This window comes from Reyranella sp., from assembly GCF_050185545.1.
In the GTDB taxonomy this organism is placed as follows: domain Bacteria; phylum Pseudomonadota; class Alphaproteobacteria; order Reyranellales; family Reyranellaceae; genus Reyranella.
Genome location: NZ_JBFWZI010000040.1, coordinates 1 through 47821, shown reverse-complemented (window position 1 = coordinate 47821; position 47821 = coordinate 1). Strand labels below are relative to the sequence as shown.

Here is a 47821-nt window from a genome sequence, read left to right as displayed (position 1 = left end):
GTTTTTGCATGCCTCGCGGCTGGAGCCAGACACTCGCGAGCATGCGGCTCGCTCTCTCCCGGCCCGGGGGCGTCTCGCCCGCACATGAAACTTGCGCGGGCGCGACGCCCGCGGTCCGGAAAAAGATGAACGAAGGCTAGGTGCTTTCAGCATGCAGGACGTCGCCGAACAGCTCCCAGGTCTCGCCCTTGACGCGCTGAAGCTGGACCGCCTGCATGGGGTAGAAGTCGGTCGCGCTGGCGTTGACCAGGATGCCCGGCAGCAGCAGCGGCACCCGGAGCTTCTGGTGGTTGGCTGTCTGTTTCATCACGTTCGCCCGTGTGAGGGCATTGCCGCAGTTCTTCAGCGTCTCGTGCATCAGGAGTCGCGACCGTAATCGTCGTTCTGCATCAGCACGGCGATCTTGGGATCCTTGACATTGGCGAGGATGTGCTTGGCGTAGATCACCGCCTCGGTGTGGTAGTCGGGCTGGAAGCCCATGGTCCACGGGAGCTCCTTGGGCTTGCCCACTTCGACGCGCCCGCCACGACGTAGAGCATCGGCACTTTCCGCTGGTTCATGTACTTGTGGATTGCCGAATTGGTCGGCGTGCCGAGCGTCTGGAACAGCGCCAGCACCTTCTCCTGCTCGACGAGGGCACCACCTCGACCGTCTCGGCGGGCGAGTAGCCGTCGTGCAGGGAGATGAACTTCACCTTGCGGCCGTTGATGCCGCCCGCGCCCCCGATTACGGGGGAGGAATAGAATATCCGTCGTTACAGCACCTTGCCGGTGCCGTCATCGATCAGGTGCATGTTGCTGAGGTCGGCGCGAAGCTTCATCGGCTTGCCGTCGGCGGCGCCGGCGTTGGGATTGACGCGACCGCAGACCTCGGCGCCGGCCACAGTGAAGTAGACCAGGGTCTCCATGCCCATCGGCTCGACGACGTCGATCGCCATGTCGAAATCGTGCTGGTTGGGCTCTACATGCGGGCGCGTCTCGGTGATGTGCTCCGGACGCAGGCCGAGCACGAGGTTCGACTTGCCGGCATGGCTCGAATAGCGCGTCGTCCGCTCCGACGGCACCGGGAAGGAGAGCGTGTCGCTCAGCCGTACCCGCAACGCGCCAGCGGCCTGTTCGAGATGGCACGGCAGGAAGTTCATCGCCGGCGAACCGATGAAGCCCGCCACGAACTTGGTGGCCGGCGAATGGTAGAGATCGTTGGGGGCGCCGACCTGCTCGATCAGCCCGGCATTCATCACCACCACGCGGTCGGCGAGTGTCATCGCCTCGACCTGGTCGTGGGTCACGTAGACCGTCGTGGTGCGGACCTTCTGGTGCACCTTCTTGATCTCGGTGCGCATCTGCACGCGCAGCTTGGCGTCGAGGTTGGAGAGCGGCTCGTCGAACAGGAACACCTTGGGGTCGCGAACGATGGCGCGGCCCATGGCGACGCGCTGGCGCTGGCCGCCCGACAGCTGCTTGGGTTTGCGGTCGAGCAGCTCGGTGATGTCGAGGATCTGCGCCGCCTGCTTGACCCGCCGGTCGATCTCGTCCTTGGGCGTGCGCTTGAGCTTCAACCCGAACGACATGTTCTCGTACACGTTCATGTGCGGGTAGAGCGCGTAGTTCTGGAACACCATGGCGATGTCGCGGTCCTTGGGCGGGACGTCGTTCACGACGTCGCCGCCGATCGCGATGTCGCCGTCCGAGATCTCCTCTAGGCCGGCAATCATGCGCAGGGTGGTGCTCTTGCCGCACCCCGAGGGCCCGACCAGGACGATGAACTCCTTGTCGGTGATGTCGAGGTCGATGCCGCGAACCGCCAGCACCTCGTCATATCTCTTGACGACCTTGCGCAACGTTACCTGAGCCATTGTCCGATCACCCCTTGGTCGCGCCGGCAGTCAGGCCCGCGATGTAGTAGTCCATCAGGAAGGCGTAGATAATGAGCGGCGGCGCCGCGCCGAGCAACGCCCCGGTCATGATCTGACCCCAGTTGAACACGTCGCCCTTGATCAGGGTGGTGACGATGCCGACCGGCAGCACCAGCTCGGTGGTCGAGGTGGTGAAGGCCAAGGGATAGAGAAACTGGGCCCACGACACGGTGAAGGTGAAGATCGTGGCGGCGATGATGCCGGGCAGCGCCACCGGGATGAAAATCTTGGTGAGCGTCTGCATCCAGGTGGCACCGTCGATCAGGGCCGCCTCGTCGAGCTCCTTGGGAATCGAGGCGAAGTATCCGATCATGATCCAGGTCGCAAACGGCACGGTCAGGGTCGGATAGAGGATGATCATCGTCCACCAATGATTCATCAGCTGGATGCCGAAGGTCTCGTTGACCCAGGCGAACATCTTGAAGAGCGGGATGAACAGCAGGGTTTCCGGGATCAGGTAGGTCAGGAACACGCCGGTCGCCAGCGTTGCCGAACCCCAGAACCGCATGCGCGCCAAGGCGAAGGCGGCGACGACGCTGATCGCCATGGTCAGCGCCACGACGAGGACCGAGACGATCGCCGAGTTGCGGAAGAAGGTCAGATACTGGTTCTGCGTCAGCAGCTCGATGTAGTTCGACAGGGTGGGACTGTAGACCCACCAGGGATTGCTCTCCGCCGAGATCTCCGCGCTCGTCTTGAGCGAGGTGATGAACATGTAGACCGGCGGCGTCAGGAAGAAGATGGCGAACAGGATCAGGAAGAAATAGGACCAGCGCAAAGCCCAACGGCGATCCCGGCTCATGCTGCCGTAGCGAGGCCGCGAGGCCGCGCGGGAAGCGGTAGCGACTGCAGCGTCGGCCATCAGACTTCACTCCCCCGCTTGGAGATATCGCGCAGGATGAACGTCGCGGCGACCGCGAGGATCGGCACCATGAACAGCGACACGGCGGAGCCCAATGGTATGTCGCCGCTTTCTATGCCGACCCGGAACGCCCAGGTGGCGAAGACGTGGGTGGTGTTCAGCGGATCGCCCTTGGTCAGCACCCGCACGATGTCGAAGTTGGCGAAGGTGACGATCAGCGAGAACAGCGCCGTGATGGCGATGATGTTGCGCATCATCGGCAGGGTCACGTACCAGATGCGCTGCCACCAGGTGGCACCGTCGATCGAAGCGGCTTCGTAGAGCTGCTCCGGAACCGACTTCAGGGCCGCCAGATACATGATCATGAAGAACGGTGCGCCGATCCAGACGTTGACCAGGATGACGGAGAAGCGCGCCCACCCGGTCTCGCCGAGCCACGGAACGCGGTCGATGCCGAAATGGGCGAGGATCCAGTTGAAGGCGCTGTAGGAGGGATCGAACAGCCATAGCCAAGCGAGCGTGCTCATCGCCGGCGGGATGACCCACGGCACCAGCAGCATGCCGCGCCACTTGCGCTGGCCCTTGCTCGGGATGTTGTGCACGAAATGGGCGACCACGAAGCCGATGATCGCCTTGAAGATCACCGCGGTGATGGCGAACAGGCACGACTGGTAGACCACCATCCAGAAGGTCTCGCGCCCGAACAGGAAATCGAAATTCCCGAGCCCGACGAAGCGCGTCATGCCCTTGTTCAGCATCGCCAAGTAGATCGCGTATCCTGCCGGATAGGCGACCAGGCTCAAGATCAGGACAATCAACGGCAACGCCATCAGGAAGGCGATGGTCGATTTGCGCTGCATCAGCTTGTGCAGTCCGCTGCGACTGTCGCCCGTGACTGCAGCCGGGCCGCGCGCCGCTATGTCTGCCATGGCCAACTCCGACGTTTGCTGTTCGCTACACTGCGCATACGCGGAGGGCGCCGCCCGCAGGCGACGCCCCCTATTGACGATGGGCCTAGTTACGCATGAACCCTTCGATCTCCCTCGACGCCCAGTCGAGCGTCTTCTCCATCGCCTCGCCCTTGTAATGGCGGACGATCATCTGAGGCATGATGCCCTGGGTGTAGATCTGCTCGGCGATCTTGTGCGGCGCGGGCGCCGCGGCGATCGACAGCTTCTGATGGTTGTACGGATTGGGATAGTGGAACAGGGTGCCCTTCGGCGGCACCTCCTCGGCCCAGGTATTGAAGTCGGTAAATTTCTCCCACGCCGGCAGGTCGTACCCGCCGCTCGCCGCCACCAGCTTCTCGGCCGAGGAGCGCTGGCTCAAGAACACCAGCAGGCTCTTGGCAGCCGAGGCGTTCTTGCTGAAGGTCCAGACGTTCCAGAAGAACGGGATGAAGGGCGCGAACCGACCGGCCGGACCGGAGGGGAAGCCATGGGTCCAGCATTGCTCCGCGACCTTCGGCGCGTCGCGCTTGGCGACCGCCCATGCGCTCGGCGGGTTCATGATCATGGCGCCCCGGCCCGACACCAGCCACTTGTTGTTCGAGGCGTCGTCCCACGACGGAGCGTCCTCGGGCAGGAATGCCGTGAGCCGCTTGCAGTAGTCGAGAGCCTTGCGGACGTTGTCCGACTTCACCGTGATGTCGCCCTTGGCGTTGACCAGCTCGGCACCGAAGCTGTGGAAGAACGCGCCGGCCGAATCGACGGAATCGGACGTCGTTCCCAGCCCGATTCCGAAAGCGTGATTCGCCTTCTGGCAGGCCTCGGCGGCCTTGAGGAAAGCGTCGAGAGTCCAGGCATCCGCCTTGGGCGGCGCCCCTACCGGATACATGGCCTGCACGTCGATGCCGGCGTACTGCTTCATCAGGTCGATGCGCGAGCACGGTCCCTTGATCTGGCTGCCGATCGTGCACGGCACGCCGAGCCACTTGCCGTTGACCTTACCGAGATACTCGACGGTGCCATTGACGGCGCCGTTCTGCTTGATCAGGGGCTCGACGATGTCGTTCATCGCGACAAGCTGGTCGGGGTACCGCGCGGGCAGCCAGTGCGCCATGGACAGCATGTCATGGCCGGACTTCGCTTGTGCCTCCGCTGCGATCGTCAACAGGAGCTTGTTGCCCTGCGAGGTGATGTAGTCGATCGTGACCTCGACCTTCTCCTTGTCCGCCCATTCACGAATCAGCGCCTCACTGGTCTTGTTCGCTCCGGGCACCCAGTGGTCCCACAGTCCGAGCGACAGCTTGCCAGCTGCGTAGGCACCCCGCACGAAGGGGGCAGCGACGAACGCCGTCGAAGCGGCGGTCGTGCCGGCGACAAACCTACGCCGACTGACTTTACGCGATACCATTCGTTTCCTCCTGATTACACCTTAGTGACTCTCGATGGAGTCTTGGTTGCGATGCTAGGCATAACACCCGGGGCAGGCAATTGAATTTCAGCCCGCCGGCCTGGTTGCTCACAAATTGACAGGATGAAGGGGGGACCGGATGCTCCGCTCCGCGCAACAGGAGGCTCGATCGTGCAGGGAATTTGTGTGAAATCGGCTCGCCCCATCACCATCGGTCTCGCTTTCTGACATGAACCTTTCCCCGACCGCCAATCCCTGGCTCGCCGCCGTCGACCCATCGCCGATAGGCGAAACCAAGCGCTGGGTGCTCGGCAGAACCTTTCCACCCGACCGGCCGCTGGTCGATCTCAGCCAGGCCGTGCCGGGCTACCCGCCGGCGATCGAGCTGCGCCGCCACCTGGGCGAACGCCTGCTCGATCCGACGGCACATGGCTACACGCCGATCCTCGGCCTGCCCGTGTTGCGCGAGGCGTATGCCGGGCATCTCTCCAGCTTCTACGGAGCGCCCGTCACGCCGGGCGAGGTCGGCATCACCTCGGGCTGCAACCAGGCGTTCTGCCTGGCACTGATGAGCCTCGCCAAGGCGGGCGACCAGGTGATCCTGCCGCGCCCGCACTATTTCAATCATGACATGTGGATGCGCATGCAGGGCGTCGAGCCGGTGTCGCTCGACTTCCGGCCCGGCTCGGGCGCCGTGCCGAGCGCCGAGGATGCCGAGCGGCTGATCGGCCCCAAAACCCGCGCCATCGTGTTGATCTCGCCCAACAACCCGACCGGCGCGGTCTACCCCGCCGAGACCATCCACGCCTTCTTCGCCCTGGCGCAGCGCCGCGGCATCGCCCTTATCCTCGACGAAACCTACAAGGATTTCCTGCCGGAAGGCGCGCGGCCGCATTCCCTGTTCGCCGATCCGGCGTGGCGCGGCACGCTGGTCCATCTCTACAGCTTCTCGAAAGTGTTCGCGCTCACCGGCTATCGGGTCGGCGGCGTCACCGCCGGCGCTCCGCTGATCGCTGAGATCGAAAAGGCGATGGATTGCGTCTCGATCTGCCCGCCCAGGCTCGGCCAGGAAGCGGCACTCTATGGTCTAGAGCATCTGCTGCCGTGGGCGCGCCGCAACACCGAGGGCCTCAAGGCGCGCGCCGATCTCCTGGGCAATGGTCTGCAGCGCTCCAACCGCTGGCGGCTGGTCAGCATCGGTGCGTACTTCGCCTATGTCGAGCATCCGTTCGCTGGCCAGCGCTCGACCAACGTCTCCAAGCGGCTGGCCGACGAGGAGAACCTCCTGACCATCCCCGGCGACATGTTCGGCGCCGGCCAGGAGCGCTTCATCCGCCTCGCCTTCGCCAACGTCGCCGACGACAAGATCCCGATCGTGCTGGAACGGCTGGAACGGTTCGGGGCGTAGCCAATCTTCTCCTCCCCAACTTCGTTGGTGAGGTGTCCGCGTCTTCGCGGACGGAGGGGTCATGGTCTTCCATGGACCGCGGGCGTCCCGCCCGCTCATGACTCAAGAGCATGAGCGGGCGGGACGCCCGCGGTCCATGGAAGACCATGACCCCTCCGTCGCCGCAGACGGCGACACCATCCCACTTCGTGGGGAGGAATACCTAAGAGGAGTCCCACAATGCCCCACGCAACTACACCCGACGGCGTGAAGCTCTTTTACGAGGAAGTCGGCGACGGAACGCCGATCCTGTTCGTCCACGAATATTGCGGCGACTGGCGGAGCTGGGAGCCGCAGATGCGGTTCTTCGCGCGGCGGCATCGCTGCATCACCTATTCGTTCCGCGGCTATCCAGGGTCCGACGTGCCGGAGGCCGGTGCGATGTACGGCCAGCGCCACGCCGTCGACGATGCCAGGCACGTGCTCGACCATCTCGGGATCGCCAAGGCACACATCGTCGGCCTCTCGCAGGGTGCGTTCGCCACAGTGCATTTCGGCCGCCTGTACGCCGACCGTGCGCTGTCGCTGACGCTGGCCGGCGTCGGCTCGGGCGCGGGCCGCGAAGGCCACGAGCAGTTCAAGAAGGATGCTCGGACCACGGCGCAGCGCATTCGCGACAAAGGCATGGCGAGCTACGCCGAAGGCCTCAAGACCAACCCGACCCGCTCGCGCTTCAAGCAGAAGGACCCGCGCGGGTTCGACGAGTTCGTCAGGCACCTCAGCGAGCATCCCGACATCGGCGCCGCCAACACCATGGAGAACTACCAGGGCAAGCGGCCGTCGCTCTACGATTTCGAGGAGGAGTGGAAGAAGCTCGACGTACCGACGCTGATCATCTGCGGCGACGAGGACGAGCCCTGCCTGCAGCCCAGCCTCTACCTCAAGCACGTGCTGCCCAACGCCGGGCTCGCGATGTTCGCCAAGACCGGCCACACGGTGAACATCGAGGAACCCGACGCCTTCAATCGCGAGCTCTGGAACTTCATCGCGCTCGTGGAAGCCGGCAAATGGACACCCGCACAACCACTCGACAAGGACGCGCCGCTGATTTGATCGTTGTCCTCCCCAAACTTCGCTTGGGGAGGTGTCGCCGTCTTCGGCGACGGAGGGGTCATGGCCTCATGTGGACCGCGGGCGTCCCGCCCGCTCGCAATCATGAGCGGGCGGGACGCCCGCGGTCCGGAAGAATCATGACCCCTCCGCCCCGTACGACGGGGCACCTCCCCCGATGACGGTCGATGACTGGGGAGGAAGAACTTCCGCCTCAGCCCCTGACCGTCACCGCGTGGTTGAGCGGGCCATGGCCGCGACCGTAGCCGGGCGCCGTTTCGATCGCCCTGCGCACATAGGCACGCGCCCGGGCCACCGCCTCGACCAGGGACATGTTCTGGGCGAGGCCGGCGGCGATCGCCGAGGCGAGCGTGCAGCCTGTGCCGTGCGTGCTGCGGCTCTGGATGCGGGCATCCTCGAAGCGCTCCATCCGTCCTTCGTAGAACAGCAGGTCGACCACGCGGTCGCCCTCGAGATGGCCGCCCTTCATCAGCACCGCGCTGGCGCCGAGCCGCGCCAGCCGCTCGGCGGCGCGGCGCATGTCGGCCTCGGCGCGCACCGGCAGGCCCGTCAGCACCTCGGCTTCCGGCAGGTTGGGCGTCACCAGGGTGGCCATCGGCAGCAGCGTGTCGCGCAGCGCCGCCTCGGCCTCGCCGAGCAGCAGGCGATGGCCGCCCTTCGCGACCATCACCGGATCGACCACCAGGGGCGCGCCACGCGCCCGCACGCGCAGCGAAGCCGCCACCGCCGCGATGACCTCGGCGCTGTGCAGCATGCCGGTCTTGATCGCGTCGGCGCCGAGGTCGGTCAGCACCACCTCGATCTGCTGGGTGATGAAGGCGGGCTCGACCGGCACGACGCCGTGCACGCCGAGCGTGTTCTGTGCAGTAAGCGCAGTGATCGCCGTCATCGCGAAGGCGCTCATCGCGGTGACCGACTTGATGTCCGCCTGGATGCCCGCGCCGCCACCCGAATCGGAGCCGGCAATGATCAGCACACGACCCTTCACGATCGGCCTCTCACGATCGGCCTGTCACAGCCAGCTCGTCACGCGGCGGGCTGCGGGATCGCCTCGACGATCTGGTCGACCACGGTGCGCACCAGATCGGAGTCGTCGCCCTCCGCCATCACCCGGATCAGCGGCTCGGTGCCCGACTTGCGCACCAGGATGCGGCCGGCCTTGCCGAGCCGCGCTTCCCCCGCCGCGATCGCCTTGGCGACCGATGCCGCTGCCAGCGCCGAGGTAGCGTCGCCGACCCGCACGTTCTTCAGGAGCTGCGGCACCGGCTCGAAGGCGTGGAACGCCTCGCTCGCGCGCTGCCCCTTGCGGCGCATCGCCGCCAGCGCATGCAGCGCCGCCATCAGCCCATCGCCGGTGGTGGCATGGTCGGTCATGATGATGTGACCGGACTGCTCGCCGCCGAGATTGAAGCCGTCGGCGCGCATGCGCTCGAGCACGTAGCGGTCGCCCACCTGGGTGCGCACCAGCCTCAGCTGCCGTGCCCCGAGATAGCGCTCCAGCCCGAGATTGGACATCACCGTTGCGACGACTCCCTCTCCCGTAAGCCGGCCGGATGTGCGCCAGCCATCGGCGATGGTCGCCATCAGTTGGTCGCCGTCGATCAGGCGCCCCTGCTCGCACACCAGCACGACGCGGTCCGCGTCGCCGTCGAGGGCGATGCCGATATCGGCATTGTGCGTGATCACGTGCTCCTGCAACAGCGCCGGATGGGTCGAACCGCATCCGGCGTTGATATTGAAGCCGTCGGGCGCCACGGCGAGCGAAACGACCTCGGCGCCGAGCTCCCACAGCACGGTCGGCGCGACTTTGTAGGCGGCACCATTGGCGCAATCCACGACGATCTTGAGGCCGGTGAGATCGAGGGCGCGGCCGACAGACGCCTTCACCGCCTCGATATAGCGGCCTTCGGCGTCATCAAGCCGCTTGGCGCGACCGACCGCGGCCGGCGCGGCGAGGATGATGGCCGACGACGTCACCAGCTTCTCGATGCCGGCCTCGACGGCATCGGAAAGCTTGAAGCCGTCCGGACCGAACAGCTTGATGCCGTTGTCCTCGTAGGGATTGTGGGATGCCGAAACCATGACGCCGATGTCGGCGCGCATGGCCCGGGTCAGGAAGCCGACGGCCGGCGTCGGCAGCGGACCGAGCAGCAGCACGTCGATGCCGACCGAGAGGAAGCCCGCGGTCAAGGCCTGCTCGATCATGTAGCCCGAGAGCCGCGTGTCCTTGCCGATCACCGCGCGATGGCGATGGCCGCCGCGGTTGAACACCTGCCCGGCGGCCATGCCGATGCGCATCGCCGTCTCGGCGGTCATTGGTTCGCTGTTGGCCCGGCCGCGCACGCCGTCGGTGCCGAAGAGGGAGCGGGACATATCCCGCTATCTACCTTATCGCTGCCGAAACCGCGAGAGCCTGGCGGGTGCCGGCGACGTCGTGGACGCGGACGATCGCGGCGCCGCGGCGCGCCGCCTCTACGGCCAGCCACACCGACGCCGGGTCGCGCAGGCGCGGCTCGGTGATTCCGGTGAGGCGACCGATGAAGCTCTTGCGCGAGGCGCCGATCAGCACGGGATAGCCGGCATCCGCCAGCCGCCCGGCTCCGGCAATGAGGGCCATGTTCTCCTGCACGCTCTTGCCGAAGCCGAGCCCCGGATCGAGCGCGATGCGCTCACGCGCAATCCCCGCCGCCTCGCAGGACGCGGCGCGCTCGAGGAGAAAGCGGCGAACGTCCTCGACGACGTCGTCGTAGGGCGGAACGGCGTACTTCTCCTCGGCACGGCCGGCGCGGTGCATCAGCACGACCGGCACGCCGCGTTGGGCCACCAGCTTCATCAGGTCGGGATCGTCGCGCAGGCCCGACACGTCGTTGACGATGCGGGCGCCTGCATCGAGGCAGGCCCGCGCCACCTCGGCGCGGCGCGTGTCGATCGACACCAGGACGTCGCGCCTTGCCAGCCCCTCGACCACCGCAAGTACCCGCCCCAGCTCCTGGTCCGCATCGACGGCCGTCGAGCCGGGACGCGTCGACTCGCCGCCGACATCGACGATGTCGGCGCCGTCGGAAACGAAACGCAGGCCATCTTCGAGGGCCTGCGTCGGATCGAGGCGTTCGCCGCCGTCGGAGAAGGAATCTGGCGTCACATTGACGATCGCCATGATCCTCGGGCGATCGAGGGCGACGCCGGCGAAGCTTGCCGTCAAACGCCCGGCTGCGGCTCGGGATTGGCGCCGCCCGGCGCCGGGCCGATGTTGGTCGGCGGCACCGAGGCGCGGCGGCGGCGGTCGTGGTGGCCGGCGCCGCCGGTGTCGTCGCGGACGATCTTCTCGCCGCGCAGGATCTGGTTGATCTCGTCGTTGCTGAGCGATTCGTACTCGAGCAGCGCCTTGGCGATCAGGTGCAGGTCCTCGAGGTGGTCGGTCAGGATCTGGCGGGCCCTGCTCTCCGCCTCCTCGATCAGGCGGCGGACTTCCTGGTCGATGATCTGCGCGGTCGCCTCCGAAACGTTCTGCGTCTGGGTCACGGCGTGACCCAGGAACACTTCCTGCTCGTTGGCCTGATAGCGCACGCGGCCGAGCTTCTCGGACATGCCGTAGGCGGTGATCATGCCGCGCGCCGTCTGGGTCGCAACCTGGATGTCGTTGGCCGCGCCGGTCGTGACGTTCTCCGGTCCGAAGATGATCTCCTCGGCCACACGGCCGCCGAACATGATGGCGAGGCGCGATTCGAGGTACTGCTTGCTGTGGCTGAGATGATCGCGCTCCGGCAGCTGCATGGTGACGCCGAGCGCCCGGCCGCGCGGAATGATCGTGACCTTGTGCAGCGGATCGCTCTTGGGCACGTGCATGGAGACCAGGGCGTGACCTGCCTCGTGATAGGCGGTCAGCCGCTTCTCCTCGTCGGTCATCGCCATCGAGCGCCGCTCGGTACCCATCAGCACCTTGTCCTTGGCGTACTCGAAGTCGGCCATGGTGACCAGGCGCTTGCCGACGCGGGCCGCGCGCAGCGCCGCCTCGTTCACCAGGTTGGCGAGATCGGCGCCGGAGAAGCCCGGCGTGCCGCGTGCCAGCACGCGCGGCTCGACATCCGGCGCCAGCGGCACCTTGCGCATGTGCACCTTCAGGATCTTCTCGCGCCCGCCGACGTCAGGATTGGGCACGATGACCTGGCGGTCGAAACGGCCGGGACGCAGCAGCGCCGGGTCGAGCACGTCGGGCCGGTTGGTGGCGGCAATCAGGATCACGCCTTCGTTCGATTCGAAGCCGTCCATCTCGACCAGCAGCTGGTTCAGTGTCTGCTCGCGCTCGTCGTTGCCGCCGCCCAGGCCGGCGCCGCGATGGCGGCCGACCGCGTCGATCTCGTCGATGAACACGATGCAGGGCGCATTCTTCTTTGCCTGCTCGAACATGTCGCGCACGCGGCTCGCACCGACGCCGACGAACATCTCGACAAAGTCGGAGCCCGAGATGGTGAAGAACGGCACGTTCGCTTCACCTGCGATGGCACGCGCCAGCAAGGTCTTGCCAGTGCCTGGCGGGCCGACCAGCAGACAGCCCTTGGGAATCTTGCCGCCCAGGCGCTGGAACTTCTGCGGATCCTTCAGGAAGTCGACGATTTCCTCGAGCTCGGCCTTGGCCTCGTCGATGCCTGCGACATCCTCGAAGGTGACCCGGCCATGCTTCTCGGTGAGCAGTCGCGCGCGCGACTTGCCGAAGCCCATGGCGCGGCCGGTGCCGCTCTGCATCTGGCGCAGGAAGAAGATGTAGACGCCGACCAGCACGAGGACGGGCAGCCAGCTGACGAAGATGCTGCCGAGATTGACGCCCTCCTCGGCCGGACCGGCATCGACGCGATCGACGTTCTTGATCAGCATCGGCATCAGCTGCTCGTCGACCGGCGTGCTCGGCACGTAGGTGGCAAACTTCTGCACGCCGTTGCGCGGCTCGCGGAACGTGCCGGTGATGGTGTTGCCCTGGATGCGGACGTCCTGGACCTGGCGCTGCTCGACGGCGCGCACGAAGTCGGAATAGGAAACCGTGTTGCCGGCGGACCGCGTCGTGCCGCCCTGGAACACGCTGTAGAGCAGCGCGAGCAGCAGTACGATGACGATCCACAAAGCGGCGTTACGATTGAACGGGTTCACGGGCACATCCGTCGTCGGGTGATGTCATTCTAAATGGTCGTTTGCGGTCGCGCCGCAAGCAAAAAATGCTGCCGGAACTAGGGGCTGCGCCGCGGTCCCGCCACTTTCCGGCTGCACCAGCCAGCGCAGGCGGCGGCTTGCCGGCGCCTGGCGCAGCATGAGGCGGCACTGCGACAGGGTGAAATCCTGCCGCCTGCCGGACTTTCCGCGGGCCGCCGGATGGGCCAGCCGTTCGACCGCCCGCTCCAGCGGATCGCGCCGCGGCGGATGATCGCGCCCGCCGACCCGCTGGACCAGCCGACTCAGCAACCGGGCCTGCAGCACCCCGTCCAGCCGCGCGAAACCGGCCTGGTCGATCGCCGGCCGCCCGGCCTCGTCGAACTCGACAGCCTCGACGGCGGCCTGAGCGAGGCGACGCTCGCGGAATGACCTTTCCGCCCCAGCCTCGCGGCTCCGGAGCATCTCACTTTCCTCCCCCGCAATCGGGGGAGGTGCCCCGTCATACGCGGCGGAGGGGGAAGGCCTCAGTCGAGGCGCTTCAGATTTCCACGTGGGAATTGGAGCAATCTCGACGGCAGCCTTCCCCCTCCGGCCCTCCGGGCCACTTCCCCCGATGACTGGGGAGGCACACATGATCCGCAGCCTCGCCCGCTCGAAGCGCGGATCGGTGTTGGACGGATCGTCGATCCATTGCATACCGCGTGCGACGAGAGTCGCCGTGAGCCGGGCGCGCGATACTGGAAGCAGCGGCCGCAGCAGGCGCAGCTCGGGGAATTCGACCAGGGCCGCCATGCCCGCCAGACCGTCGGCGCCACTCTCGCGGGCGGCGCGCATGGCCACCGTCTCGGTCTGGTCATCAGCATGATGGGCGACGAGCAGGTGCAGGATGCCGCGCCGCCGGCACTCCGTGCGCAGCAGGCGATAGCGCGCCGAGCGCGCAGCCTGCTGAAGGCCGGTGCTTGGCTTGGCGCCGGACCATTCGAGGACGATGCCTTCGATGCCCTGCCCTGCCAGGCGCTGCAGGGTCGTGGCAGCCTCGGCCGCCGACTCGGGCCGCAAGCCGTGATCGACGATCAGGGCAACGACCCTTCCACCGCGGGCATGCGCCCAATCCTGGGCCAGCAGCACCAGAGTCAGGGAATCGCGCCCGCCGGAGACGGCGACGGCCAGCTCGGGAAAGGATTCGAACGGCGCGAACGGCGCCATCAGGCAGGCAAAGCCGCCGGCATCGAGGGGCGAGGCACAGGTGTCGCTCACCCGCAGGCGTTCTTCTGGCGCTCCTGCTGGACCCGGCGCTTCTGCAGGTCGGTGGCGCGCGGATAATCCTGGGTGAACTTGGCAAACACGGCGCAGGCATCCGGCTTGCGGCCCAGCGTCGCCAGGGTGATGCCGAGCTTCAGCAGATTGTCAGGACCCTTGGGGCTGTTCTTGTAGACCTTGTAACCTTCGGCGAAGGCCGTCATTGCGCTCTGGTAGTCGCGCCGTGCGTAATAGCTCTCGCCCAGCCAGTACTGCGCATTGCCGGCCAGCGCGTGCTTGGGATTGCCCTGCAGGAACGCCTTGAAGCCCCTCTCCGCCCCGGCATAGTCGCCGTCCTGCAGTTTCTTGAAGGCATCGTGGTAGAGCTGCTCGCCGCCGCCTCCGGCGCTGGGAGTGGCGGCGGCCGTCGGACTGGGCGCCGGCGTGGAAGGCGTGCCAGACCGCGGCGGCGTGCCGCCCGGACGTCCCTTCTCCAGCTGCTCGATGCGGAACTCGTAGTCGGTCCGCAACTTCTCCATCTGCTGTTGCAGCTGCTGATTGCGGTACTGGAGCTGCTCGATCTGGCCGGTCAGCATGGTGATGGACTGCTGAAGCTGGTTCAGCCGATCCTCGATGTAGACGGGATCGGCGCGCTGGGCCGCCACCGCCGTCGGCACGGCGAGCGCGAGGACAATCACGAGACGGGCGAGCAGCGGCTTCATGGCAAACAAGGCTTTCATGGCAAGGCGGCCATTTTCAGGCACGGGCCTCCAGCGGATCAAGGATGGAGCACGAGTATTCCTCCCCCGTAATCGGGGGGAGGTGCCCCGTTCATACGGGGCGGAGGGGCATAGGCGTTAAACTAAGAAGAATCCTCATCCTGAGGAGGCCGCGCAGCGGCCGCCTCGAAGGATGGGCCACACAGTAGATCGTTGAAAAAAGCGGTGTCGCAGCGGTCCCTCCTTTGCCGACCAAAGGGCGAAGGTTACTTCGCCCGATTCGAGACGCGGGCCTGCGGGCCGCTCCTCAGAGTGACGATTCTTCTTAGTTTAACGCCTATGGGGCGGAGGGGGAGAGCATCAGTCGAGATCTCTGAAGTTCCGACGTCGGACTGAGAGAAAGCTCGACGGCTTTCCCCCTCCGGCCCTTCGGGCAACCTCCCCCGACTACGGGGGAGGGATTTGAGTGCGGCCATGGCTGGCGGAGCGACCGGCGCCAATTCGCACTGTCCGATTACTGCAGCTCGGTCACGGCCCGGCGGTTGCGCGCCCAGGCCGCTTCGTCGGAACCCACGGGGTCGGGACGCTCCTTGCCATAGCTGATGGTCTTGATTCGCGAAGCCGGGATGCCCTGGGCGATCAGGTACTGCCGGGCGGCGTTGGCGCGGCGCTCGCCGAGCGCCAGGTTGTACTCGCGCGTACCGCGCTCGTCGCAATGGCCCTCGATGGTGATCGGGTAGTTGGGGTACTTCTTCAGCCACTCGGCCTGTCGGTTCAGCGTCTGCCTGCCATCCTCGCGAATGGTAGACATGTCCGTGTCGAAGAACACGCGATCGCCGACATTCTGACGGAAATCGGCAACCGAACCGGGCGTTACGGTCGTGCTTGCCGCAGAGGCGGTCTGCTGTTGCTCGCTGCTGCAAGCGGCCAGGAGGACCATTGCTGTGACGGTCGCTAATGCTTTGAATAGGTGCATTTTTGAGTTCTCCTAACGAATTCGACCCGGGCGAGAGGTACGCACGGGCCGAGGGCCAAAGATCATATATTTCGCTACTGCGGAATCAAGGGTGACCATGCCGGGTCGGAAGCGTCACCCGGGGTCGGCACCTGGCGTTCGAAGCGGCCGGTGATGTCGATTTGAAACAGCCCCACAGAGCCGGCGCGACCGCCCGAGCTGGGGTTGCCGCGGAAGAACATCAGCACGCGGCCATTGGGCGCCCAGGTCGGCCCCTCTACCAGGAAGCCGCTGGCCAGCATGCGCTCGCCGCTGCCGTCGGTGCGCATGACGCCGATGCCGAAGCCGCCGGCGCCGATCTTGGTGAAGGCAATGAAGTCGCCGCGCGGCGACCACACCGGCGTGGCGTAGCGGCCCTCGCCGAAGCTGATGCGGCGCTCGCCGCCGCCGCCCGCGCCCATGACATAGAGCTGCTGGGAGCCGCCGCGGTCGGAGTTGAAGACGATCTGCGAGCCGTCGTTGGAATAGCACGGCGAGGTGTCGATCGCCGGCGTGTTGGTCAGGCGGCGCAGCGCGCGGCCGCGCACGTTCATCTCGTAAAGGTCGCTGTTGCCGTCGGCGGAAATGCTCATCACCACCTTGGTTCCGTCGGGCGAGAAGCGCGGCGCGAAGCTCATGCCCGGGAAGTTGCCGAGCAGCTCGCGGCGGCTGCTGTCGACACTCTGCAGGTAGACGCGCGGCGGGCCGCGGTCCTCGCCGTACGCCATGTAGACTATCTCCTGCAGGGTCGGCGAGAAGCGCGGGGTCAACGCGATCGTCCGCCCGTCGGTGATGTAGCGGTTGTTGGCGCCATCCTGGTCCATGATGGCGATGCGCTTGACGCGGGCATTGGCCGGACCGCTTTCGGAGACATAAGCGACCCGGGTGTCGAAATAGCCGTCCTCGCCGGTCACCCGCTTGTAGATCGCGTCGGCGATGATGTGCGCGAGCCGCCGCCAGTTGCCGGGCTGGCTGTTGAAGGACAGCCCCGTCGCCTGCTGGCCGACCACGACATCCCACAGGCGGAAGTCGACCTTGATGTTGCCGCCGCCCGACTGGACCTGGCCAACCACCAGGCCGGCTGCTCCGATGCTTCGCCAGTCGGGAAAGCGTGGCGCCGAGTTGGCGTCGACGTCGCGCTGGATGAAGGCGCTGGGCGCGATCGAGCGGAACAGGCCGCAATTCTGCAGGTCGTTGCGGATCACCTCGGCGATTTGCGCGCCGACGCGATCGCCGGGGAAATCGACGATGGCGATCGGTACTGGCTCGAAGGTGGGCCGGGTCATGTCGATGGTGAGCTGGGCACGGGCCGGTACGGCAGCGCCTGCGGCAAGGGCGGCCGCGCCCAGGATCGTCGACCGCCGGGGAAGCATCAGGTTGTTCTTTGTGGTCATGCGAGGGGCCTCGATTTTATTGTAACTGCGTCGGTTGTTGAGAGCTCGAACGTCAGTAGTCGCGGGGATCGAAATTGAAGGTGATGGTGCGCCACGAGTTGTACTTGTCGGCGGGCAGCGGCCAGGGCTGGCAGCGCGGGTTCATGATGGCGCGGTGAGCTGCGTCGGCGGCAGCACGGAACGTCGGGTCGTTGTTGTAGCGTCCCGTGTCCCGCAGCTCGGCCTTCACCGGCGTGCCGTCCTGGTTCATCTGCACGGTCAGCACGACGATCAGCCCGGCCTGGTCCCTGACACCGGCCGGGAAGTTCCAGCACGGTCGGATCCTGTTGCGCACGCCCTCGATCTCGCTCGCCGTCACGACCGTGGCGAGATTGGGCGCCGCCGGCGCCTGGCGCGTCGGATTGGGCACCGGCTTGGGCTGCTGCTCGGGCGTGTGCACCTTCTGCGGCGACTGCTTGTTCTTCAGGATGTCGTCGATCATCGAATCGACATTCGGCTTCGGCGGCGCGGGCTTGGGCGGCGGCGGCTTGGGCGGCGCCGGTTTCGCGACCTGCGGCGTAGGTTTGGGCGGCTGGGGCTTCGGCGGCTCCGGCTTCTTCACCTCGGGCGCAGGCTTGGGCGGCTCCGGCGGCTTCTCGACCTTGGGCGGCTCGGGCTCCTTGGGCTTCAGCGCGATCAGGTCCTCGGCCGGCTTGGCGACCTCGGGCTTCGGCTTCTCGGCCGGCGGCGTCGGCTTGGGCGCCTCGGCGACCTCGGGCTTGGGCTTCTCCGCGGGTGGCTGCGGCTTGGGTTGCTCGACAACCTGTGGCGGCTTGGGAGTCTCGGGCGCCGGCGGCGGATCGGAGGTCTTGGGCGGCGGCGCCTTCGACGTCTCCTGCGCGATCGGCGCTTCCTTGGGCTGCGGCGGCGGATTGCCGACCGTCGGTGCGGCGGCCTTCTTGTCGATCGCCTCGAACTCGACCATCACCGGCTCGGGATCGAGCGGCGGCTGCTTGTTGAAGAAGTCGAAGCCCAGCACCGCCGCAGCCAGCACGACGGCATGCACCATTCCCGACAGGACTGCCGGGGTGCGCATCTCGATGCTGTCGCGCGTGCGTCGCGCCATCGACCACCTCTCCGATCCGCTAGCGCCGGGGCGTCGGCGCTTGCGGTTGCTGTTGCGGCTGACCACCGCGCGGCGCAGGCGCGGGGCTCACCGTGCCACCGCCCTTGCCGAGCGCCTGCGCCTGCTCGCCGAGCAGGCCGAGCTGGCGGAAGCCGCTGTCGATCACCACGCCCATGACCTCCATCATCTTTCCGTAGTTCACGGCCTTGTCGCCGCGGATGAAGACGCGCTGGTCGGGCTTCTCCTCGTGCACCGCCTTGAGCTTGCTGCTGAGCTCGGGTAGCTCGTACTTGGTTTCGCCGAGGTACACCTCGTCCTGCGCATTGACCGATACGACCAGCGGCTCGTCCTTGCCGCCGACCTGTTGGGCGCTGGTCTTCGGCAGGTCGACCGGCACGCCGACCTGGAGGAGCGGCGCCGTCACCATGAAGATGATCAGCAGCACCAGCATGACGTCGACCAGCGGCGTCACGTTGATGTCGGCGATCGGCACGTAGCGCCTTCGCCTGAACTTGCTGCCGCCCGAGGTCGAGCCCGGGGCGGGAATGATTCCCGCCATCAGACCTGCTCCTCGAGCTGGCGCGACAGGATGGTGATGAATTCACCCGCGAACGACTCGAGCTGCTGGGCGTAGCGTGCCACCTGGCCCGACAGGATGTTATAGGCGCCGGCCGCCGGGATCGCGGCGACCAGGCCGATCGCGGTGGCGAACAGCGCCTCGGAAATGCCAGGCGCCACGACGGCGAGCGAGGTGTTCTTCGACAGCGCGATATGGCCGAAGCTGTTCATGATGCCCCACACCGTGCCGAACAGACCGACGAAGGTGGCATTGGCGCCGACCGTCGCCAGAAACCCCAGTCGCTTCTCGATCGCCTCCATCTCGCGCTGGATGGTGACGCCCATGACCTGCTCGATGCGCTGGCGCAAGGCCGCGCGCGCCGAGGCGCTGGCGTCGAGTCCCTTCGACACCGAGCGACGCCATTCGCGCATCGCCGACGAGAAGATGCTCGACATCGGATCGTCGGGCTTGGCGCCCACCCGATCGTAGAGATCCTCGAGCGACACGCCCGACCAGAACGTGTCCTCGAACGACTGCGCGCTCTTCTTCAGCGAACGCAGCCGGATCATCTTCTCGAAGATGATCGCCCATGACCAGAAGGACGCCAGCAGCAGCGCGATCATCACCGCCTTGACGACCCAGTCGGCCTGCATGAACAGGCCGTAGACCGACATGTCGATCGGTCCGGTGCTGCCGCCGAGGGGGGTGCCGGCGACCTGCGCGAACGCGTCCATTGATATCTCCGTTGGTTCAAAGGGTTATACTCGAATATGGCGTGAGCGGGGCGGTACCCCGGGAGCCGTGCCGGCGGGTCGGGCGCCATTCGTCGCGATCTGTGACAAAGCTGTGCGAACCTCCAATGGCAGGCGGGTCGGCCGGCCATCGGCGGCCATGCAGGCGACCAGCAGGTCGGCGCGGACCAGCAGCTCCTCGCCGCGCCACGCCTCCTGAAGCATGTCGAGCGAGGCGCCGCGCGGCGCACCACAGCGGGTCACAACGTCGATCGTCTCGTCGAGCCGCGCCGGCTTCAGGTAGTCGATGGCGCAGCGGCGCACGACCCAGTTGATGCCGCGCTCGTCGCGCAAGGCGCTGTGCTGCTGGCCGAGCAGGCGCAGCATCTCGGTGCGCCCGCGCTCCAGGAAGCGCAGCCAGTTGGCGTAATAGACGATGCCGGCGGCGTCGGTGTCCTCGTAGTAGATGCGCATGGGCAGCACGTGCGCGCCGTCGACCAGGCGGCCGGAGGTCGGCGCGCTCACGCCGGCTCCGCCGTCCCGTCCGGCGCCAGCAGATCGAGCTGGCGCATCTGCGCGGCCGGCATCGCGATTCCGAGGTGACGGTAGCCCGCCTCCGAGAGCAGACGGCCGCGTGGCGTGCGCATCAGCAGGCCGAGCTGCATCAGGTAGGGCTCGATCACGTCCTCGATGACGTCGCGCTGCTCGGCGAGCGCGGCCGCCAGCGTCTCGGCGCCGACCGGACCGCCGCCGTAATTCTCGGCGATGCAGGCGAGGTAGCGGCGGTCCTGGGCGTCGAGTCCGCGGCCGTCGATCTCGAGCCGGTTGAGCGCAGAATCGGCCACCCTGGCGTCAACCACCGCCTCGCCGCCGACCGCCGCGAAGTCGCGCACGCGGCGCAGCAGGCGGTTGGCGACGCGCGGCGTGCCGCGCGAGCGCTTGGCGATCTCGGCCCCGCCGTCGGGCGCCATCGCCATCTTCAGGACGCGCGCGGCGCGATGCACGATCAATTCGAGCTCGGCCGGCTCGTAGAACACCATGCGCAGCGGGATGCCGAAGCGCTCGCGCAGCGGCCGCGTCATCAGGCCGGAGCGCGTGGTGGCGCCGACCAGCGTGAACGGCGGCAGCTCGATGCGCACCGAGCGCGCTGCCGGCCCCTCGCCGATCATCAGGTCGAGCTGGAAATCCTCCATCGCCGGATAGAGCACTTCCTCGATCGCCGGATTGAGACGATGGATCTCGTCGATGAACAGCACGTCGTGCGGCTGCAGGTTGGTGAGCTGGGCGGCGAGATCGCCCGCCTTCTGGATCACCGGCCCGGAGGTGGCGCGAAAGCCGACGCCCATCTCGCGCGCCACGATTTGCGCCAGCGTCGTCTTGCCGAGCCCGGGCGGCCCGTGGAACAACACGTGGTCGAGCGCCTCGCCTCGCGACTTCGCTGCGGCGATATAGACCTTCAGATTCTCGCGCAGCTGCTTCTGGCCGACGAAGTCGTCGAGCGTCTGCGGCCTGAGCGCCTGCTCGGCGGCGTCTTCCTCGGCGCGCGCCGAGGCAACCAGCCGGTCGGGCGTTGCCCGTTCGGGCGCAGGCTTGACCGGCGCCTTCATCGCGCCAGCTCACGCAGGCCGGCGCGCACGACGGCGTCGAACGTGGCCTCGGCGCCGAGCTGCTGCGTGGCGCGCGCCACCGCGCCGAACGCCTCGACACGCTTGTAGCCGAGATTGACGAGGGCCGAGACCGCGTCCTCGTTGACCGAGCCGCTTGCCGTCGCCGGTGACGGCGACGCTGCGGCGCCGCGAGCAACCGGCGGCACGCCGAACGACGCCGCGCGATCCTTGAGCTCGGTGGCGAGCCGCGCGGCGAGCTTCGGCCCGACGCCGGCGGGACGGCTGAGGGTCGCACGATCCTGGGCGACGATGGCGCGCGCAATCTCGTCGGGCGACAAGGTTGACAGAATCGACAGCGCGACGCGCGCACCGACGCCCTGCACCGTGGTGAGAATTCGGAACCAGTCACGCTCGCCGCCGTCGAGGAAGCCGTAGAGCGCGATCGCATCTTCGCGCACGATGGTCTCGACCAGCACGGTAACGCCGGCGCCCACGGCGAGATCGCGCAAAGTGCGGGCCGACGCCGACACCAGATAGCCGACACCGCCGACGTCGATCACCGCGCTGTCGGTGTCGATCGACTCGACGACGCCTTTCAGCCGGGCGATCACAGCGCGGCCTCGATGCGGCGCTGGGTGGCGCGATGATGGGCATGGCAGATCGCCACCGCGAGGGCGTCGGCGGCATCGCCTTCGGCGTCGCTGCCGGGCAGCAGGCGGCCGACCATCATGGCGATCTGGCGCTTGTCGGCGTGGCCCGCGCCGGTCACCGACTTCTTGATCAGATTGGCGGCGTACTCGAACACCGGCAGGCCGGCGCGCGCCGGCGCCAGCATGACCACGCCGCGCGCTTGGCCGAGCTTGAGGGTGGACCCCGGATTGACGTTCACGAACGTCTCCTCGACCGCCGCCTCGGCGGGCTGCTGATCGGCGACGATCGCGGCGACGCCGTCGTAGAGGGCGCGCAGGCGGTCGGCCAGCACGCCCGACGCATCGACACGCACGACACCGTGCGCGACATGACGCAGCCGGTTGCCGTCGACTTCGATCACGCCCCAGCCGGTCAGCCGCAGACCGGGATCGAGGCCGATCAGTCTCATCGCGCCGTCAGGCCGCGAACTTCGCCAGAGCGTCGTCCGACACCTCGAAATTGGCGTAGACGTTCTGGACGTCGTCGTTGTCTTCCAGCGCTGCCATCAGGTCGACCAGCGTCTGCACGGTATCGCCTTCGATCGGCGTCGTGGTCTTGGGCCGCCACGTCAGCTTGGCCACCGACGGCTGGCCGAGCGATTTCTCGAGCGCTTCGCGCACCGCGTTGAAGCTGTCCTGCGCGCAGTAGATCTCGTGCACGCCCTCGGGCCCCTCGCCGCTCACCACGTCGTCGGCACCGGCGTCGATCGCCTTCTCCAGCACGTCGTCGGCCGAGCCGACGGAGAGCGGAAAGCGGAACTCGCCCAGGCGATCGAAAATGAACGACACGCTGTTCGATTCACCGAGATTGCCGCCGTGCTTGGAGAAGATCGAGCGCACCTCGCCGGCGGTGCGGTTACGGTTGTTGGTCAACGCCTCGACGATGACGGCGACGCCGGCCGGGCCGTAGCCCTCGTAGCGCACCTCGTCGTAGTTGGCATCAGCATCGGACCCCGAGCCGCGCTTGATGGCGCGATCGATGGTATCGCGCGTCATGTTGTTGTCGCGCGCGGCAATGACGGCGGCACGAAGGCGCGGATTGGCGTTCGGATCGGGCGAGCCCAGGCGCGCCGCCGTGGTGATCTCGCGGATCAGCTTGGTGAAGATCTTGGCCCGCTGGGCGTCCTGGCGCCCCTTGCGGTGCATGATGTTCTTGAATTGCGAATGGCCAGCCATCGCCCAACAACCAGATTCAGTGATTTCCTGCGGCGCCTATACCACTTCTCGTGGCGTTTGGGAGTGTCTGAGACGGTGCAAGACGGCCCGGAACAAAAAAAGGCGGGGGCCGAAGCCCCCGCTAAAAAACGTCGGAACCTAGATTCCGACGCCCCCTCTAACCTGGAAGACAGCTCGCCGATCCGGCGAAAAATCCTTTAACATCAAAAGGATGCCGATTTTTCCCCAGGTCGTCAACGAGCCTCTTCAGGCTACCGCTAATAGATAGGGACGCCTGGGTGCGACCACAAGATGCAGCAGTCAGGGCGTCTGAGGCAGTCTGCCGCCCAGCCGGACCGGGCGGATCGACCGGGCGAGACCGGTCCGATCATCGGTTTCAACGAGCGCTGCGCACAGGGTTCCCTCGCCTTCGGCCGGCGCCAGCCGTTCGCCCGGCATCTTGCGGATGAAGCGCTGGACGGCGATCTCCTTCTTCATGCCGATCACCGAGTCGTAATCGCCGCACATGCCGACGTCCGTCTGGTAGGCGGTGCCGCCGGGCAGGATCCAGGCATCGGCGGTCGGAACGTGGCTGTGGCTGCCCAGCACGGCCGAGACGCGACCGTCGCAATAGTGCCCGACCGACTGCTTCTCGCTGGTCGCCTCGCCGTGCACGTCGACCAGGATGAAATGCGCCGAGCCGCCCAGCGCGTACTTCGCCAGTTCCGTCTCGACGGCGCGGAACGGGTCGTCGAGCGAATCCATGAACAGGCGGCACATGACATTGATGACCACGATCTTCTGGCCGCGCGCGGACTGGAACAGGTTGGCACCCCAGCCCGGCGTGCCGGGCGGGAAGTTGATCGGCCGCAGCAGGCGCTTGTCCTGCGCGATGTAGGGGATGATCTCGCGCTGGTCCCAGACATGGTTGCCGGTGGTGATGCAGTCGACTCCGGCCTCGTGCAGCTCGGCGCAGATCTTGGCGGTGATGCCGAACCCGGCCGCCGCGTTCTCGCCGTTGACGGCAACGAAATCGAGCTCGAGCTCGCGGCGCAGCCGCGGTACTTCCTTGATGACGGCGTCACGGCCGGCACGGCCGACGATGTCACCACAAAACAGAACCTTCATGCGTCAGACAAAGGCGCAAGCGCGCCGGTCGGTCAACAGCCAATCGAGGCGCTGGTCGTCCGGACCGTGCGGCACGGCATCGACGACCTGCTCGTCGTAGCCGACGCCGACCGCGGTTACCTGGCGCCGGGCGCGCAAGCCGGCCAGCGTCCGGTCGTAGAAGCCGCCGCCATAGCCCAGCCGCCAGCCCTCCCTGTCGCAGGCGAGCAGCGGCACCAGCAGGCCGTCGGGCTCGAGCACCTCGCGATCGCCGAACGGATGAAAGGTGCCGAATACGCCCGCTTCCAGCGCATCGCCGGGCGACCAGGCGCGGAATACCAGCGGCTGGCGCTTGCCCTGCACGACCGGCAATGCCAGCCGGCAGCCGGCCTCGACCAGGGCATGCATCAGCGGCCGGACGTCGATCTCCTCGTTGATCGACCAGAAGGCCGTGACGACGGCCGGTAGCGCGAACGGCTTCTCGTCGAAGAAGGCAGCGCACAGGCGATCGGCCGCTGCGCGGCGATGCTCCTCGCTCAGTGCGGCGCGCCGCGCCACCATGGCGCTGCGCAGGCGCTTCTTGTCTTCGATCAAGTGCTCTCTCGCCTCCCCCGTCATCGGGCCCGATTACGGGAAAGGTGCCCCCGCAAGGGGGCGAAGGGGGAGAGCCTCAATCGAGCTGCGTGTGAGTCCGACGTCGGAATTGTTTCGACCTCATGTGTGGCCCTCTCCCTCCGGCCCTGCGGGCACCTCCCCCGATTAAGGGGGAGGAAAGGAAGCGGACGACGGAATAAAGGTGGGGCGGATCCACGATGGGCCGTGGTTCGTAGAACCTCCAAGGCCTGCAAAAGCAGGTGGGCACCGTGTAGCCAAGACCACGGTCGAGGCCAGGAACAGTTCCCAGGAGTTCTTATTGGCCCCGGGGTTTTAAGCGAACCTCGCACCGCGCAGAGCCCGCCCCGCTCTCAATCTAGTGATTGGCGCCGGCGGCTGCAATGATGGGCTTTCTTCTGGACCGCGGGCGTCATGATGCATGAGCGGGCGGGACGCCCGCGGTCCAAAAGCGTCAGGCCGCGCCGCTCATCTTGCGGCTCATCTTGTCGACTCGCGCGGTAATCAGGTCTTCGAGCGCGGTGGCCAGCGTCTCGGCGTTGTCAGTGGCGCTGGCGCGGGCGTTCTCGGCAGCCTTGGCGATGCCGCGCGCCTCGCGGCTTTCCTCGGCCAGCAGCAGCGCGGCGAAGACCAGCAGCTTGACCTCGGGCGTGCCCGGCATCTGGCGGCGCAGCTCGTTCACCTTCTCGTCGACATAGGCGGCCAGCTCCTGGACCCGCCCCTCCTCGCCCTCGCCACAGGCGAGCTCGTAGGTTCGATTGGCAATCTGGATCGCTACTTCACGCGGCATTTTCCGCTCCTCCGTTTTTGCGCCGTACCGGCGTTCGAGGGGATCAGCAGTCTGACGTCACTTCTGGTCGACCGCCAGCAACGAGCGGATGTATTCCATCGCCCGCTCGAGCCGGCCTTCCACTTCGCTTGCAACCTTCTTCAGCTCGTTATGCTGGTGCTCCAACCGGGCCAGTCGCTCGGCGAGCTCGTCGGCCCGCGCCTTCTCGCTCTGCAGCCGCGCATCCACCATCGATTCGAGGCGGCTCAGCGCGTCGTTGACGCGATCCTTCGCACTGCCTGCCCTGGCCATGGTTCCCCCGCCGACGGAAGGCAGTTGGTTTCCCGGCTGCACCTGCTCCATCACGGAATCATAAGTGCTGCCCCGTGGAGTGGTCAACATCTTGACCCTGTGGAGCAACACAAACCGCTAGATGTTGCCGCGTGGCTGCGACGCCTGCTTTCGCTTCTCGCGCCGCGCGACGCCCGCGGCCAGCAGCTTCTCGCGATCCTCGGGCCTCACCCGGTTGTAGCGCTCGCGCCACCCGGAATCGGGCTTCCACTCGAACGGCGCGCGCGACGTGGTGCGCGGCGCCGTCGCCGTTTCCAGGAGCGACACGGCGCGCCGCACGATCTCGGTCTGCATGTCACGGTTCCACGGGTGGCCGCATGGATTCCCCAAGGGAAAATCGCTGAACAAAAAACGCGGCACGGCGCAGTGCTCGACGATGTCCCGGGCCGAGCCCACGACGACGGTCGGTATGCCGTTCGCTTCGAGATGACGGGCGACCAGACTCACGGTCTGGTGGCAGACGGGTCAAAGCGCGGTGAGCAGTGCCGCGTCGACTTTGTCCTCGCGCAATCGCCGCAGGATCTCCGGCGCGTCCTCTTCCTTCGTCTTGCGGTGGCTGTAGTCGGTCGGCGCGCCGTGAAAGCGCGGCGACAGGGCGCCGATCGTGCCGTCGGCCACGAGCCTCTTCATCGCGTCGATGGGCAGGAACGTCTCGCGGTCGTCGGTGTGGGTGGCCTCCCTGTCCCACGCGACGTCGGTGTCGAAGGTGGCCGGTGGATTTTGGACCTCGCCCGACCAGACGTGCTTGCGGTTGCGGGCATCGCGGTTGGACAGGTCGGGCGGACCGGCCGTCGTGATCAGGGCCACGGTCGACGCACGCAGCGGCTTTGCCAGATGCGCGAACGGGGCGTCGCTATGATGCGCCCAGACGTAGTCCGACTCGTAGCCCAGCGCGCGATAATAGTGTCGCGTGCGTTCCATGTAGGGCACCGGCGTCCCTGCCTCACGATCGCTCATTCGCTATTCCTCCCGGTGGCAAAAACTTCGTCATCCCGACCGAAGCCGAGCGCAGCGAGGCGTAGTGGAGGGACCTGTCTTGTTGCTGCTGCATCAAGAAAGGTCCCTCCACTACGCCGCCAATGGCGCTGTAAACAGCGTCTAATCGGGCCGCTCCGCTCGGGACGACGGAAAAAAAAGACAACCTCAGTGCCGGACACTGCGCTTGCCGGTCTTGCAGTAGCCTTCGATCCACGGCGTCCGGTGGCCATCGCCTCTCCACAGGATGGGAAAGTAGCTCTCGTCGAGGCTCGGATCATCCGTCCGCTGGTAGCGCCGATAGATATAGCCGCCCGGCCGATCGGAGAACTGCGCCTCGGCCGGTGTCATGTGGATGCCGATCGATCGGCGCATGCGATCGGCCGCGGCGTTCGGCGCCGAGCCATGCCAGATCTCGCCGGCGTGGAAGACGCAGGAGCCCGCGGGGACCTCGATGAAGACCGGCTTGGGATCGGCGATGCCGGCGAGCCGCGCCGCGTTCTTCATCAGGGCGCGATGATCGTCGGGGGCGTGAAATCCCTCGGGGATCGGCGTCAGCGGCCAGCGATGCGAGCCGGCCACGTATTCGAGCGTGCCGGCGTCGCGATGCGTGTCGTCCAGCGTCACCCAGCAGGTGATCGTCCGCGGCGGATCGAGAAAATCCATGAACGACGAGTCCTGGTGCAGCGCCACGGCCTTGGTCTTGGGCGCCTTCCACCACAAGGTGTCCTGGCCGAGCCGCACCCCGGACCAGCCGGTCAGGGTCGCCGCCGCGCGCCCGACATCGGCCGACAGGGCGAGCCGTGCCACCATGAGGTCGGCTTTCCAGGCGTTCGCCATGTGGCGCGTGACATCGGGCAGGCTCATGCCCTCGCGCCAATACCATTCGTCGGGATAGACGCCGGTGTCGAACTTGCCGGCGAACAGCCTGGGAAAGCTCGCGCGCAGCGCCTCGACATGCTCCGCCGACAGCACGCTTTCGACGATGAGGAACCCGTCCCGCTCGAAACGCTCGACATCGGCATGCTGCAGGTTGGCGAGCTTCGGGAGATCGAAACTCATGTTGACCTCGCTCTGTCCATCGTCGGCCGAAGCGTAAGACCCGGACAATTCTTTGCAACCAAACAGATTTCGGTCACTCTCCGGTGATGGCCACCTTCGACCGAACAGACTTCGCCATTATCGCCATTCTGCAGAACGATGCGCGGATTCCCAACAAGGAGCTCGCGGCGCGCGTGGGGCTGGCACCGTCGAGCTGCCACGAGCGGGTGAAGCGGCTGTGGAGCGAGGGCGTGCTGACCGGCGCCCATGCCGTGGTCGAGGTGAAGCGGATGGGCGTCGGCATTGAAGCCCTGTTGTTCATCGAGCTCGCCAAGCATGAGCGCGCGACGGTCGACACCTTCATGGCCGATGTCGAAACCATCCCGGAGGTGCGCTCGGCGTTCCTCATCACCGGTCGCCACGATCTCGTGGTCCATGTCGTCGCGCGCGACACCCAGCACCTCAAGGATCTGGCGCTCGACCATTTCACCAACCGGCCGGGCGTGACGCGGATCGAGACGTCGATCATCTACGAGCAGCGTCGCCGCGCCGAAGTGCCCCTGCTGCTGCAGCCGTAAAATCGGCGATCACACAAATAGAACAGGGGCTTGGCACAGCCATGTCCTTTTGCGGATTGACGCTCGGGAGGGTGGTCGGCATGTTGCGCGCCGCTTCAAAAACCCCTACGGCATCCACGTAAAATGACAGATCAGACAGTTGATCGCCCCGCGACGGGCGACCGCCGCGACGTCGATCGCCGAGACGTTGACCGCCGTGAAATGGCGAACGCCATCCGCGTGCTGGCCATGGATGCCGTGCAGCGGGCGGACTCCGGCCATCCCGGCATGCCCATGGGCATGGCCGACGTGGCCACCGTGCTGTTCACCAAGTTCATGAAGTTCGATGCGTCGGATCCGCACTGGCCCGATCGCGATCGCTTCATCCTGTCGGCCGGCCATGGCTCGATGCTGCTGTATTCCCTGCTGCATCTGACCGGCTACGCCGACATGACGCTCGACGACCTGAAGCATTTCCGCCAGGTCGGCAGCCGCACCGCCGGTCATCCCGAGCACGGCCACGCCAGCGGCATCGAGACGACCACCGGCCCGCTGGGCCAGGGCCTCGGCAACTCGGTGGGCTTCGCCCTCGCCGAACGCCTGCTCGCCGAGCGCTTCGGCCGCGACCTCGTCGATCACTTCACCTACGTGATCGCGGGCGACGGCTGCCTGATGGAAGGCGTCGGCCAGGAAGCGATCACGCTCGCCGGCCATCTCAAGCTAGGCCGCCTGATCGTGCTGTTCGACGACAACGGCATCTCGATCGACGGCGCCACCTCGCTCAGCACCTCGGACGATCACAAGAAGCGCTTCGCCGCCGCCGGCTGGCATGTGCAGTCCGTCGACGGACACGATCCCGACGCCGTCACCCGCGCCATCCGCCGCGCCCGCGCGGTCACCGACAAGCCCTCGATGATCGCCTGCAAGACAGTGATCGGCTTCGGCGCGCCGACCAAGGCCGGCACGGCGGCGACGCACGGCTCGCCGCTCGGCAAGGACGAGGTCGCCGGCGCCCGCGAGAAGCTCGGCTGGCCGTACCCGGCGTTCGAGATCCCCGAGCCGATCCTCGGCGCCTGGCGCAAGGTCGGCGCGCGCGGCAAGTCGGCCCGTCGCAAATGGACCCAGCGTCACGCTGCGATGGCAGACGGTGACCGCGCGGAATTCGACCGCCGTCAGAAGGGCGACGTCCCGCCGACGGTCGGCGAGGCCCTCGCCGCCTTCAAGGCCAAGGTCGCGGCCGACAAGCCGTCGTGGGCAACCCGCAAGTCGAGCCAGGAAGTGCTCGAGGTCCTGAACCCGCTGCTGCCCGACATGATCGGCGGCTCGGCCGACCTCACCGGCTCGAACAATACCAGGACGGCAACGCTGAAGGCACAGACCGCGGCCGATCCGGGTGGCCGCTACGTTTATTACGGCATCCGCGAGCACGCCATGGCGGCGGCGATGAACGGCATGGCTCTGCATGGCGGGGTGATCCCGTACGGCGGCACCTTCCTGGTCTTCACCGACTATTGTCGGCCGTCGATCCGTCTCGCCGCCCTGATGGGCCTGCGCGTCATCTACGTGATGACCCACGATTCGATCGGGCTCGGTGAGGACGGCCCGACCCATCAGCCGGTCGAGCATCTCGCCGCGCTACGCGCCATCCCCAATCTCCAGGTGCTGCGCCCGGCCGACACGATCGAGACGGCCGAATGCTGGCAGATCGCGCTCGACTCGCCCAAGACGCCGACGGTGATCGCGCTCACGCGCCAGAACCTGCCGACCGTACGCGACGCCGGCGACGGCAATCGCTGCACCAGGGGCGCCTATCTCCTGGCCGGCGAGGCCGCGGCGCCGATCCGCCTGATCGCGTCGGGCTCGGAGGTGCAGCTGGCGCTGAAGGCGCGCGAGCTTCTGGCCGTGGACGGCCTCGCCGCCGCCGTGGTGTCGATGCCGTCGTGGGAATTGTTCGCGGCGCAGGACGCCCCATATCGTCAGGAGGTCCTGGGCGCCGACGGAACGGTGCGGGTCGCCTGCGAGGCCGCGGCGGGCTTCGGCTGGGAACGCTGGCTCGGAACGCGCGGCGCCTTCGTCGGCATGAAGAGCTTCGGAGGATCGGGCAAGGCGGCCGATCTCTACAGGCATTTCGGCATCACGGCCGAGGCGATCGCCGATGCGGCGCGCCGGCTCCACAACAGTTAGGGCGGATTGAAGAACCGGTAACGGAGGGGAACATGGCAGTTCGGATTGCAATCAACGGGTTCGGGCGCATCGGCCGCAATGTCGTGCGCGCCATCATCGAATCGGGACGCAAGGACATCGAGGTGGTGGCCATCAACGATCTCGGTCCGGTCGAGACCAACGCCCACCTGTTCCGCTACGACAGCGTGCATGGCCGCTTCAACGGCGAGGTCAAGGTCGACGGCGACACGATCGATGTCGGCCGCGGCAAGATGAAGGTCACCGCCGAACGCGACCCGAGCAAGCTGCCGCACAAGGAGCTGGGCGTCGAGCTGGCGCTCGAGTGCACCGGCATCTTCACCTCGAAGAAGGCGGCGTCCGCCCATCTCGCCGCCGGCGCCCGGCGCGTGCTGGTCTCGGCACCGGCCGACAACGCCGACCTGACGGTGGTCTACGGCGTCAACCACGACAAGCTCACCAAGGATCACGTCGTGGTCTCGAACGCCTCGTGCACGACGAACTGCCTGGCGCCTGTCGCCAAGGTGCTGAACGACGCAGTCGGCATCGAGCACGGCTTCATGACCACCATCCACGCCTACACCGGCGACCAGCCGACGCTCGACACCATGCACAAGGATCTCTATCGCGCCCGCGCCGCGGCGCTGTCGATGATCCCGACCTCGACGGGTGCGGCCAAGGCCGTCGGCCTGGTGCTGCCCGAGCTCAACGGCAAGCTCGACGGCGTGGCGATCCGCGTGCCGACGCCGAACGTCTCGATGATCGACTTCAAGTTCGTCGCCAAGCGCAAGACCGACAAGGACGAGATCAACAAGGCGGTCAAGCTCGCCGCCGCCAACCAGCTCAAGGGCATCCTGGGCTGGACCGACCAGCCCAACGTGTCGATCGACTTCAACCACGATTCGCACTCGTCGACCTTCCACATGGACCAGACCAAGGTCATGGACGGCACGCTGGTGCGCGTCATGAGCTGGTACGACAACGAATGGGGCTTCTCCAACCGCATGGCCGACACCGCCGTGGCGATGGGCAAGCTCGGCTGACGCTACACGAGTCATCGCCGGGAGCGCGCCACTCCGACGGCGCTCATGGGATGTGTAATCACCAGGAAGAGCGCCATCGGAGTGGCGCGCTCCCGGCGCACGACACGCCTTTCCGAGGTTGGCGCAAATAAGTCACCAGTCTTGATCGCAGCCGCGTTTGTGCTGATGCTGGTCATCGAGTGAACGGTGGGCTTGACCCGCCGCATGCGCGACAAGCGAGGAGAGCAGAGGTGCAGGTCACGCCGCAGCCGCTCAGCCGTGAGGCATTCGCCGCCTTCGGCGACGTCATCGACATCCCCGACACGGCGGGCCGCACCTACTACGACGATGCGCTGGGCAACCTGCGCCCGGGTGCCCGCGCCAGCCTCTCGGCGATCCTCAAGGTCGAGACAGTTGAGCGTCCGCTGCGCGCCGAGCTGCTCGAGCGCCACGAGTTTTCCTCCCAAACCTTCGTACCGATCGACGTCGCGCGCTGGCTGATCGTCGTGGCGCCGCACGCGGCAGCCGGCGGCCCCGACCTCGCCGGCATACGGGCCTTCATTGCCAACGGCCGGCAGGGCGTCACCTACAAGCCTGACACCTGGCACCACGGCCTCACCGTGCTCGACCGTCCCGGCCGCTTCGCCGTGTTCATGTGGCGCGACGGCAGCAAGGGCGACGAGGAGTTCGTGCCGGTCGAGCCGTTCACCATCCGAATCCCGTGAGTCCGGAGCTTACGGGTTGAATGAATAAGCTCATTCTCATGCGGACCTCGGGCGTCCCGCCCGCTCATGATTCATGAGCGGGCGAGACGCCCGCGGTCCGGAAGACGGTGAGCCCGTCCTTATCCGCGACTGGCGAACGATGGCGGCGGCGCTGGCCGCAGCCCGTGAAGCCGGCCGCAGCCCTGTTCTCGTGACTCCCGAAGACGCCGCCGCGACCTACGGCGCGGGCTACCTCGCCGCGCTAGAGCAGCGCGCTCGCGCGGAGTTTCCAGACGTCGCCTTCACGCTGATCGTCGATTGCGGCGACGCGCCGGGCTATGCCCTGGCCTGCCTGCGCGCCGGCGTGCGCCGCATCTCGATGCGCGAGCCCAACGACAAGATCGCCGACATCGCCCGACAGATGGGCGCCGAGCTGGTGAGGAGACCGACATGAGCTGGCAACCGACCCGCGACCTGATTGGCTATGGTGCGAATCCGCCTGATCCCAAATGGCCGGACGGCGCGCGCATCGCCATCAACTTCGTCGTCAACTACGAGGAAGGTTCCGAGCCGTCCATGCAGGACGGCGAGGGCTACACCGAGACCGGCCTGACCGAATCCTCGAGCTCGTCGGTCGGGCTGAAGGGCCGCGATCTCGCGGGCGAAGGCATGTTCGAGTACGGCAGCCGCGTCGGCTTCTGGCGCATCATGCGCGCCTTCCAGGAGCGCGGCCTGCCGCTCACCGTGTTCGGCTGCGCGCTGGCGCTCGAGCGCAACCCGCCGGCCGCCGAGGCGATCCGCAAATCCGGCTTCGACGTGTGCTGCCACGGCTGGCGCTGGATCCGCCACTTCCAGCTCACCGAAGCCGAGGAGCGCGACCATATCGGCAAGGCCATCGTCTCGCTGAAGAGGACGGTCGGCGAGCGCCCGGCCGGCTGGTACTGCCGCTACGGGCCCAGCGTGAACACGCGCCGCCTGCTGGTCGAGGAAGGCGGCTTCATTTACGATTCTGACTACTACGGCGACGAGCTGCCGTTCTGGCAGACGGTCGAGGGCAAGCCGCACCTGGTCGTGCCCTACTCGCTCACCAACAACGACGGCAAGTATGCCGCCGGCATGACCCACGCCGACCAGTGGTTCAGCCTGGTGCGCGACGCCTTCGACGTGCTCTATCACGAGGGCGCCACGGCGCCGAAGATGATGTCGGTCGGCCTCCACCAACGCCTGATCGGCCATCCCGGCCGCATGGCCGGCCTGTGGCGCCTGCTCGACTACATCCGCAAGCGCGAAGGCGTCTGGGTGACCCGCCGCATCGAAATCGCCCGGCACTGGATCGCCACGCACCCGTATCCTGGAAAGGGACTGAACGAGTAGGACGCGGCCTTCGCGATCCTGACACACGGAATTTGGCGCGGCAGAGGCGCATCTCCCCCTCCGTCATGCAGTCAGTCCCCGTGCTAGGTGTGATGATATCCTGATATCATCGGGGTCCGCTCACATGCCCGACATACTCATTCGACGAGTCAGCGCCCGAACGAAGGAACGCCTGAAGCAACACGCCAAACGTCACGGCAAGAGCCCGGAGGCCGACTTGCGGGAAACGCTGGACCTTATCGCCGTTTCGCCCACGCATCCTGTCATTCGACGAGAGAGCGGTACACATGGCAGCCGAACTCCTCGTTCTTGCCAGGAGCAGCGGGAGGCCGCTGCATCAAATGCCCGACGAGCTCCCGGATCTTCAGATTGCGGGCATCGCCCTCGCGAACGAATGCCTACTCGCAACGCGCCACATCGCGGATTTCCGCGGCTTGGGGATCGACCTCATAGACCCGTGGTCAGGGTAGCGCCAACTGCGGAGTAGGGCTCAAGCCCTTCCCGCCACCCGCCTCACCTTGCCCGGCGAGGCGCGCCAGATGGCGAAGGCGCCCACCGCGCAGAGCACGATCGCCAGGATGAAGGCGATCTGGTAGCTGCCGGTGCGGTCGTGGATGACGCCGGTAAGCCACGGGCCGACGGCGCCACCGGCCAGCAGGGCCACCATCACCAGGCCGAAGATCGACCCGAAGTGAGGGCCCTCGAAGATCTCGACCACGACCGCGCCCATCACCGAGGTGAGCGCGTAGCCCAGCAGGCCCTGCGACAGCACCATGACGTACAGCAGGACCTCGGACGGGCCGCTCTGCAGGCCGAGCAGCGCGGCGTAGCAGATCGCGAAGCCCGCGTTGGTGATCGCCCAGACGATCTCGCGACCGATGCGGTCGGACAGGGCGCCCAGTGCAATCTGGCCCGGCACGCCGACCATGGCGACCAGCCCCAACGCCCAGGCCGACTGCATCGGGCTGAACCCGACCTCGATCAGGTACTTGGTTTGGTGGACCTGGACGGCATACCAGACGAAGCCACCGCTGAAGAAGGCGACGGCGATCCACCAGAAGCGCGCCGTGCGCACCGCCCGCGCGGTCGTCCACAGCGTTCCCGCCCACGCAGCGTCGACGATCCTGATCGTCCGCGCTGCCGGCCCTGCCGTTCCGTTGCCGCCGTCGGGCTGCAGCCCGAGATCCTGCGGCCGCTTGCGCACGATCCAGTTGAGCGGCAGCAGGACCACCAGAGTCATCACGCCCAGCATCCAGCACGAGGCCCGCCAGCCGTCATGCTGGATCACCGACTGCATCCACGGCAGCAGGGTGATGGCGCCGACGCCCACGCCGGAAAAGGCGAGTCCGATCGCCATGGCGCGCCGGCGCACGAACCAGTTCGGCAGGTACTGCGACTGCACGCTGAAGCTCATGCAATTGGCACCGGCGCCCACCAGCACGCCCAGGGTCGCATAGAGCTGCCACGGTGAGGCGATCTGTGTCGCGCCGAGCAGGCCCGCGGCCATCACCAGCACGCCAGCCTCGATGACGAAGCGCGGGCCCCGCCGGTCCATCAGCCGGCCGACGATCGGGCTGAGCACGGCGGAGACCAGGAAGCCGAAGGAGAACGCCCCGGCCGCCAGGCCGCGATCCCAGCCGAACTCCTCGACGATCGGCGGGAAGACCAGCGAGAACGCCGTGCGCGCCGTCACGCTCAGCGCCACCGTGACGAAGGCCACGGCGATGATCACCCAGCCGTAAAAGAAGGGCAGGCGTGCCGCCAGCGACGGCGCCGCTTCAGATTGCATCGACATGTCTACTCATCGTTCGGCTGCCAAGGCTATGCAAAGGTCACCGCCAGTTTCGCCAGCCGCGTTATGGTTGCGGGACAGCCTGTTCGGCGCGTCCGAATCGGTCAATGACCTGCTGGGTAGTCGACAGGGCCGGGCTTGAATGATGAGGCCCCGCCCGCTATCACCGGCGCCGCTTTAGGGCAAAAGACCTTGGGAGCAAGCCAATGAAGATCACCCGGACGGTCAAGAAGATCCTCGACAATTACGAGAGCGACAATCCCGGAACCAAGGCGAACCTCGCCCGCATCCTGATGCACGGCCGGCTCGGTGGCTCGGGCAAGATGGTCATCCTGCCGGTCGACCAGGGCTTCGAGCACGGCCCGGCCCGTTCCTTTGCGCCCAATCCCGACGCCTACGATCCGCACTACCACTACCAGCTCGCGGTCGATGCCGGCCTGAACGCCTACGCCGCCCCGCTGGGCCCGCTCGAGGCCGGCGCCGACAGCTTCGCCGGCGCGATCCCGACCATCCTCAAGCTCAACTCGGCCAACTCGCTGTCGACCAACAAGGATCAGGCGGTCACCGCCACGGTGCACGACGCGCTGCGCATCGGCTGCTCGGCCATCGGCTTCACGATCTATCCCGGCTCGGAAGACCAGTACGAGATGATGGAGGAGATCCGCGAACTCGCCGAAGAGGCCAAGTCGGTCGGTCTCGCGGTCGTGGTGTGGTCCTATCCACGCGGCGGCAAGCTCGACAAGGCCGGCGAGACGGCGCTCGACGTCTGCGCCTACGCCGCACACATGGCCGCCCTGCTCGGCGCCCACATCATCAAGGTCAAGCCGCCCACGGATGTGCTGTGGCAGCCCGAGGCCAAGGCGGCCTACGAGAAGGCCCAGGTCGACAAGTCGACGCTGGCCGCGCGCATCAAGCACGTCATGCAGGCCGCTTTCAACGGCCGCCGCATCGTCGTGTTCTCCGGCGGCGAGGCCAAGGACCTCGAGGGCCTGTTCACCGAGATCCGCGGCCTGCGCGACGGCGGCGCCAACGGCTCGATCATCGGCCGCAACACCTTCCAGCGCCCGCGCGACCAGGCGCTCGACATGCTCGACAAGATCATCGGCATTTACCAGGGCAAGATGTAAGACGCGCCGGCAAAGACGGGTTGCCGGCGGGTTACCCGCCGGCAACGTCCTCAGCGATCAGTCGGTCAACCTGGGCGATGCCCACAAGCACCGTCGCCGCCGCGTTCGTCACGCCATGCAGCAGTGCCGTGGCCTCTGCCAGACTGTCCGAGGTCCAGGCGGCATGATGCACCTTCTGCGCTTCCACATAGTGCAGCGACACAGCCACCTTCGACATGAGCGTCGCGATGTCCTTGGTCGCCGCGGCATCCCGGGCGCCGCTCATGATGTCGATCAGGACCGAGCCGACGAATCGGCCGCACTGCAGGGTTGCCTTGGTCTGCGCCGTCCAGTAGGCCAGCCCGCCTGCGTCTGATCCCCGATTGAACAGGTTGTCGTAGACGCTGTTGATGAACGAGGCGACGGCAGCGTCGCCGGTGCCGAACGGATTGGCGAGGAACGGATAGAGCGTCTTTGCCTCGTTGCTGATGCCGAAGGAACTGGCGATGTTCGCGAACAGGGTCGTGGGACGTTGGCTCGCCTTGCCGACGTTGAACTGGTCGACCCAGAAGTCGAATCCCTCGGCGTCCGCGCCGCGACCGAAGTAGGCCACATAGGTCGCCGCGATCTGCTCTTCCGTCCCGAGCGCGATCAGATCGAGTGTTTCCCATCCTTCGGTGCCCGCCTGACGGAGCAGCCGGGCCTCCAGGCCGACGCTCGGCGCCTCGTACTGATACTGGTATGGAGGCGTAAAGACCTCTTCCGCGCCGCTCGAGCTTCCTGACGAGGTCCCGAGGAACAGGTTGCCGACGGCCCGGACGAACCCCGGCTCCGGGTCGATGCCCACTTGGGTAAGGATGGCCCTGTAACCATATTGGCCATCGGAATCGAAGATGTTCCCTTCGGCAAGCACTTCTGCGCGGAACGAGGCACCGATGGCGTACGAACCCCAATCCTTCAGCACGTTGTTGTACATGTGCACTTCACCGAAGATCGCCCGTGGCTCTCGCTGAACGGTACCGTCGAATACATTATGGTGAAGTGTGACGTGCGTATCCTTGTCCCGCTCATAGTTATCGAGCTGATGGCCGTTGAGAATCTCTCGGTTCGGATTGCCGGGATCAGGCGAGGTCGAGTAACTATTGATCATCATGGCGCCGTTGTGATCGCTGAACCGGCTCCAATCTACCGTCACATTTTTGGTCCCGGCGCTGATATCGAGAAGACCGTCGCTGTTCCAGCCACTGAGCGAAACACGATGAACCCATATGTCGTTCACGCCGTAGATGGAGATATTATCCTCGTTCGGATCATTCACGTCGCGAATGGCAATCCCGGCTATAATATCGTTGGAGCCGCCCCAATTTCCTCCCATCGTGATTCCGTGATTGGTAATCGTTATATTGCTGCCCCGCCCATCGATCGTCCTGTTCGCGCGTAGATAGATCGTCGAGTCGAGCGTGATCGTGCCGCCCTGCAATGACGGATCGAAGACGATCCAAAGAGGCTTGCCCGAGCCATCCTCTGCCGCAAAACGCAGGCTGCCCGGGCCACTGTCGTTGAGGTTGGTGACCGTGTAGACGTCTCCACCGAGTCCGCCGGTCGTGCCCGCTCCAAAACCTTCGCGATACTGGAACAGAGTTTGTACGAAGCTGCTTTCCAGGGTCGCCTTAGGCACAGCGGCGAGATCCTGTGCTTCGATGAAGACCGCGGTCCCGCCAGACGATGGCGCCGCCGGTCGTCCGCCCCGCGGCAACCAGGCCTTCCTTCAAGACGCGCGCGCAAATACTCCCCGAGGTGATCGAAGCTCGATCACCTTCGCGCTGCATGAAGCGCATTCCCCACCCCACAACGACGCGCATCCGCTCGCGCGCTGGTGCTGCACTAGCGGTGGCTACATCGTCAATTTTTTAAACCCCAAGAAACCACGCCTGAGAAAACTACGCGCAGCAGCGTCCCAGGCCGCTACCAATCTTCCCGGGTGCCCACACACCACTGAAGGCACGCCAAACTCTTTAACGAAAGCGGATGATACGTCTAGTGAAAATTGCGGTGAGACTCACAAATTCATACTTTGCTTCAGGAATTTGCACTCATGACCGACGCAGGACGGGCTTTTGCTCTCTTATCATAAGGCGCCGGGAGCGCGCGGTGCGCGACGAGGTCTCCCCCGTGTGTGCAGCCACCGGATTCTAGGCGAGCCAGCCCTGCCCTGCAGCGCTTGTGAAGTCGAGGCCGATGACGAGGTCGTTGAAGTCGCGGTCGCCACCGTCCAACTGGTCCTCGAAGCCCCAGGTGTTCAAGCCGTAGCTCCAAAGATGGCCGTGCCCGTCGGGGTTGGCCCGCGAGAAGGCCCAGTAGGTCTCCCCGCTGCTCTGGTTGGCCAGCATCATGGCGACGTAATCGCCGGCGTCGACGTCGAGCAGCATGGTTTGTACATAGTTGCCGTAGCCCGGGCCGTGCAGCACGGTGCCGCCCGAGGCCAGCTGATAGGCATTGGCCAGCGCGGCCGCGGCGTAGCCCGCTTCGCCGGGCTCGAGGTTGCCGATCACGCCGGTAAGATCATCGACCTCGAAGAAGCTGACCGACATATCGTCCACGCCGTTCTGCCGCACGCGCACGACGGCCATCTGGTCGTCGGCACCTCCCGCCGTCTCCGCGACCCCGACGGCCCGCGCCATCCGAACCACGCCACTGTCGGTCATGAAGTCGGCGAAGCCGAAGGGGCTGCTGAGCGTTCCCTGGATCGCCTCCGCGGCCGTGCCGTTCAGCTGCACCGACACGCCCACGCCCGCCGCAGCGATCCACTCCGCGACCGCGCCCTGTCGGAAGCCGTCGTAGAGCTGCACCAGCGCCGGATCGAAATCGGCCTGCAGCGTCTGTTCGGCCAGGCGGGCCGTCCAGGCGTACGACTGCGATGCGCCGCTGGTGAAGTCGAGATCCACGCCGCCGAGCTCGACGGCGACAGTGGCCTTGCCGGCCGACATGGTCTGGAGAATCAGGCTCTGGTCGGCGCCGCTCGTCCAGCCACCCGATCCGTCGGCGTCGAGCATGTCGGGGTTCGAGGCGAAGAACAGCTGGGAATGGGCGATGGCGCTCAGCGTGCGGGCCAGGACCGTGCCGTTGGGAGATCCCAGCCCGGAAACCAGGTCGTAGCCCGGCCCGGCATAGTAGCCGAAGCCCGTCGGGATGACGGGTATGCCGCCCGACATGTACGGCGAATCCTGATCGCCGTAGGCCCATGAGCCGACATTGTTGCCCATCGTCACGTCGTTGAACGCGGCAGGCGCGATCGCCGACGCCGTGTAGAGCAGGTCGTGCGCGTAGCCGAGGTCGGGCAGGCCCTGATCGGCGAAGATCGTGTCGATCTGGACGATCAGCGATGCCCACAGCGGCGACGCCGCGCTGGTGCCGTAGTAGTAGCCGCCGGTGAAGGACATGTCGGCATTGGCCAGCTGATAGAAGGCATTGCCGCCACCGTTGGCGGTCACGTCGGGCGCGCCGCGACCGACCTGGGCCAGAGGATCGGTCGTCGTCGGCGTGAGACCGTAGGCCACCTGGTAGGACGGCACGGGCTGGGTCGGATCGACACCGCCGTTGGTCGTCGAGTTGACTGGGTAACCGGCACTGACCTCCGGCGGGCCTTCGATGTGATGAATCGTATTGCCGGATTTGTCGACCGTCGTGACGACGTTGTAGTAGTTCCACGCCGTCTCGACGAAGAAGTCATCGCTGGTGAGATTGGTCGGCAGGACCGACATTCCCCCGGCCACCAGCTGCCAAATCAGGGCGAGATCGCCAGCCATCGCCGGCGCCAGGACCGTCGCGGCCAGCGTCGGATCCCTCTGGGCAGCCGACAGCAGCGACAGCGAGCTGCCGCCGACCAGCAGGCTGTAAGGCTGCGTGCAATTGTACTCGAGGTTGGTCAGGCCGTTGCCGATCTCCTCGCTCGCACCGCCATCGCCCAGCGCCGTCACCGCCGTCTGGTTGGCCAGAACCGAGTCGACATAGAGCTCCCAGTAGGCCTTGTAGAACAAGGAGTCGGGCGACATGCTCTGGGCGTCGCCGAAGGAGTCCGACCACGCCGACACCCTCTGCTTGTCGGCGCCGGGAAAGGTGGCGCTCTGGATGGCGGTATAGGTCGTGCCCCAGGCGAGGCCGTTGCCGCCGGCGCCGTTGAACAGGACGATGTCGCTGTTGGGATTGACGCCGACCACCACGCTCACGTCGAGCGAGCGCTCTCCGGCGCGGATCCCGAAGTCGGTATAGTTCTGCCCCTCGATACCCTGGACCGACAGCACGCCGTCGCCACTCTGGCCGATTGCCGTCAGATAGTCCGTCAGCAGGGACCGGAATACGTCCAGGCCATCGCCGTCGGGCAGCGCCGCGCCGATGGCCGGTTCGAGCAGGCCGACCGCCTTGGTCTGCACTGCCGCGCCGTCGAGAGGGAAATTGTACTGCGCCGCCATGTCCTGCGGCACGAGGTTGACCGTCTCTCCCGCTTTGAACGCCGGCGCATTGTTGCCCAGGCTCTGCGGGCCCTCCGGCAGGGTGGCCGACACGCCCGGCGCAAGGTTGGAGCCGGGCGGAATCGTCGAGACGTCGATCCACAGGCCGGCGAGATCCAGCCCGTCGGGCTTCGACAGGTTTCCGTTCCAGAAGTAGATCCCCGCGTCGCTCGAGTATCTCAGGTCCGTGCCGAACAGAGCCTGGAAGTCGGCCTGGCTGGTGATGGACACCCAGATGGTGCGCGACTCGGCGGAAGTGACATAGGTGCTGTTGCTGGCATCGAGGACGGTAAGTCCCAGCGTGTCGGTGACGTAGGTCCGGGCGGCGTGGAAGACCGCGGGGTCGGTGCCGTAGGTGGTCCACAGCGCGCCTTGGGCGTTGAGCGCGGCCAGTTCCTGCTGCCGGCTGCCCCAGTCACCGTCCAGCAGGGTCGTCGGGTCGTTGGCCCGGGGCAGCACAAGAGCGACGGCGATGCCCGGCGTGTCGCTGCTGGGAGAGAAAAGCACGCCATCGTCGAAGCCATAGGCTTCCTGGGCCGTCGTGGCATTGGTTACGCGATATCCCGTGAAATCGACGAAAGTCGAGTGCTCGATGACGTGGTAGCTCGGCGACGCCATTATGACTCCTACGCACCAAAGGTCTCGGCAGGTTACGCAAAGCGCCCGTTGTGGTCACCCGGGACAACGGCTCCGCCTTGGCTGGAGGTTGCCGCCGTCCGAGTGGACACCTGCTTTTCCACCCATAATCGGGGGAGGTGCCCCGTCAAGATACGGGGCGGAGGGGGAATGCCCTTAGTCAGGATCTCTGAAGTTCCGACGTCGGAATCGGATGAAATCTTGCCTGACGCCTTCCCCCGGCCCTGCGGGCCACCTCCGCCGATTACGGACCCGATTACGGAGGAGGAGAGTGAAGGAATCGCTCGAATGGCTATGATGGAGGCGCAACATGAGCGCTCGCCTGCTTCTCCGCCTGCTCTGCCTTTCCGTTCTGGCCTTCCTGCCTCGGCTCTCTCTCGCCAACGAGCCCTGGGACCCTCCAAGCGGCTGTCGACTCGAGAAATGGAGCGACGTCGAGGCGTGGCGGGAGTGGAACAGCCACACGCCGGCCACGAACGGCGACGCCTGGGCGCAAGAGAGGCGGCGCATCGCCGACAATCGCGAAGTCTGGCGATGGTACGACCGGCTCTACATCGCAATCATGGGCGACAAGGTGCTGACGCTGGCCGACTGCCCGTTCGGCGACGACATGCACCGATACGACTACGAACGGTACGACGCGGCGGGCGGCTTCCACGTCGTCCATGTCTGGCGCTACGAGGATCACTTCTATGCGTTGGTGATGCGTGACAGCGGGAAGATCTACACCGTCTCCGGTCTGCCGGTGTGGTCGCCCGAGCGCGCGCGGTTCGCCTACGCGGTCTGCATCCCCCCGGACGGCACGACGGACGAGGCCGTGGCAGAGGTCGCCGTCATGAGCGTCGTCGACAAACAGCCGCAGATCGAGACCAGGGCGTCGATGCCGTGCTTCCTCGACGACTGCAAGCTCGTCTGGGAAGACGACGGTACGGTCACGTCGACGTGCGAGGAACGGGACGGCATAGACCGCAAGCGCTCGGTCCTGCGTCTTTCCCGGCAGCGGGACGGCTGGATCGCGACGCCGCCAAGACCCTGACCCTACTCCATCCGCTCCAGGACCTTGGCCGCTCGCGCCAGCCCCTCGCGGCAACCCTCCTCGTTGTTGCGTTCTGCTTCTGACCGGGCCGCAACGAGGATTGCCTGCAAAGCCGTCCTGTTCGCCGCCTGCGTCTTGTCCGGCGCCACGTCGGGCATGGTCGGCATGGGAGAGCGCTGATCCGGCGGGGAGATGACCGACCTGTCGTGAATGATCGGCGGCTCGACAACTCCACCCGAGTCGGACAATTCGCGGGGCGTCACATCCTTGTTGCCCTTCCCCGGCGCCGCCTTCGGCGGATCGGTGGCGATGTCGTGCGCCTCGGCGATGCGCTTCACCTGCTCGAGACAGTTCTCCGCCGCAGCGCCATCCGCCCCGATCGCCAGCACGGCGAGACAGATCGCGGCGAAGCCCAGGACTCGCCAGACAGCCCGGGGCTGGCCGAATTTGAGCGTGCCCATTCGATCGATCCCTCGTCTCTTCGACACAACGACCCGGCCGGGGCCGAGTTGCAGGCCTCGTCCGGCGATTTGCCATCAATCCATCTCGGGAGCCTCCTCGCGGGCCCTGTCGATCTCCTCGACCCGGGCCTTGAAGCGTCTGAGCTCCGCGCCACTGAGCCGCTGCCGCTGCGAGGTTTGCGCCACGTCGAGCGGGTTCACCGGCCGGCCGTTGCGATGCAGCTCGAAATGCAGATGGGGGCCGGTGGAGAGGCCGGTGCTGCCGACGAAGCCGATCACCTGGCCCTGGCGTATGCGCGCGCTGCGTCGGACGCCGGTCGCAATGCGGGACAGGTGTGCATAGCCGGTCGCGAGTCCATTGTCGTGACGGACCTTGACCCACCGGCCATAGCCGCCGTTGAGACCGGCCTCGATGATTCGGCCATCACCGGCGGCAAGAACCGGCGTGCCGGTCGGTGCCGCGAAGTCTACACCGGCGTGCAGGCGCGTGAATCCCAGCACGGGATGGCGTCGCATGCCGAAGCGCGAGGAAACGCGGCTGAGATTCAACGGCGTGCGCAGAAGCGCCTTGACGACGCTCTCGCCGTCGCGACTGTAGAAGAAGTCGGCGCCACCCTGCGGTTGGAAGCGATAGATAGCGAAGGTCTCCTTTCCGCCGCCCGTCGTCAGCTCCGCCCACAGGACCCTGCCGCCATCGACCGGCCTGCCGTCCTCGGTCCACGATTGCTCGACCAGCAGAGCGAACCGGTCCCCTGCCTTGATGTCGTGCTGGAAATTCACGTCCCAGGAGAAGGCGCGCAGCATCTCCGCCAGCGCCGGATGCGGCACGCCTGCCGCCTCGACGCTTTCGATGACCGACCCGTCCACGGCGCCTGCCGCCTGCTGCATCTTCGACACGATCTCGAATACCTTGACCGTCGCGTCGAATTCGCCCTGCTCGTCGCGCTCCACCGTGACCTCGCGCCTCGCCTCCGGTCGCACGGCGAGGGCGAGCAGGATCGGCTTGGCCTGCCCCGCGCCAGGCGCCTGCAGCTTCACGTCGAGCGACTGGCCAATCGGCAATCGTCTCAGATTCACGTGCTCGGTCAATGCCTCGACGATATCGGCCACTTCCGCCGCCGCCAGCTCGAGCTCGTCCAGGACGCCCGCCACCGTGTCACCCTTCTCGAGGCGCACCGACATTTCGTACACGCGCGGTGCCGCGGCCATGCTCGCGTCATCGGGGCTCACGCCGTCGGAGATCACATCGGGCGCCGACTCGGTCGGCCATTCGGGCATCGGCGTTCCCATCGCGGGAAGCGGCGTTCCCGTCTCCGGGTAAGTGTCCTGGGCAGACATCGGGCGGGCCGCCAGCTGCGGCTCGTCGAACATGGGCGATGGCGACGATGCCTCTCGCACGGCGATCCAGCCGATTGAAACTGCCGCGGCGAAACCGCCAAGAACCAGGACGACAGCCACTGCTCGCCAGCCCGGCGTCGGGCGTCGTTCGGAGAGGGGCGTGTGATCTGGCTCTTGGGGTAGTGGATCGATGTTCGGGTGGGTTGATGGGGGATGAGGGAAATGAACAGACGACTGATCAAACATCCTTGCGTTCCTGGAGGGGGAAGAAGGCGCACGCCATCATTCAGGGATCGTTGGTGCGGGCGGGTCCGCACGGTCTCGGCGCGGACCTGGACAAGCGTCCGGCGGCCCACCTTTTGAGTGCGATAGTTGGTCGAAATCTTGTCAGGAGTGTGATCGCGTTTGCTATCTGTCCACAGGCAGCGATGCGCACTAAGCAACGCATACCTGGTTCGGTCGGACGCCAGTGCATTCGCATTTGGCAAAAACCGTCATCCCGACCGGCGCGAAGCGCCGTGGAGGGATCTTATCTTGTTGAAGCAAAAGCAAGAAAGGTTCCTCGACTCCTCGACTGCGCCGCCAATGGTGCTGTAAACAGCGCCTAATCTGCGGCTCCGCTCGGGATGACGACTTTTTTTTGCCCTATGCGAATTGCCCTGGATCGGAGACGGGCTCGCTAGCGCTCTTCTCCGAGACGCGCTCGCCACTCCCACGGCGTGACGCAATCGTGCGCGTGAATTCCCCGCAGGGCGCTCGCTGCAGCGGCCTCCTGTGAGATGTAGCGGGCCGAATGGGGCACCTCGGCATAGGCGTAACCACCCGTGACCATGGCCGCACCGAGGTCAACCTCGTCAGCCCGGCAGATCGCGATGATCTCTCCTCCGCGCTCGGTGCCCAGCGGCACGCACGACAGCTGCTTCCCCGCGATCAGCGTGGCTAGATACTGCTCGGCGGCGTGGCCTGCGGGCCAGCCGTCGGCGCAAATCTGGGCGACGTCGGGCGCATCGACGCCGTGCAATCGATAGGTCTTGCCGCCCATCTCGATCGAATCGCCATCGACCGATTTCTGTGCATCCGCAGGCAGGGCGATCACCATCGCGAGGGCGGCCAGAGAGAGTCGATGACAGGCAAGCGTCGTGCGCGACCGTTTCACGGTCTTCGACTTCATCGTCTCCTCCTCATCCGGATGGCGAACAGCGATTCCCCACAGCGTGAAAGTCTCGAAGGGATCGACATTTCTTGCAAGGCGGCATTGCCGCGCGCCTTTGCTCGCATCGCATTCAGCACGCGTGCGCGTAGTGGGCGATCGTCAGGAACTGCACGAGCCCACTGGCTTGGGCAAGATGGATCGATGCCGTGTTGTGCTCCTCGACCTGGTATCGCGGCGCCAGCCCGCGGCCAGAAAGCTGGGCAAGTGCCGTGCCCACCACGCGCCGTGCGAATCCCTTCCGGCGCTGCGCGGGCGCCGTGACCACGCCACCCACTTCCCACACCGAACCATAGTTCTCGAAGGCGATGCAGGCCGATGGCGTCTCGCCCTCGTCGCCGGCCACGCAGGCGAAGGCTTTGCCGGCTCTGAGCATCGGCTCGAGCCAGGAACGCTCGTGCCCCTGCTCGGCAAACAGCTCGAAGGCGGCGTCGCCCGGCTGCGATGTGACGCGAACGCCTGGATCGGGCTCGCATCCGCCCGTCGATGTGAAGGAAATGAATGCGGTTCGCCGCTCGACTGCAAAGCGCGCTGCCACGGGTGCGAGATCGGCCTCGCGCGACAGCTTGAAGACGATGCCGACATTGCGCGGCAAAGTCCGCAGGAGCGATGCGGTAAGGTCCGGATCGTCGCTGGAGACGAAGGCCGCGACGGCGGCCCGCGGATAGGTCTGCCGATCGTATGCGCTCGCCGAGACGTCGAGCGCAACCAGCATGGCCGTACCCGCAGCCCCGGACGCCCGATGAACCTGCACATGGTCCGGATACGCGAGCAACTGCTTCAGGAGGACGATGTGCCGAAGCGGCTCGGCCGCGAGCACATCGATTGCATCGCGGACGGACAGGAGAGTTGTCATCGGACCGATCCTATCGCACTCGCATGGGATTGGCGGCCCGATGACGCCAAATGATCACAGCACTCCCGCCCGACTTTCCTCGACAGCGCCGGCAACACCGATCACGCTCTCGATGAGTTGCGCAGAAGTGTGCCAAGGAGTACGCCATGGCCGAACCGATTACCGACGAGTTCGCGATGGCGACCGGCATCGCGGCACTGGTGCTCGTGCAGGCTACGCTCGAGCAGATGCAGGAACTCGGTGTGCCGTCGTCCAAGATCGACGAAATCATCACCCGCTCGCTCCAGATCGTCGCCACCGTGTCCGCCAACCAGCCTCACGCCGCTCTGCCAATCTCGGCAAAGCTCTTGCGCGAGATGCTGCACAAGCGGCAGTCGATGCGGAAGCAGCAGCGTCAACACGCCATGCACTGACCGATCATGCTCTTCGGACCGCTGGGGGCGCGCCACTCCCGTGGTGCGATCTTTCGTTGGGCAAGCAATGCCGCGCCACGGGAATGGCGCGCCCATAGGCGTTGACTTAACTTTACGAAAAGCCTCGCGCTGAGGAGCGGCCCGGAGGGCCGCATCTCGAAGGGTCGGCAACAAACGGATGCTGCGACACTGCTTTTCCAGCGATCTCGTGTGCCGCCCATCCTTCGAGACGGTCGCTACGCGACCTCCTCAGGATGAGGACTTTGTTGGTCCCGCCAAAGTTCAGAACTCCTGACATAGGCCAATGCGGGAATGTCCGGCTCTGCCAGAGCGGACACGTTTGGGTCCGCAGCCTATGCCGAAGAACCTCTGATTTTGCGAGCAGAACACGTTTTCGATGCCACAAACCGGACAGGTATTGGTCCGCACCCCCACCAACGAAAACTCCAGCATTTTCGGTGCCACAACCGCCTATGTCAGGAGTTCTGAAGTTAGCGCCTGTGAGTGGCGCGCCCCCAGCGGTCCAGCATGCGCCTCTTACATCAGCTTCTCGCGCTTGATGTAGCGGGCGATCTCGTCGGCGATGATCGCGTGCGCGGCGGCGGTAGGATGGCCGTCGCCGACGATGTAAACGTTCGGCCCGCCCTCCGCCTTGTTGCGCTTGAAGCGCTCGCTCATGTCGAGGAAGCGCATCCGGCCGCCGATCTCGGCGATCATCCTCGGCAAGGCAGGCGATGGCTCCCAGTAGTTGGTCGGGATGAAAACCACCAGCACCTGGCTTCCCATGT

At 66.3% G+C, this 47821-nt stretch carries 48 protein-coding genes, 1 other RNA gene and 1 pseudogene; 12 read left to right on the top strand and 38 right to left on the bottom strand.

The window, feature by feature from the left end:
* Positions 1 to 136 precede the first annotated feature (136 nt).
* The 6 genes and pseudogenes from AB7O82_RS13860 to AB7O82_RS13835 form a co-directional block, all read right to left on the bottom strand.
* The gene (locus tag AB7O82_RS13860) at positions 137 to 307 is read right to left on the bottom strand and encodes a hypothetical protein (RefSeq protein WP_428553860.1); all 171 of its coding nucleotides are present in this window, start codon (positions 305 to 307) and stop codon (positions 137 to 139) included.
* A gap of 56 nt (positions 308 to 363) precedes the next feature.
* Positions 364 to 727: pseudogene (locus AB7O82_RS13855) on the bottom strand (ABC transporter substrate-binding protein); the annotation flags it as partial.
* Positions 728 to 754: 27 nt separating this feature from the next.
* Complete coding sequence (locus tag AB7O82_RS13850; protein WP_428619598.1) at positions 755 to 1855, bottom strand: ABC transporter ATP-binding protein; 1101 nt, start codon at positions 1853 to 1855, stop codon at positions 755 to 757.
* A 7-nt stretch (positions 1856 to 1862) separates the two neighbouring features.
* Positions 1863 to 2777, bottom strand: coding sequence for a carbohydrate ABC transporter permease (locus AB7O82_RS13845; RefSeq protein ID WP_428553868.1), 915 nt, complete (start codon positions 2775 to 2777; stop codon positions 1863 to 1865).
* Positions 2777 to 3706, bottom strand: coding sequence for a carbohydrate ABC transporter permease (locus AB7O82_RS13840; RefSeq protein ID WP_428553870.1), 930 nt, complete (start codon positions 3704 to 3706; stop codon positions 2777 to 2779). The genes AB7O82_RS13845 and AB7O82_RS13840 overlap by 1 nt, the downstream gene beginning before the upstream one ends.
* 85 nt (positions 3707 to 3791) lie before the next feature.
* The gene (locus AB7O82_RS13835; protein WP_428619596.1) at positions 3792 to 5132 is read right to left on the bottom strand and encodes an ABC transporter substrate-binding protein; all 1341 of its coding nucleotides are present in this window, start codon (positions 5130 to 5132) and stop codon (positions 3792 to 3794) included.
* Positions 5133 to 5361: 229 nt separating this feature from the next.
* Between AB7O82_RS13835 and AB7O82_RS13830 the strand changes: the two genes are divergently transcribed.
* Both AB7O82_RS13830 and AB7O82_RS13825 read left to right on the top strand, forming a co-directional pair.
* Positions 5362 to 6540: an aminotransferase gene (locus AB7O82_RS13830; RefSeq protein WP_428553876.1), complete on the top strand. Its 1179-nt coding sequence runs from the start codon at positions 5362 to 5364 to the stop codon at positions 6538 to 6540.
* Between the two features lie 219 nt (positions 6541 to 6759).
* A complete protein-coding gene (locus tag AB7O82_RS13825) occupies positions 6760 to 7632 on the top strand; it encodes an alpha/beta fold hydrolase (RefSeq protein WP_428553879.1) in 873 nt (290 codons plus the stop codon).
* A gap of 211 nt (positions 7633 to 7843) precedes the next feature.
* Here the strand turns inward: AB7O82_RS13825 and thiD are convergent, their stop codons facing one another.
* The 24 genes from thiD to AB7O82_RS13705 form a co-directional block, all read right to left on the bottom strand.
* Positions 7844 to 8638 carry a bifunctional hydroxymethylpyrimidine kinase/phosphomethylpyrimidine kinase gene (gene thiD / locus AB7O82_RS13820; protein WP_428541941.1) on the bottom strand — a complete coding sequence of 265 codons (795 nt, stop codon included), beginning with the start codon at positions 8636 to 8638 and terminating at the stop codon, positions 7844 to 7846.
* A 38-nt stretch (positions 8639 to 8676) separates the two neighbouring features.
* The gene (gene glmM / locus AB7O82_RS13815) at positions 8677 to 10023 is read right to left on the bottom strand and encodes a phosphoglucosamine mutase (protein WP_428541938.1); all 1347 of its coding nucleotides are present in this window, start codon (positions 10021 to 10023) and stop codon (positions 8677 to 8679) included.
* 10 nt (positions 10024 to 10033) lie between these two features.
* Positions 10034 to 10807: a dihydropteroate synthase gene (gene folP, locus AB7O82_RS13810; RefSeq protein ID WP_428541935.1), complete on the bottom strand. Its 774-nt coding sequence runs from the start codon at positions 10805 to 10807 to the stop codon at positions 10034 to 10036.
* 41 nt (positions 10808 to 10848) lie between these two features.
* Complete coding sequence (gene ftsH, locus AB7O82_RS13805) at positions 10849 to 12792, bottom strand: ATP-dependent zinc metalloprotease FtsH (protein WP_428541932.1); 1944 nt, start codon at positions 12790 to 12792, stop codon at positions 10849 to 10851.
* Between the two features lie 24 nt (positions 12793 to 12816).
* The gene (tilS, locus tag AB7O82_RS13800) at positions 12817 to 14049 is read right to left on the bottom strand and encodes a tRNA lysidine(34) synthetase TilS (protein ID WP_428619593.1); all 1233 of its coding nucleotides are present in this window, start codon (positions 14047 to 14049) and stop codon (positions 12817 to 12819) included.
* On the bottom strand, positions 14046 to 14771 hold the full coding sequence (gene ybgF, locus AB7O82_RS13795) for a tol-pal system protein YbgF (protein WP_428541926.1): 726 nt from the start codon (positions 14769 to 14771) through the stop codon (positions 14046 to 14048). Before ybgF ends, tilS begins: the two co-directional genes overlap by 4 nt.
* A gap of 493 nt (positions 14772 to 15264) precedes the next feature.
* Positions 15265 to 15726: a peptidoglycan-associated lipoprotein Pal gene (pal, locus tag AB7O82_RS13790; protein ID WP_428541923.1), complete on the bottom strand. Its 462-nt coding sequence runs from the start codon at positions 15724 to 15726 to the stop codon at positions 15265 to 15267.
* A gap of 74 nt (positions 15727 to 15800) precedes the next feature.
* Positions 15801 to 17138 (bottom strand): Tol-Pal system beta propeller repeat protein TolB, encoded by a 1338-nt coding sequence (tolB, locus tag AB7O82_RS13785; protein WP_428541920.1) that lies wholly within the window; start codon positions 17136 to 17138, stop codon positions 15801 to 15803.
* Between the two features lie 52 nt (positions 17139 to 17190).
* Positions 17191 to 18243, bottom strand: coding sequence for a hypothetical protein (locus AB7O82_RS13780; protein ID WP_428541917.1), 1053 nt, complete (start codon positions 18241 to 18243; stop codon positions 17191 to 17193).
* 19 nt (positions 18244 to 18262) lie between these two features.
* Complete coding sequence (tolR, locus tag AB7O82_RS13775; RefSeq protein ID WP_428541914.1) at positions 18263 to 18802, bottom strand: protein TolR; 540 nt, start codon at positions 18800 to 18802, stop codon at positions 18263 to 18265.
* Positions 18802 to 19536: a protein TolQ gene (tolQ, locus tag AB7O82_RS13770; protein ID WP_428541911.1), complete on the bottom strand. Its 735-nt coding sequence runs from the start codon at positions 19534 to 19536 to the stop codon at positions 18802 to 18804. The genes tolR and tolQ overlap by 1 nt, the downstream gene beginning before the upstream one ends.
* Before the next feature lie 24 nt (positions 19537 to 19560).
* A complete protein-coding gene (gene ybgC / locus AB7O82_RS13765; protein ID WP_428541908.1) occupies positions 19561 to 20058 on the bottom strand; it encodes a tol-pal system-associated acyl-CoA thioesterase in 498 nt (165 codons plus the stop codon).
* The gene (ruvB, locus tag AB7O82_RS13760) at positions 20055 to 21140 is read right to left on the bottom strand and encodes a Holliday junction branch migration DNA helicase RuvB (RefSeq protein ID WP_428541905.1); all 1086 of its coding nucleotides are present in this window, start codon (positions 21138 to 21140) and stop codon (positions 20055 to 20057) included. The genes ybgC and ruvB overlap by 4 nt, the downstream gene beginning before the upstream one ends.
* Complete coding sequence (ruvA, locus tag AB7O82_RS13755; RefSeq protein WP_428541902.1) at positions 21137 to 21751, bottom strand: Holliday junction branch migration protein RuvA; 615 nt, start codon at positions 21749 to 21751, stop codon at positions 21137 to 21139. The genes ruvB and ruvA overlap by 4 nt, the downstream gene beginning before the upstream one ends.
* Positions 21748 to 22239 (bottom strand): crossover junction endodeoxyribonuclease RuvC, encoded by a 492-nt coding sequence (ruvC, locus tag AB7O82_RS13750; protein ID WP_428541899.1) that lies wholly within the window; start codon positions 22237 to 22239, stop codon positions 21748 to 21750. Before ruvC ends, ruvA begins: the two co-directional genes overlap by 4 nt.
* Before the next feature lie 7 nt (positions 22240 to 22246).
* A complete protein-coding gene (locus tag AB7O82_RS13745; protein WP_428541896.1) occupies positions 22247 to 23005 on the bottom strand; it encodes a YebC/PmpR family DNA-binding transcriptional regulator in 759 nt (252 codons plus the stop codon).
* 300 nt (positions 23006 to 23305) lie between these two features.
* Positions 23306 to 24112 carry a TIGR00282 family metallophosphoesterase gene (locus tag AB7O82_RS13740; RefSeq protein ID WP_428541893.1) on the bottom strand — a complete coding sequence of 269 codons (807 nt, stop codon included), beginning with the start codon at positions 24110 to 24112 and terminating at the stop codon, positions 23306 to 23308.
* 3 nt (positions 24113 to 24115) lie between these two features.
* Positions 24116 to 24685, bottom strand: a complete 570-nt coding sequence (locus AB7O82_RS13735; RefSeq protein WP_428541890.1) for a 5-formyltetrahydrofolate cyclo-ligase — start codon at positions 24683 to 24685, stop codon at positions 24116 to 24118.
* Between the two features lie 206 nt (positions 24686 to 24891).
* Positions 24892 to 25048, bottom strand: a non-coding RNA gene (ssrS, locus tag AB7O82_RS13730) — 6S RNA.
* 109 nt (positions 25049 to 25157) lie between these two features.
* Positions 25158 to 25493, bottom strand: a complete 336-nt coding sequence (locus AB7O82_RS13725) for a cell division protein ZapA (protein ID WP_428541887.1) — start codon at positions 25491 to 25493, stop codon at positions 25158 to 25160.
* A gap of 57 nt (positions 25494 to 25550) precedes the next feature.
* Positions 25551 to 25835 (bottom strand): hypothetical protein, encoded by a 285-nt coding sequence (locus tag AB7O82_RS13720; protein ID WP_428541884.1) that lies wholly within the window; start codon positions 25833 to 25835, stop codon positions 25551 to 25553.
* A 66-nt stretch (positions 25836 to 25901) separates the two neighbouring features.
* Positions 25902 to 26270 (bottom strand): hypothetical protein, encoded by a 369-nt coding sequence (locus AB7O82_RS13715; protein WP_428541881.1) that lies wholly within the window; start codon positions 26268 to 26270, stop codon positions 25902 to 25904.
* An 18-nt stretch (positions 26271 to 26288) separates the two neighbouring features.
* Complete coding sequence (locus AB7O82_RS13710) at positions 26289 to 26780, bottom strand: glycine/sarcosine/betaine reductase selenoprotein B family protein (RefSeq protein ID WP_428541878.1); 492 nt, start codon at positions 26778 to 26780, stop codon at positions 26289 to 26291.
* 186 nt (positions 26781 to 26966) lie between these two features.
* Positions 26967 to 27860, bottom strand: a complete 894-nt coding sequence (locus tag AB7O82_RS13705) for a phytanoyl-CoA dioxygenase family protein (RefSeq protein ID WP_428541875.1) — start codon at positions 27858 to 27860, stop codon at positions 26967 to 26969.
* Between the two features lie 86 nt (positions 27861 to 27946).
* Between AB7O82_RS13705 and AB7O82_RS13700 the strand changes: the two genes are divergently transcribed.
* From AB7O82_RS13700 to AB7O82_RS13670, 7 genes are all read left to right on the top strand, one after another.
* Complete coding sequence (locus AB7O82_RS13700; RefSeq protein ID WP_428619591.1) at positions 27947 to 28417, top strand: Lrp/AsnC family transcriptional regulator; 471 nt, start codon at positions 27947 to 27949, stop codon at positions 28415 to 28417.
* 201 nt (positions 28418 to 28618) lie between these two features.
* Positions 28619 to 30580, top strand: coding sequence for a transketolase (gene tkt / locus AB7O82_RS13695; RefSeq protein ID WP_428541869.1), 1962 nt, complete (start codon positions 28619 to 28621; stop codon positions 30578 to 30580).
* A 32-nt stretch (positions 30581 to 30612) separates the two neighbouring features.
* On the top strand, positions 30613 to 31620 hold the full coding sequence (gap, locus tag AB7O82_RS13690) for a type I glyceraldehyde-3-phosphate dehydrogenase (RefSeq protein WP_428541866.1): 1008 nt from the start codon (positions 30613 to 30615) through the stop codon (positions 31618 to 31620).
* A 230-nt stretch (positions 31621 to 31850) separates the two neighbouring features.
* Positions 31851 to 32324 carry an ureidoglycolate lyase gene (locus tag AB7O82_RS13685; protein WP_428541863.1) on the top strand — a complete coding sequence of 158 codons (474 nt, stop codon included), beginning with the start codon at positions 31851 to 31853 and terminating at the stop codon, positions 32322 to 32324.
* Positions 32325 to 32514: 190 nt separating this feature from the next.
* Complete coding sequence (locus AB7O82_RS13680; RefSeq protein WP_428619589.1) at positions 32515 to 32757, top strand: hypothetical protein; 243 nt, start codon at positions 32515 to 32517, stop codon at positions 32755 to 32757.
* Entirely contained in the window at positions 32754 to 33677 is a 924-nt protein-coding gene (locus tag AB7O82_RS13675) for an allantoinase PuuE (RefSeq protein ID WP_428619587.1), read from the top strand. Before AB7O82_RS13680 ends, AB7O82_RS13675 begins: the two co-directional genes overlap by 4 nt.
* A gap of 124 nt (positions 33678 to 33801) precedes the next feature.
* Positions 33802 to 34164, top strand: a complete 363-nt coding sequence (locus AB7O82_RS13670; RefSeq protein ID WP_428541854.1) for a FitA-like ribbon-helix-helix domain-containing protein — start codon at positions 33802 to 33804, stop codon at positions 34162 to 34164.
* 3 nt (positions 34165 to 34167) lie between these two features.
* On the opposite strand, the gene AB7O82_RS13665 is transcribed toward AB7O82_RS13670, so the two are convergent.
* Positions 34168 to 35472, bottom strand: coding sequence for an MFS transporter (locus tag AB7O82_RS13665; protein ID WP_428541851.1), 1305 nt, complete (start codon positions 35470 to 35472; stop codon positions 34168 to 34170).
* A gap of 203 nt (positions 35473 to 35675) precedes the next feature.
* Between AB7O82_RS13665 and AB7O82_RS13660 the strand changes: the two genes are divergently transcribed.
* On the top strand, positions 35676 to 36596 hold the full coding sequence (locus AB7O82_RS13660) for a class I fructose-bisphosphate aldolase (RefSeq protein ID WP_428541848.1): 921 nt from the start codon (positions 35676 to 35678) through the stop codon (positions 36594 to 36596).
* Between the two features lie 31 nt (positions 36597 to 36627).
* On the opposite strand, the gene AB7O82_RS13655 is transcribed toward AB7O82_RS13660, so the two are convergent.
* Positions 36628 to 38253, bottom strand: a complete 1626-nt coding sequence (locus AB7O82_RS13655) for a hypothetical protein (RefSeq protein WP_428541845.1) — start codon at positions 38251 to 38253, stop codon at positions 36628 to 36630.
* A 514-nt stretch (positions 38254 to 38767) separates the two neighbouring features.
* Positions 38768 to 41701, bottom strand: coding sequence for a DUF4114 domain-containing protein (locus AB7O82_RS13650; protein WP_428541842.1), 2934 nt, complete (start codon positions 41699 to 41701; stop codon positions 38768 to 38770).
* Between the two features lie 328 nt (positions 41702 to 42029).
* Between AB7O82_RS13650 and AB7O82_RS13645 the strand changes: the two genes are divergently transcribed.
* Positions 42030 to 42755, top strand: coding sequence for a hypothetical protein (locus AB7O82_RS13645; protein WP_428541839.1), 726 nt, complete (start codon positions 42030 to 42032; stop codon positions 42753 to 42755).
* Between the two features lie 2 nt (positions 42756 to 42757).
* On the opposite strand, the gene AB7O82_RS13640 is transcribed toward AB7O82_RS13645, so the two are convergent.
* The 4 genes from AB7O82_RS13640 to AB7O82_RS13625 form a co-directional block, all read right to left on the bottom strand.
* Positions 42758 to 43216 carry a hypothetical protein gene (locus AB7O82_RS13640; protein WP_428541836.1) on the bottom strand — a complete coding sequence of 153 codons (459 nt, stop codon included), beginning with the start codon at positions 43214 to 43216 and terminating at the stop codon, positions 42758 to 42760.
* A 75-nt stretch (positions 43217 to 43291) separates the two neighbouring features.
* Positions 43292 to 44674 (bottom strand): M23 family metallopeptidase, encoded by a 1383-nt coding sequence (locus tag AB7O82_RS13635; RefSeq protein WP_428619585.1) that lies wholly within the window; start codon positions 44672 to 44674, stop codon positions 43292 to 43294.
* A gap of 559 nt (positions 44675 to 45233) precedes the next feature.
* Positions 45234 to 45725, bottom strand: coding sequence for a thermonuclease family protein (locus AB7O82_RS13630; protein ID WP_428541830.1), 492 nt, complete (start codon positions 45723 to 45725; stop codon positions 45234 to 45236).
* Between the two features lie 112 nt (positions 45726 to 45837).
* Positions 45838 to 46620, bottom strand: a complete 783-nt coding sequence (locus AB7O82_RS13625; protein ID WP_428541827.1) for a GNAT family N-acetyltransferase — start codon at positions 46618 to 46620, stop codon at positions 45838 to 45840.
* A gap of 146 nt (positions 46621 to 46766) precedes the next feature.
* Here AB7O82_RS13625 and AB7O82_RS13620 point away from each other — a divergent pair, with 146 nt between their 5' ends.
* Positions 46767 to 47033 (top strand): hypothetical protein, encoded by a 267-nt coding sequence (locus AB7O82_RS13620; RefSeq protein WP_428541824.1) that lies wholly within the window; start codon positions 46767 to 46769, stop codon positions 47031 to 47033.
* Positions 47034 to 47570: 537 nt separating this feature from the next.
* On the opposite strand, the gene AB7O82_RS13615 is transcribed toward AB7O82_RS13620, so the two are convergent.
* Positions 47571 to 47821: hypothetical protein (locus AB7O82_RS13615; RefSeq protein WP_428619582.1), on the bottom strand; the 251-nt coding region annotated here is incomplete at its 5' end.

Coding starts and splice junctions, on each gene's coding strand:
- AB7O82_RS13860 (WP_428553860.1), bottom strand. CDS start 307: ATGAAACAGACAGCCAACCACCAGAAGCTCCGGGTGCCGCTGCTGCTG.
- AB7O82_RS13850 (WP_428619598.1), bottom strand. CDS start 1,855: ATGGCTCAGGTAACGTTGCGCAAGGTCGTCAAGAGATATGACGAGGTG.
- AB7O82_RS13845 (WP_428553868.1), bottom strand. CDS start 2,777: ATGGCCGACGCTGCAGTCGCTACCGCTTCCCGCGCGGCCTCGCGGCCT.
- AB7O82_RS13840 (WP_428553870.1), bottom strand. CDS start 3,706: ATGGCAGACATAGCGGCGCGCGGCCCGGCTGCAGTCACGGGCGACAGT.
- AB7O82_RS13835 (WP_428619596.1), bottom strand. CDS start 5,132: ATGGTATCGCGTAAAGTCAGTCGGCGTAGGTTTGTCGCCGGCACGACC.
- AB7O82_RS13830 (WP_428553876.1), top strand. CDS start 5,362: ATGAACCTTTCCCCGACCGCCAATCCCTGGCTCGCCGCCGTCGACCCA.
- AB7O82_RS13825 (WP_428553879.1), top strand. CDS start 6,760: ATGCCCCACGCAACTACACCCGACGGCGTGAAGCTCTTTTACGAGGAA.
- glmM (WP_428541938.1), bottom strand. CDS start 10,023: ATGTCCCGCTCCCTCTTCGGCACCGACGGCGTGCGCGGCCGGGCCAAC.
- folP (WP_428541935.1), bottom strand. CDS start 10,807: ATGGCGATCGTCAATGTGACGCCAGATTCCTTCTCCGACGGCGGCGAA.
- ybgF (WP_428541926.1), bottom strand. CDS start 14,771: ATGAAAGCCTTGTTTGCCATGAAGCCGCTGCTCGCCCGTCTCGTGATT.
- pal (WP_428541923.1), bottom strand. CDS start 15,726: ATGCACCTATTCAAAGCATTAGCGACCGTCACAGCAATGGTCCTCCTG.
- tolB (WP_428541920.1), bottom strand. CDS start 17,138: ATGACCACAAAGAACAACCTGATGCTTCCCCGGCGGTCGACGATCCTG.
- AB7O82_RS13780 (WP_428541917.1), bottom strand. CDS start 18,243: ATGGCGCGACGCACGCGCGACAGCATCGAGATGCGCACCCCGGCAGTC.
- tolR (WP_428541914.1), bottom strand. CDS start 18,802: ATGGCGGGAATCATTCCCGCCCCGGGCTCGACCTCGGGCGGCAGCAAG.
- tolQ (WP_428541911.1), bottom strand. CDS start 19,536: ATGGACGCGTTCGCGCAGGTCGCCGGCACCCCCCTCGGCGGCAGCACC.
- ruvB (WP_428541905.1), bottom strand. CDS start 21,140: ATGAAGGCGCCGGTCAAGCCTGCGCCCGAACGGGCAACGCCCGACCGG.
- ruvC (WP_428541899.1), bottom strand. CDS start 22,239: ATGAGACTGATCGGCCTCGATCCCGGTCTGCGGCTGACCGGCTGGGGC.
- AB7O82_RS13745 (WP_428541896.1), bottom strand. CDS start 23,005: ATGGCTGGCCATTCGCAATTCAAGAACATCATGCACCGCAAGGGGCGC.
- AB7O82_RS13740 (WP_428541893.1), bottom strand. CDS start 24,112: ATGAAGGTTCTGTTTTGTGGTGACATCGTCGGCCGTGCCGGCCGTGAC.
- AB7O82_RS13725 (WP_428541887.1), bottom strand. CDS start 25,493: ATGCCGCGTGAAGTAGCGATCCAGATTGCCAATCGAACCTACGAGCTC.
- AB7O82_RS13720 (WP_428541884.1), bottom strand. CDS start 25,835: ATGGAGCAGGTGCAGCCGGGAAACCAACTGCCTTCCGTCGGCGGGGGA.
- AB7O82_RS13710 (WP_428541878.1), bottom strand. CDS start 26,780: ATGAGCGATCGTGAGGCAGGGACGCCGGTGCCCTACATGGAACGCACG.
- AB7O82_RS13705 (WP_428541875.1), bottom strand. CDS start 27,860: ATGAGTTTCGATCTCCCGAAGCTCGCCAACCTGCAGCATGCCGATGTC.
- AB7O82_RS13700 (WP_428619591.1), top strand. CDS start 27,947: ATGGCCACCTTCGACCGAACAGACTTCGCCATTATCGCCATTCTGCAG.
- tkt (WP_428541869.1), top strand. CDS start 28,619: ATGGCGAACGCCATCCGCGTGCTGGCCATGGATGCCGTGCAGCGGGCG.
- gap (WP_428541866.1), top strand. CDS start 30,613: ATGGCAGTTCGGATTGCAATCAACGGGTTCGGGCGCATCGGCCGCAAT.
- AB7O82_RS13675 (WP_428619587.1), top strand. CDS start 32,754: ATGAGCTGGCAACCGACCCGCGACCTGATTGGCTATGGTGCGAATCCG.
- AB7O82_RS13670 (WP_428541854.1), top strand. CDS start 33,802: ATGCCCGACATACTCATTCGACGAGTCAGCGCCCGAACGAAGGAACGC.
- AB7O82_RS13665 (WP_428541851.1), bottom strand. CDS start 35,472: ATGTCGATGCAATCTGAAGCGGCGCCGTCGCTGGCGGCACGCCTGCCC.
- AB7O82_RS13660 (WP_428541848.1), top strand. CDS start 35,676: ATGAAGATCACCCGGACGGTCAAGAAGATCCTCGACAATTACGAGAGC.
- AB7O82_RS13650 (WP_428541842.1), bottom strand. CDS start 41,701: ATGGCGTCGCCGAGCTACCACGTCATCGAGCACTCGACTTTCGTCGAT.
- AB7O82_RS13645 (WP_428541839.1), top strand. CDS start 42,030: ATGAGCGCTCGCCTGCTTCTCCGCCTGCTCTGCCTTTCCGTTCTGGCC.
- AB7O82_RS13640 (WP_428541836.1), bottom strand. CDS start 43,216: ATGGGCACGCTCAAATTCGGCCAGCCCCGGGCTGTCTGGCGAGTCCTG.
- AB7O82_RS13630 (WP_428541830.1), bottom strand. CDS start 45,725: ATGAAGTCGAAGACCGTGAAACGGTCGCGCACGACGCTTGCCTGTCAT.
- AB7O82_RS13625 (WP_428541827.1), bottom strand. CDS start 46,620: ATGACAACTCTCCTGTCCGTCCGCGATGCAATCGATGTGCTCGCGGCC.
- AB7O82_RS13620 (WP_428541824.1), top strand. CDS start 46,767: ATGGCCGAACCGATTACCGACGAGTTCGCGATGGCGACCGGCATCGCG.